The sequence below is a fragment of the uncultured Devosia sp. genome (assembly GCF_913055165.1).
GTDB lineage: Bacteria > Pseudomonadota > Alphaproteobacteria > Rhizobiales > Devosiaceae > Devosia.
The window spans coordinates 1-53,730 of record NZ_CAJXJS010000010.1 but is presented as its reverse complement, the minus strand read 5'-3'; the positions used below and the strand labels follow the sequence as shown (position 1 = coordinate 53,730).

At 62.5% G+C, this 53,730-nt stretch carries 62 protein-coding genes and 1 pseudogene (1 of these 63 only partly in view); 24 read left to right on the top strand and 39 right to left on the bottom strand.

Annotated elements, in window-relative coordinates; genetic code table 11:
* Together QZ564_RS05540 and QZ564_RS05535 are read left to right on the top strand one after the other, a co-directional pair.
* A protein-coding gene (locus QZ564_RS05540) for a glycerate kinase (RefSeq protein ID WP_297105938.1) crosses the window boundary here: on the top strand, nucleotides 1–1,185 show its 3' portion. The gene continues 69 nt to the left of window position 1, outside the view; only the last 1,185 of its 1,254 coding nucleotides appear in the window; the start codon falls outside the window, past its left edge; it ends in the stop codon at nucleotides 1,183–1,185.
* Nucleotides 1,186–1,368: 183 nt separating this feature from the next.
* Complete coding sequence (locus tag QZ564_RS05535) at nucleotides 1,369–2,307, top strand: Gfo/Idh/MocA family oxidoreductase (RefSeq protein WP_297105935.1); 939 nt, start codon at nucleotides 1,369–1,371, stop codon at nucleotides 2,305–2,307.
* 1 nt (nucleotide 2,308) lies between these two features.
* Here QZ564_RS05535 and QZ564_RS05530 read toward each other — a convergent pair whose 3' ends face one another.
* Together QZ564_RS05530 and QZ564_RS05525 are read right to left on the bottom strand one after the other, a co-directional pair.
* Nucleotides 2,309–3,070, bottom strand: coding sequence for a DUF1365 domain-containing protein (locus QZ564_RS05530; RefSeq protein WP_297105932.1), 762 nt, complete (start codon nucleotides 3,068–3,070; stop codon nucleotides 2,309–2,311).
* Nucleotides 3,067–4,419 (bottom strand): FAD-dependent oxidoreductase, encoded by a 1,353-nt coding sequence (locus tag QZ564_RS05525; protein WP_297105928.1) that lies wholly within the window; start codon nucleotides 4,417–4,419, stop codon nucleotides 3,067–3,069. The genes QZ564_RS05530 and QZ564_RS05525 overlap by 4 nt, the downstream gene beginning before the upstream one ends.
* A gap of 249 nt (nucleotides 4,420–4,668) precedes the next feature.
* Between QZ564_RS05525 and QZ564_RS05520 the strand changes: the two genes are divergently transcribed.
* From QZ564_RS05520 to QZ564_RS05510, 3 genes are read left to right on the top strand one after another with little or no spacing between them, the layout of a single operon-like run.
* Nucleotides 4,669–5,241, top strand: coding sequence for a sigma-70 family RNA polymerase sigma factor (locus tag QZ564_RS05520; protein ID WP_297105925.1), 573 nt, complete (start codon nucleotides 4,669–4,671; stop codon nucleotides 5,239–5,241).
* The gene (locus QZ564_RS05515) at nucleotides 5,238–5,885 is read left to right on the top strand and encodes a ChrR family anti-sigma-E factor (RefSeq protein WP_297105923.1); all 648 of its coding nucleotides are present in this window, start codon (nucleotides 5,238–5,240) and stop codon (nucleotides 5,883–5,885) included. The genes QZ564_RS05520 and QZ564_RS05515 overlap by 4 nt, the downstream gene beginning before the upstream one ends.
* Before the next feature lie 9 nt (nucleotides 5,886–5,894).
* Nucleotides 5,895–6,311, top strand: coding sequence for a DUF2177 family protein (locus tag QZ564_RS05510; protein ID WP_297105921.1), 417 nt, complete (start codon nucleotides 5,895–5,897; stop codon nucleotides 6,309–6,311).
* Here the strand turns inward: QZ564_RS05510 and QZ564_RS05505 are convergent.
* Complete coding sequence (locus QZ564_RS05505; RefSeq protein ID WP_297105918.1) at nucleotides 6,308–7,039, bottom strand: SDR family NAD(P)-dependent oxidoreductase; 732 nt, start codon at nucleotides 7,037–7,039, stop codon at nucleotides 6,308–6,310. The two genes, QZ564_RS05510 and QZ564_RS05505, sit on opposite strands and share 4 nt — an antisense overlap.
* Before the next feature lie 167 nt (nucleotides 7,040–7,206).
* Here QZ564_RS05505 and QZ564_RS05500 point away from each other — a divergent pair, with 167 nt between their 5' ends.
* Nucleotides 7,207–9,552, top strand: coding sequence for a DGQHR domain-containing protein (locus QZ564_RS05500; protein ID WP_297105916.1), 2,346 nt, complete (start codon nucleotides 7,207–7,209; stop codon nucleotides 9,550–9,552).
* The gene (locus tag QZ564_RS05495; protein WP_363311619.1) at nucleotides 9,513–10,355 is read left to right on the top strand and encodes a Dam family site-specific DNA-(adenine-N6)-methyltransferase; all 843 of its coding nucleotides are present in this window, start codon (nucleotides 9,513–9,515) and stop codon (nucleotides 10,353–10,355) included. The genes QZ564_RS05500 and QZ564_RS05495 overlap by 40 nt, the downstream gene beginning before the upstream one ends.
* Before the next feature lie 205 nt (nucleotides 10,356–10,560).
* On the opposite strand, the gene lepA is transcribed toward QZ564_RS05495, so the two are convergent.
* Nucleotides 10,561–12,366: a translation elongation factor 4 gene (gene lepA / locus QZ564_RS05490; protein ID WP_297105909.1), complete on the bottom strand. Its 1,806-nt coding sequence runs from the start codon at nucleotides 12,364–12,366 to the stop codon at nucleotides 10,561–10,563.
* A 386-nt stretch (nucleotides 12,367–12,752) separates the two neighbouring features.
* On the opposite strand from lepA, the gene QZ564_RS05485 reads away from it, so the two are divergent.
* Together QZ564_RS05485 and QZ564_RS05480 are read left to right on the top strand one after the other, a co-directional pair.
* Nucleotides 12,753–13,715 (top strand): LysR substrate-binding domain-containing protein, encoded by a 963-nt coding sequence (locus tag QZ564_RS05485; RefSeq protein ID WP_297105906.1) that lies wholly within the window; start codon nucleotides 12,753–12,755, stop codon nucleotides 13,713–13,715.
* A 128-nt stretch (nucleotides 13,716–13,843) separates the two neighbouring features.
* Entirely contained in the window at nucleotides 13,844–15,097 is a 1,254-nt protein-coding gene (locus tag QZ564_RS05480; RefSeq protein WP_297105903.1) for an FAD-binding oxidoreductase, read from the top strand.
* 142 nt (nucleotides 15,098–15,239) lie between these two features.
* Here QZ564_RS05480 and QZ564_RS05475 read toward each other — a convergent pair whose 3' ends face one another.
* From QZ564_RS05475 to QZ564_RS05465, 3 genes are all read right to left on the bottom strand, one after another.
* Nucleotides 15,240–15,830, bottom strand: a complete 591-nt coding sequence (locus QZ564_RS05475) for an SCO family protein (RefSeq protein WP_297105900.1) — start codon at nucleotides 15,828–15,830, stop codon at nucleotides 15,240–15,242.
* Between the two features lie 3 nt (nucleotides 15,831–15,833).
* Nucleotides 15,834–16,799 carry a copper chaperone PCu(A)C gene (locus tag QZ564_RS05470; RefSeq protein WP_297105898.1) on the bottom strand — a complete coding sequence of 322 codons (966 nt, stop codon included), beginning with the start codon at nucleotides 16,797–16,799 and terminating at the stop codon, nucleotides 15,834–15,836.
* Between the two features lie 62 nt (nucleotides 16,800–16,861).
* Nucleotides 16,862–17,230 (bottom strand): hypothetical protein, encoded by a 369-nt coding sequence (locus QZ564_RS05465; protein ID WP_297105895.1) that lies wholly within the window; start codon nucleotides 17,228–17,230, stop codon nucleotides 16,862–16,864.
* Nucleotides 17,231–17,410: 180 nt separating this feature from the next.
* Here QZ564_RS05465 and mbfA point away from each other — a divergent pair, with 180 nt between their 5' ends.
* A complete protein-coding gene (gene mbfA / locus QZ564_RS05460; protein WP_297105892.1) occupies nucleotides 17,411–18,391 on the top strand; it encodes an iron exporter MbfA in 981 nt (326 codons plus the stop codon).
* A 44-nt stretch (nucleotides 18,392–18,435) separates the two neighbouring features.
* On the top strand, nucleotides 18,436–19,242 hold the full coding sequence (locus QZ564_RS05455; protein WP_297105887.1) for an alpha/beta hydrolase: 807 nt from the start codon (nucleotides 18,436–18,438) through the stop codon (nucleotides 19,240–19,242).
* Here QZ564_RS05455 and QZ564_RS05450 read toward each other — a convergent pair.
* A complete protein-coding gene (locus QZ564_RS05450) occupies nucleotides 19,211–19,732 on the bottom strand; it encodes a DUF2306 domain-containing protein (protein ID WP_297105884.1) in 522 nt (173 codons plus the stop codon). The genes QZ564_RS05455 and QZ564_RS05450 overlap by 32 nt on opposite strands.
* A 90-nt stretch (nucleotides 19,733–19,822) precedes the next feature.
* On the opposite strand from QZ564_RS05450, the gene QZ564_RS05445 reads away from it, so the two are divergent.
* Nucleotides 19,823–20,590: a LytTR family DNA-binding domain-containing protein gene (locus QZ564_RS05445; protein ID WP_297105882.1), complete on the top strand. Its 768-nt coding sequence runs from the start codon at nucleotides 19,823–19,825 to the stop codon at nucleotides 20,588–20,590.
* Here the strand turns inward: QZ564_RS05445 and QZ564_RS05440 are convergent.
* Complete coding sequence (locus tag QZ564_RS05440) at nucleotides 20,551–21,510, bottom strand: LysR family transcriptional regulator (RefSeq protein WP_297105879.1); 960 nt, start codon at nucleotides 21,508–21,510, stop codon at nucleotides 20,551–20,553. The two genes, QZ564_RS05445 and QZ564_RS05440, sit on opposite strands and share 40 nt — an antisense overlap.
* A 115-nt stretch (nucleotides 21,511–21,625) precedes the next feature.
* Here QZ564_RS05440 and QZ564_RS05435 point away from each other — a divergent pair, with 115 nt between their 5' ends.
* Nucleotides 21,626–21,907: a type II toxin-antitoxin system RelE/ParE family toxin gene (locus QZ564_RS05435; RefSeq protein WP_297105876.1), complete on the top strand. Its 282-nt coding sequence runs from the start codon at nucleotides 21,626–21,628 to the stop codon at nucleotides 21,905–21,907.
* Nucleotides 21,882–22,196: a HigA family addiction module antitoxin gene (locus tag QZ564_RS05430; RefSeq protein ID WP_297105873.1), complete on the top strand. Its 315-nt coding sequence runs from the start codon at nucleotides 21,882–21,884 to the stop codon at nucleotides 22,194–22,196. Before QZ564_RS05435 ends, QZ564_RS05430 begins: the two co-directional genes overlap by 26 nt.
* Here the strand turns inward: QZ564_RS05430 and QZ564_RS05425 are convergent.
* On the bottom strand, nucleotides 22,193–23,230 hold the full coding sequence (locus QZ564_RS05425) for a rhodanese-related sulfurtransferase (RefSeq protein WP_297105871.1): 1,038 nt from the start codon (nucleotides 23,228–23,230) through the stop codon (nucleotides 22,193–22,195). The genes QZ564_RS05430 and QZ564_RS05425 overlap by 4 nt on opposite strands.
* A gap of 71 nt (nucleotides 23,231–23,301) precedes the next feature.
* On the opposite strand from QZ564_RS05425, the gene QZ564_RS05420 reads away from it, so the two are divergent.
* On the top strand, nucleotides 23,302–24,339 hold the full coding sequence (locus QZ564_RS05420) for an aldo/keto reductase (protein WP_297105869.1): 1,038 nt from the start codon (nucleotides 23,302–23,304) through the stop codon (nucleotides 24,337–24,339).
* Between the two features lie 150 nt (nucleotides 24,340–24,489).
* Here the strand turns inward: QZ564_RS05420 and QZ564_RS05415 are convergent, their stop codons facing one another.
* Nucleotides 24,490–25,380, bottom strand: a complete 891-nt coding sequence (locus QZ564_RS05415) for an NAD(P)/FAD-dependent oxidoreductase (protein WP_297105866.1) — start codon at nucleotides 25,378–25,380, stop codon at nucleotides 24,490–24,492.
* A gap of 79 nt (nucleotides 25,381–25,459) precedes the next feature.
* Nucleotides 25,460–25,897 (bottom strand): Rrf2 family transcriptional regulator, encoded by a 438-nt coding sequence (locus QZ564_RS05410; protein ID WP_297105863.1) that lies wholly within the window; start codon nucleotides 25,895–25,897, stop codon nucleotides 25,460–25,462.
* Between the two features lie 111 nt (nucleotides 25,898–26,008).
* Between QZ564_RS05410 and QZ564_RS05405 the strand changes: the two genes are divergently transcribed.
* Complete coding sequence (locus QZ564_RS05405) at nucleotides 26,009–26,614, top strand: hypothetical protein (protein WP_297105860.1); 606 nt, start codon at nucleotides 26,009–26,011, stop codon at nucleotides 26,612–26,614.
* Between the two features lie 66 nt (nucleotides 26,615–26,680).
* On the opposite strand, the gene QZ564_RS05400 is transcribed toward QZ564_RS05405, so the two are convergent.
* The 3 genes from QZ564_RS05400 to QZ564_RS05390 form a co-directional block, all read right to left on the bottom strand.
* Nucleotides 26,681–27,808, bottom strand: coding sequence for a Gfo/Idh/MocA family oxidoreductase (locus QZ564_RS05400; RefSeq protein WP_297105857.1), 1,128 nt, complete (start codon nucleotides 27,806–27,808; stop codon nucleotides 26,681–26,683).
* 119 nt (nucleotides 27,809–27,927) lie between these two features.
* A complete protein-coding gene (locus QZ564_RS05395; protein WP_297105853.1) occupies nucleotides 27,928–29,568 on the bottom strand; it encodes a TadG family pilus assembly protein in 1,641 nt (546 codons plus the stop codon).
* Nucleotides 29,565–29,993, bottom strand: coding sequence for a TadE/TadG family type IV pilus assembly protein (locus tag QZ564_RS05390; protein WP_297105849.1), 429 nt, complete (start codon nucleotides 29,991–29,993; stop codon nucleotides 29,565–29,567). Before QZ564_RS05390 ends, QZ564_RS05395 begins: the two co-directional genes overlap by 4 nt.
* Nucleotides 29,994–30,171: 178 nt before the next feature.
* On the opposite strand from QZ564_RS05390, the gene QZ564_RS05385 reads away from it, so the two are divergent.
* The gene (locus QZ564_RS05385; protein WP_297105846.1) at nucleotides 30,172–30,969 is read left to right on the top strand and encodes a siderophore ferric iron reductase; all 798 of its coding nucleotides are present in this window, start codon (nucleotides 30,172–30,174) and stop codon (nucleotides 30,967–30,969) included.
* On the opposite strand, the gene QZ564_RS05380 is transcribed toward QZ564_RS05385, so the two are convergent.
* On the bottom strand, nucleotides 30,966–31,508 hold the full coding sequence (locus tag QZ564_RS05380; RefSeq protein WP_297105843.1) for an SH3 domain-containing protein: 543 nt from the start codon (nucleotides 31,506–31,508) through the stop codon (nucleotides 30,966–30,968). The two genes, QZ564_RS05385 and QZ564_RS05380, sit on opposite strands and share 4 nt — an antisense overlap.
* Nucleotides 31,509–31,621: 113 nt before the next feature.
* Between QZ564_RS05380 and QZ564_RS05375 the strand changes: the two genes are divergently transcribed.
* The 4 genes from QZ564_RS05375 (at nucleotide 31,622) to truB (ending at nucleotide 34,835) form a co-directional block, all read left to right on the top strand.
* A complete protein-coding gene (locus tag QZ564_RS05375; RefSeq protein ID WP_297106014.1) occupies nucleotides 31,622–32,641 on the top strand; it encodes a D-glycerate dehydrogenase in 1,020 nt (339 codons plus the stop codon).
* A 150-nt stretch (nucleotides 32,642–32,791) separates the two neighbouring features.
* Nucleotides 32,792–33,457, top strand: a complete 666-nt coding sequence (locus QZ564_RS05370) for a hypothetical protein (RefSeq protein ID WP_297105840.1) — start codon at nucleotides 32,792–32,794, stop codon at nucleotides 33,455–33,457.
* A gap of 53 nt (nucleotides 33,458–33,510) precedes the next feature.
* Nucleotides 33,511–33,924 carry a 30S ribosome-binding factor RbfA gene (rbfA, locus tag QZ564_RS05365; protein ID WP_297105837.1) on the top strand — a complete coding sequence of 138 codons (414 nt, stop codon included), beginning with the start codon at nucleotides 33,511–33,513 and terminating at the stop codon, nucleotides 33,922–33,924.
* Nucleotides 33,925–33,926: 2 nt separating this feature from the next.
* On the top strand, nucleotides 33,927–34,835 hold the full coding sequence (gene truB, locus QZ564_RS05360) for a tRNA pseudouridine(55) synthase TruB (protein WP_297105834.1): 909 nt from the start codon (nucleotides 33,927–33,929) through the stop codon (nucleotides 34,833–34,835).
* A gap of 51 nt (nucleotides 34,836–34,886) precedes the next feature.
* Here truB and QZ564_RS05355 read toward each other — a convergent pair whose 3' ends face one another.
* The 6 genes from QZ564_RS05355 to QZ564_RS05330 form a co-directional block, all read right to left on the bottom strand.
* Nucleotides 34,887–36,026, bottom strand: a complete 1,140-nt coding sequence (locus tag QZ564_RS05355; protein ID WP_297105831.1) for an MFS transporter — start codon at nucleotides 36,024–36,026, stop codon at nucleotides 34,887–34,889.
* Between the two features lie 44 nt (nucleotides 36,027–36,070).
* Nucleotides 36,071–36,535: an MmcB family DNA repair protein gene (locus QZ564_RS05350; RefSeq protein WP_297105828.1), complete on the bottom strand. Its 465-nt coding sequence runs from the start codon at nucleotides 36,533–36,535 to the stop codon at nucleotides 36,071–36,073.
* Entirely contained in the window at nucleotides 36,528–37,721 is a 1,194-nt protein-coding gene (locus tag QZ564_RS05345; RefSeq protein ID WP_297105825.1) for an MFS transporter, read from the bottom strand. Before QZ564_RS05345 ends, QZ564_RS05350 begins: the two co-directional genes overlap by 8 nt.
* Complete coding sequence (locus QZ564_RS05340) at nucleotides 37,718–38,890, bottom strand: MFS transporter (protein ID WP_297105822.1); 1,173 nt, start codon at nucleotides 38,888–38,890, stop codon at nucleotides 37,718–37,720. Before QZ564_RS05340 ends, QZ564_RS05345 begins: the two co-directional genes overlap by 4 nt.
* A gap of 111 nt (nucleotides 38,891–39,001) precedes the next feature.
* Complete coding sequence (locus QZ564_RS05335) at nucleotides 39,002–39,559, bottom strand: hypothetical protein (RefSeq protein WP_297105819.1); 558 nt, start codon at nucleotides 39,557–39,559, stop codon at nucleotides 39,002–39,004.
* A 90-nt stretch (nucleotides 39,560–39,649) separates the two neighbouring features.
* The gene (locus QZ564_RS05330; RefSeq protein ID WP_297105816.1) at nucleotides 39,650–40,519 is read right to left on the bottom strand and encodes a LysR family transcriptional regulator; all 870 of its coding nucleotides are present in this window, start codon (nucleotides 40,517–40,519) and stop codon (nucleotides 39,650–39,652) included.
* Between the two features lie 181 nt (nucleotides 40,520–40,700).
* Between QZ564_RS05330 and QZ564_RS05325 the strand changes: the two genes are divergently transcribed.
* Together QZ564_RS05325 and QZ564_RS05320 are read left to right on the top strand one after the other, a co-directional pair.
* Complete coding sequence (locus tag QZ564_RS05325) at nucleotides 40,701–40,865, top strand: DUF1127 domain-containing protein (protein ID WP_297105813.1); 165 nt, start codon at nucleotides 40,701–40,703, stop codon at nucleotides 40,863–40,865.
* Entirely contained in the window at nucleotides 40,865–41,857 is a 993-nt protein-coding gene (locus QZ564_RS05320) for an aldo/keto reductase (protein ID WP_297105810.1), read from the top strand. The genes QZ564_RS05325 and QZ564_RS05320 overlap by 1 nt, the downstream gene beginning before the upstream one ends.
* A gap of 63 nt (nucleotides 41,858–41,920) precedes the next feature.
* Here QZ564_RS05320 and QZ564_RS05315 read toward each other — a convergent pair whose 3' ends face one another.
* From QZ564_RS05315 to QZ564_RS05255, 13 genes and pseudogenes are all read right to left on the bottom strand, one after another.
* A complete protein-coding gene (locus QZ564_RS05315; protein WP_297105807.1) occupies nucleotides 41,921–42,277 on the bottom strand; it encodes a septal ring lytic transglycosylase RlpA family protein in 357 nt (118 codons plus the stop codon).
* 456 nt (nucleotides 42,278–42,733) lie between these two features.
* On the bottom strand, nucleotides 42,734–43,369 hold the full coding sequence (locus tag QZ564_RS05310; protein WP_297105804.1) for a peroxiredoxin: 636 nt from the start codon (nucleotides 43,367–43,369) through the stop codon (nucleotides 42,734–42,736).
* A 171-nt stretch (nucleotides 43,370–43,540) separates the two neighbouring features.
* Nucleotides 43,541–43,744, bottom strand: coding sequence for a hypothetical protein (locus QZ564_RS05305; protein WP_297105801.1), 204 nt, complete (start codon nucleotides 43,742–43,744; stop codon nucleotides 43,541–43,543).
* A 99-nt stretch (nucleotides 43,745–43,843) separates the two neighbouring features.
* Complete coding sequence (locus QZ564_RS05300; protein ID WP_297105798.1) at nucleotides 43,844–44,371, bottom strand: CreA family protein; 528 nt, start codon at nucleotides 44,369–44,371, stop codon at nucleotides 43,844–43,846.
* Between the two features lie 69 nt (nucleotides 44,372–44,440).
* On the bottom strand, nucleotides 44,441–45,259 hold the full coding sequence (locus QZ564_RS05295) for an amino acid ABC transporter permease (protein ID WP_297105795.1): 819 nt from the start codon (nucleotides 45,257–45,259) through the stop codon (nucleotides 44,441–44,443).
* Nucleotides 45,260–45,431: 172 nt separating this feature from the next.
* On the bottom strand, nucleotides 45,432–46,220 hold the full coding sequence (locus QZ564_RS05290; RefSeq protein ID WP_297105792.1) for a transporter substrate-binding domain-containing protein: 789 nt from the start codon (nucleotides 46,218–46,220) through the stop codon (nucleotides 45,432–45,434).
* Nucleotides 46,221–46,291: 71 nt separating this feature from the next.
* Nucleotides 46,292–46,492 (bottom strand): DUF1508 domain-containing protein, encoded by a 201-nt coding sequence (locus QZ564_RS05285; RefSeq protein ID WP_297106011.1) that lies wholly within the window; start codon nucleotides 46,490–46,492, stop codon nucleotides 46,292–46,294.
* A pseudogene (locus QZ564_RS05280) lies at nucleotides 46,478–46,660 on the bottom strand (DUF1508 domain-containing protein); the annotation flags it as partial. The gene QZ564_RS05285 and the pseudogene QZ564_RS05280, both read right to left, overlap by 15 nt.
* A 64-nt stretch (nucleotides 46,661–46,724) precedes the next feature.
* Nucleotides 46,725–47,018 (bottom strand): SelT/SelW/SelH family protein, encoded by a 294-nt coding sequence (locus tag QZ564_RS05275; RefSeq protein WP_297105789.1) that lies wholly within the window; start codon nucleotides 47,016–47,018, stop codon nucleotides 46,725–46,727.
* A complete protein-coding gene (locus QZ564_RS05270) occupies nucleotides 47,015–47,473 on the bottom strand; it encodes a cyclic nucleotide-binding domain-containing protein (RefSeq protein ID WP_297105786.1) in 459 nt (152 codons plus the stop codon). The genes QZ564_RS05275 and QZ564_RS05270 overlap by 4 nt, the downstream gene beginning before the upstream one ends.
* A 130-nt stretch (nucleotides 47,474–47,603) precedes the next feature.
* A complete protein-coding gene (locus QZ564_RS05265) occupies nucleotides 47,604–48,236 on the bottom strand; it encodes a DUF1236 domain-containing protein (protein WP_297105783.1) in 633 nt (210 codons plus the stop codon).
* Between the two features lie 157 nt (nucleotides 48,237–48,393).
* Nucleotides 48,394–48,876 carry a glutathione peroxidase gene (locus QZ564_RS05260; RefSeq protein ID WP_297105780.1) on the bottom strand — a complete coding sequence of 161 codons (483 nt, stop codon included), beginning with the start codon at nucleotides 48,874–48,876 and terminating at the stop codon, nucleotides 48,394–48,396.
* A 63-nt stretch (nucleotides 48,877–48,939) separates the two neighbouring features.
* Nucleotides 48,940–49,341, bottom strand: a complete 402-nt coding sequence (locus QZ564_RS05255; RefSeq protein ID WP_297105777.1) for a VOC family protein — start codon at nucleotides 49,339–49,341, stop codon at nucleotides 48,940–48,942.
* A gap of 75 nt (nucleotides 49,342–49,416) precedes the next feature.
* Here QZ564_RS05255 and QZ564_RS05250 point away from each other — a divergent pair, with 75 nt between their 5' ends.
* Nucleotides 49,417–50,004 carry a TetR/AcrR family transcriptional regulator gene (locus QZ564_RS05250; protein WP_297105774.1) on the top strand — a complete coding sequence of 196 codons (588 nt, stop codon included), beginning with the start codon at nucleotides 49,417–49,419 and terminating at the stop codon, nucleotides 50,002–50,004.
* A 133-nt stretch (nucleotides 50,005–50,137) separates the two neighbouring features.
* Here QZ564_RS05250 and QZ564_RS05245 read toward each other — a convergent pair whose 3' ends face one another.
* The 4 genes from QZ564_RS05245 to QZ564_RS05230 form a co-directional block, all read right to left on the bottom strand.
* A complete protein-coding gene (locus tag QZ564_RS05245) occupies nucleotides 50,138–51,037 on the bottom strand; it encodes a hypothetical protein (protein WP_297105771.1) in 900 nt (299 codons plus the stop codon).
* Between the two features lie 227 nt (nucleotides 51,038–51,264).
* Entirely contained in the window at nucleotides 51,265–52,242 is a 978-nt protein-coding gene (locus QZ564_RS05240; protein ID WP_297105768.1) for an ABC transporter substrate-binding protein, read from the bottom strand.
* Between the two features lie 18 nt (nucleotides 52,243–52,260).
* Complete coding sequence (locus QZ564_RS05235) at nucleotides 52,261–53,373, bottom strand: ABC transporter permease (RefSeq protein ID WP_297105766.1); 1,113 nt, start codon at nucleotides 53,371–53,373, stop codon at nucleotides 52,261–52,263.
* Nucleotides 53,370–53,730 (bottom strand): ABC transporter permease subunit (locus QZ564_RS05230; protein WP_297105763.1); only part of this gene is annotated, 361 nt, incomplete at its 5' end. The genes QZ564_RS05235 and QZ564_RS05230, both read right to left, overlap by 4 nt.

Here is a 53,730-nt window from a genome sequence, read left to right as displayed (position 1 = left end):
GAGCGGCATTTGCCCGCGCCACCCAAGGGCCGCACCATTGTCGTCGGTGCGGGCAAGGCCTCAGCGCAAATGGCGCGCGCCTTCGAGCAGGCCTGGCCGGGCGACCTCACAGGGCTGGTGGTCACGCGCTACGGCTATGCCGAGCGCTGCGAGCGCATCGAGATCATCGAGGCCGCCCATCCGGTACCCGATGCGGCGGGCGAGGCTGCGGCATTGCGGCTCCTGGAGATGGTGTCGGGCCTCACCGCCGATGACCTGGTCGTGGCCCTGATTTCTGGGGGCGGCTCTTCGCTGCTGCCGGCGCCCGCGCCGGGCCTGACGCTGGCGGACGAACAGGCGATCAACCGCGCCTTGCTCGCCTCGGGCGCCCCGATCGGGGTAATGAACCTGATCCGCAACCAGTTTTCCACCATCAAGGGGGGGCGTCTGGCCCTCGCCGCCGCTCCGGCGCGCGTCGCCACCCTGGTGGTCTCGGACGTTCCGGGCGACGATCCGGCGCTTGTCGCCTCCGGTCCAACCCTGCCGCTGGCCGGGGGGCGGGCGGAGGCGCAGCGCCTGGCGGCGCTCTATCGCATCGAACTGCCAGACATGGCGGCCCGGCTCCTGGCCAGCCAGGACAATTTGCCCCCCGCGGCCGAGGATCCGGCTTTCGCCGGCAACAGCGTGACAACCATCGCTTCCGCCGCACTGTCGCTGGAGGCGGCGGCAGAGCTGGCACGCGCCAATGGCTTTGAAGCCGCCATTCTCTCGGACAGCATCGAAGGGGAAGCGCGCGACGTGGCCCAGGTGCATGCCGCGCTGGCGCGGGAGATCGTCCTGCGTGACCGGCCCTTCCGCAAGCCGATCGTGCTGCTGTCGGGCGGCGAAACCACGGTGACCCTGCGGGGCAAGGGCCGCGGCGGCCGCAATGGCGAGTTCCTTCTGGCGCTGGCCATTGCCCTTGATGGTGTTGCGGGCGTCTCGGCGCTGGCCGGAGACACTGACGGCATTGATGGTTCGGAAGACAATGCGGGCGCCTTTGTCGATGGAAACACCGCCCGCCGCATGCGCGAGGCCGGTATCGACCCGCAGGCGACCCTGGCTGACAACGATGCCTATGGCGCATTCGCGGCCATCGGTGATCTGTTCGTGACCGGCCCCACCGGGACCAATGTCAACGACTTCCGGGCCATCGCCATTGGCTGACCGCCGGGACCGGGGAGGCCGCAGCCTTCCAGCCCGCTGCGGGCGGGAAGTGCCCCGCAACATGATGCAAGGTGGACGGGCAGTGCCGCCTGTTGCATAAAAATCATACTTTTGTCGATCCGGGCTCTTGGCAGAGGCTGGCAAGACCTGCTCTATAGCCGCCGACAAGCAGGGAGTTCTGGCATGGCCAAGCGCAAGATCGCCATTATCGGCGTGGGCAAGATCGCGGTGGATCAACATATTCCGGTCATCAGCGCCTCGGACGATTTCGAATTGGCGGCGACCGTGTCATCGCGCGGTGTGAGCCATGGCGATCTGCCCGTCTTCCGCACCGCCGCCGAGCTTTATGCGGCCATGCCCGAAATCGGGCTGGTGTCCATCTGCACCCCGCCCGGCGTGCGCCACGCCCTGGTGCGGGAGGCGCTGGATGCGGGCAAGGACGTGATGATGGAAAAGCCGCCCACCACCACCATTTCCGAACTCGACGACATTGTCGCCCATGCGGCCCGGCTGGACCGGGTGCTGTTCCAGACCTGGCACAGCCAGTACAATGCGGCCGTTGACCGGGCCAAGGCCATCCTGGCTGAGCAAGGCGTCAACAAGGTGCGGATCGACTGGCGCGAAAGCGTGCGCAAATGGCATCCGGGCCAGGACTGGGTGTGGGAACCGGGCGGGTTCGGCGTCTGCGATCCGGGTATCAATGCCTATTCGATCTTCACCAAGATCATGCCGTTTCCCGTCTTCGTCGAGAGCGCCAAGCTGACCTTCCCGGCCAACCGGCAGACGCCGGTCGATGTCGAGGTTCGGTTCAAGTCGGGTCAGCCGCACAAGCCCGACATTTCCTCGGGCTTCAACTGGCTCGAGGAAAGCGGGGAGATCTGGACCATCCATGTGGTGACCGGCACCGGCACCGATCTCAAGCTCGAGCGTGGCGGGCGTACGCTCAAGATCAATGGCGAGGTGGTGCTGGAGCATGGCGACGAGGAATATGCCGGTATCTATGACCGCTTCGCCGATCTGCTCGACAAGCGCCAGAGCGATGTGGATGCCGCCCCGCTGCGGCTGATGAGCGACGTCTTCCTGATGGGCGCCCGCGAGAACGGTCCGGCCTTCGAGTGGTAGGCTAGTCCTGGCGCTCGGCCAGCCGGCCAGTCTCAGGACGGCGGCTGCGCTGGCGATCAGTGTACCAGCGAATGCGGATGCCCTTGGCGATCAGGCGCAGGGCCTCCCAATGGATGCCTGCGGTGACCTTGAGCGTCATCAGCGGATGGGTGAAGAACAGCCGCCGCAGGGTCGCATCGTCAAATGGCCGTGCCTCGCCGGTGAAGGCGGCATAGAGCAGCGGCTGGCCGTCCTGGGTTTCATGGATGGCCACACGCACCTTCTCGCCCGGCGGTGTCAGGCGGAACTCGTAGCGGCAATCCATGTCGATGAAGGGCGAGACATAAAAGCTCTTGTCCGCCGCCTGCTCCGCCCCCTGGGGCAGGACATAGCTATGGCGCTCGCCAAAGGTGTTGTGCACCTCATAAATGGTGGCCAGCGGCTGGCCCGCAGCGTCGTCGCAGAACCAGACGGTCAGCGGGTTGAACACATAGCCCAGAATGCGCGGATAGCAGAGCAGACGGATGCGCCCCGCCGGCGGCAGGCCGTGGTCAGCCAGTTTCAGATTGACCCAGCTGCGCAGCGGCAGGCCGTTGCCGTGGTCCGCATCCCGGAACGAGAACAGCGCCCGGCGATTGTGGCCGAACCATTTCAGCCGATCGAGCGCTGGCAGTTCATCAAGATCGATCAGCAGCGAGAACACCCGATATTTGAGGGCGTGCTTTTTTGGCCGGTGCCGCTGATGCACCACCGCGCCGACATAGATGGCTGAATTCGCGATCATGCCACCAGCGCGGCAGTCGCCGGCGGGGCCAGCGTGATGCGGCCGGATGGATTGGGCACGGTCCAGGGTCGCGGCAGGGAGCCCATGGCCTCGGCGGCGGCCAATCCGGCCTGCAGCCCATCTTCGTGGAAACCGCGACCGAAATGGGCGCCGGCGTAGAAGGTGCGATTCTGCCCCTGCAATTGCCAGAGATTGTCCTGGGCCTCGATGGCGCGGCCATCAAAGAGCGGATGGGTATATTGGAAACGCGCGATCTCGTCCCGGGGCTGGGTCGGGGGATTAAGGGTCACGAACAGGTCGCGTCCTGAAAGGCTCTGCAGCCGGTTCATCCAATAGCTCACGCAGAGTTGGTTCTCATCGGAAAGGTGGTCGGTGGAGATATAGTTCCAGCAGCACCAGACCTTGCGGCGCCGCGGCATATAGGTGGGGTCGGCATGTAGGATGGCGGTATTGGTAGTGTAGGCAAAGGCGCCCAAAAGTGACTGCTCGGCCTGGCTGGGGGCATCGAGCATGGCCAGCGCCTGGTCGGCATGGGTGGCAATCAGAATGGCGTCGAACTGATCGACCTGCCCGGTGCGGGCAGTGACGGTGACGCCCGAGGCATCGCGAACGACTCGGGCAACGGGTGTCGAGAGCCGCAACTGTCCGGAAAAATCATTGAGCAAGGCGCCGACATAGGTGCGGCTGCCGCCCTTGACCGTTCGCCAGTTGGGGCGTTCGCGCAATTGCAGCAGGCCATGGCTTTCAAAGAAGCGCACGAAAGCAAAGAGCGGATAGGCACGGATATCCTCTGCCTTGGACGACCAGATGGCGGCGGCCATGGGCAGCAGGTGCCCCTCGACAAAGGAGCGGGAATAGCGCTGGGTGCGTAGATATTCGTCCAGCGTCAAGCCGCGCATATCGGGACGGTCGAGCGCCTTAGGCGCTTCGCGGTAGAAGCGCAGCAGGTCGCGGAACAGGCTCCAGAAGCGTGGCCGGAAGGCGTTGCGGCGCTGTGCCAGCATGCCCGAAAGCCCCTCGCCGCAATATTCGAACGTGCCGCGATCGAGCGAGGCGGCAAAGGACATTTCGGTGGGAATGCTGTCTACGCCGAGATGGGCGAGCATGGCCTGGAAATTGGGATAGTTCTTGTCATTGTAGACGATGAAGCCGGTGTCGACCGGGCCGGTGCCGGGAACATCGATGGTATTGGCATGGCCGCCGGGGCGATCATCGGCCTCGTAGAGCACCACGTCATGAGTCTTGGACAAGAGCCAGGCCGCCGAGAGTCCGGACACCCCGCTGCCGACCACGGCGATACGTTGTCGGACCGGTTGCGAACCGGAAAATCCTGAAGCGGCGTGAAACATGTCTTTATCGTCCCGAATGTTGTGCGAGCCATACGTGCGCGCGGGCCGGATGGATCAGCCGCCGCCGGAGTTTTCTCCCGCCGGCCTGACAAGCAGAATTTTCGCGATGCCACTGATCCAGCCGACGGGCGGTGGCGTATCTGGGGCATGTCAGTTGCGATTTACCCACTTGCCGGACCATGCGAGGATGCTGCGAGACCACCGCGCCGCCGCCTTGCCGTGCCCGCGCCAAAGAAGGGCCAAATCCGCATGACGGACCGGACAGACAATGCCGCGCCGCCGACCCAGACCAGCGCGCAGATCGTGGCCATTGCCGCCAGCGCCGACATGGCCGCCTTTGAAGCCCTGTTCAAGGAATTCGGGCCGCGCATCCGCGCCTATCTGCTCAAGCTGACCCGCGACGGCCAGGCCGCCGAGGATCTGATGCAGGAGACCATGCTGGCCATCTGGCGCAAAGCCGGGCAGTTCGATCCGGAGCGCGGGCAGGCCTCGGCCTGGATATTCACCATCGCCCGCAATATCTGGATCGATGCCTGGCGCAAGCAGAAACGCCCCGCCTTCGACCCCGACGATCCGGCCCTGGTGCCGCCGCCCGAACCGGAGGCGCCGGACCTTCTGGAGCAGAAGCAGAGCGGCGCCGCGCTCCATGCCGCGCTTAAGACCCTGCCGGCCGAACAGGTGGAACTGATCCGCCTCTCCTTTTTCGACGAAGACTCGCACAGCACCATCGCCGCCCGCTTGGGGCTGCCGATCGGCACCGTGAAATCGCGCATCAGACTGGCCTTCGGACGCCTTCGCGCGGCGCTGGAGGAAATGAAATGACCATTCGCCATCACCTCAATGACGATCTCCTGCTCGACTATGCCGCCGGGCGCCTCAGTGAAGGCTGGTCGCTGGCCATTGCCTGCCATTTGGCCATGTGCCCGCAATGCCGGGAACAATTGGCGCTGGCCGAAGCCACGGCCGGGGCCATGCTGGAAGAGCTGACGCCCGTCGAGGGCCCCGCCGATAGCTGGGAGACGCTCAAATCCCGCCTCGCGGTCACGCCCGAGCCGGCGCCCAGGCCCGTTTCCCGCCCGGCTTCGGCCACCCTGCCCGAGCCGCTGCGCTCCTATCTCGGGGGCGACCTCGACGCCATCAAATGGCGCAATCTGGGCAATGCCAAGCAGGTGCTGATCAAGACCGGCGACAAGACCACCCAGGCGCGCCTGCTCTGCATCGCCGCCGGCAAGCCGGTGCCCGAGCATTCCCATGGCGGCCGCGAATTGACCGTGGTGCTCAAGGGCAGCTTCCACGACGAGGTCGACCGCTTCGGCCCCGGCGATATCGAGGATGCCGATGGCAGCCTGACCCACCAGCCGGTGGCCGATGATCACGAGGATTGCATATGCCTCGCCATCACCGATGCGCCGCTCAAATTCTCCAGCCGGTTGTTGCGGCTGGTCCAGCCGATGCTCGGCATCTGAGGAGGACCCATGTTCGGCTTTCCCTTGCTGACCCTGCTTGCCGCCTATGGCGGGACGGCGCTGGTGTTCTTCGGGATCGACCTGCTCTGGCTGACCGTGCTGGGCATCGGCTTTTACCGCGCCGAAATCGGCGACCTGCTGCTCGACCAGCCCAATCTGGTGCCCGCGGCGCTGTTCTATCTCTTCTATGTCGCGGGCCTGGTCGGCTTTGCCGTGCTGCCGGCGGTCAATGCCGGCAGCTGGGTCTGGGCGCTGGTGGCCGGGGTGGCGCTGGGCTTGTTGGCCTATGGCACCTATGACATGACCAATCTCTCCACCCTCAAGGGCTGGAGCCTCCAGATCAGCCTGATCGACATGGCCTGGGGCGGCTTCCTCTCGGGTATTTCGGCCCTGGCCGGCTACTACGTGGTCAAGCTCACCAGCTAGCCCCGCATCCGCGCCGCAATCCAAAAAGCCAGCCTGTGGGGCAGCACGCCCAACAGCTTCAGCGGCCAGATCAGCCGGCGCGGAAAGGCGATCTCGAAGCTCTTGCCATCGAGCCCGGCCAGAATGCGCGCCGCCGCCGCTTCGGGCTCCATCAGCCCGGGCATGGCAAAATTGTTCTTGTCGGTCAGCGGCGTGCGCACAAAGCCCGGTGTCACCAGCCGCACATCGACCTCGGGCCACAATTCGGTGCGCAGCGACTGGGCGAAATTGACGATGCCGGCCTTGGTGGCCGAATAGACCTGGCCATTGGGCAGGCCGAAAATCGCCGCAGCCGAGCCGAACAGCACCAATTGCCCGCCCGGCCGCAAATGCCTGGCGCCGATCTGCGCCACGTTGAAGGTGCCGGTGAGATTGACCGCGAACACTTTGGCCGCTTCATCCGCATCGGCCTTGCCGACCGCGCCGGGATCATAGATGGCGGCGGTGGTGATGATCCGGTCGAACGGCCCATGCAGCGCCGCCGCCTCTTCGATGCTGTTTCGATCGGTGGCATCGGCCGCAATGGCGTGATGGCCCGAGCCGATGCGAGCGAGCGCTGCAGCCAGATCGTCCTTGTTGCGCCCCGAAATGACCACCAGCGCCCCCCGCGCCGCAAATTTTTGGGCCAGCGCCTCCCCAATGCCGCTCGACCCGCCAATGATCCAGATTTTCTCGTCTTTTTTCGCCACGCCTGAAATTCCTTCGAATGCAAATGCTCGCAGGCATTACGCAGAGAAGGGGGGATTGGATGCTTGGGGGAGGAGAACTTAGGCGGATGGGGGGACAACCACTCTCATCAGACTTGACTTCCGACTGCCTGACGATTCTTCTCTAGTTCATGGGGGCACAATTCACAATGGACAATGATGATCGGGACATGGGACCTCTGGAAGTCTACAAAGAGGGCACCAATTTTCTTTCACCTCTACTAGATGATGCTTCGGAAATCGCTTCTGAGTATCGAAGGCGACGGAATGATCACGACTTGAAAAGCGTGCATCCAGCCGACGCTCACGCAGAAGAGGCCAAGGGGTGGATTGTACAAAGACCGGGAAAGCGCGCAACCCGAATGAAACGCCCGAAAAGTCATGAGCGGTTGTTGGAGGATCGTGTTTGGTGCCTATTTAGAACTATGGGATACGGCACTCTCAATGGAGGGAATTTCAAAATTTCTTTCGCCAGAGAGGACAAATCTCAAGGCCGTAAACAAATCGATGTATATGCCGAAGATAATGAAACGGCAATAATTATAGAATGCAAGTCTCGCGCCGAGAGAGGACGCCGCTCTCTCCAAAAGGACATTTTGGAAACCGTTGCGCTTCAAAATTACCTTCGAAATGCCGTTTACAGTAGGCACACGGGCCAAAAACCGAAGCTAATCTGGATATATGCAACAAACAACATCCTCTGGTCAGCACCAGATGTCGAAAGGGCGGAAGCTCACGACATCAAGATCTTGACCGAGAACGAACTACAGTACTTCGAGACATTCGTGCGGCACATGGGCCCCGCGGGAAGATATCAAATTTTGGGTGAGTTTCTCCGCGGCCAGAAAGTCCCAGGCTTGTCGGACGTCAAAATTCCTGCAATTCGGGGGAAAATTGGCGGTGAGACCTTCTATAGTTTTGTAACAACACCTCGGAATCTTCAAAAGATTGCTTTTATTAACCATCAAGCACTCAATCATCCTGACGGCCGCCCCGCCTACCAGAGAATGATTTCGTCGAGTAGAATCAAGGAAATCGGCAGCTATATTAGTAAAGGTGGATTTTTCCCTACAAACGTACTTGTTAATTTCTCTGATTCTCCAAGATTCGATTTTATTTCGAATACTGAAAATACAGATCCTAATCTGAAATTCGGATGGTTGACTCTTCCTTCGAAATATAGATCCGCTTGGATCATCGATGGGCAGCATCGCCTCTATGGCTTCTCTCACCTACCGGACCACTACTTGGATCAGAGCTTGTTTGTCCTGGCATTCGAAAAGATGGCCGTTCAGAAAGAAGCGGACCTGTTCATAACTATCAACCACAAGCAAAAGAGCGTACCTAAGGGTCTATTGGTCAGTCTCTTAGCCGACATTCGAATGGGTGACGCAGATCCATCAACGGCTCTTTCTGCGCTTGCGTCCGCAGTAGTGCGCGCGCTGAACACGGACAAAACAAGCCCATTGTCTCGCAGGTTCGCACTACACGGCGTACCAGCGGAGCCCAACCAGAACCTGACTATATCTGAGGCGGTAAACGGCTTTCGAAGGTCAGGACTCATCGGGCGGCTGGCCGGGTCCTCTATCGCTCCCGGACCACTAACAGGCGCAACAGACGAAGAGACCGTCGCACGGGCCACAAGCGTTCTAAATAGCTATTTTGAGAAGGTCCGCCAAGCCAACCCCGTGCGCTGGGAAAGGGGAAGGGATGCATTTATTGCGGTCAACCCCGGATTGCGCGCCCACCTAGGTGTTATCGCCGAAGTGGTCTCATACCTGTCACACAAAAAGTCGCTGGACTTCCAACTGCTGAAACCCTCCGACTTTGCCGCACACGTCAACAGCTTTTGCGATCCAATCTTTAAGTTCATTAGAGATGCCTCCGATGAAGTGATAAGGGAGAAGTTCTCCCGCAAGTTCGGCGAAGGCGGCGTCAAAGAGTACGCATATCATTTGATGCGGATTCTGACTGACACTCACTCTGACTTCGGCACCGAGGAGTTCCTTCGGTGGGTAGAACAGAGCAATTCCGACAAGATAGATGAGGTGAACCAGTTTCTCATGAAACTGTCGGAACGCATGACTGATTACGTTATCGACACTCTCAAGCAGGTGCATGGTACGCACCGGCTGGCCAGTGACGAGCAGGCATTTTGGGAAATTGGGGTCGAAAGCGAACGAATTAGGCGCAACGCCTTCGAAGCTCAACAACGTGATAAGGCACGCAGGAAGCCGAAAGAGGCCTACCTAAACATAGTAGATTTGGCTGAGATTGTTAAGCAATCCAATAATTGGAGTCATTTCGAGTTTGCATTTAAGAATCCAAAACCGGAAGAAAGGACAGGTCAAAAGTATTATCTTTCTTGGATACAAGATTTTAATGAACTGAGAAATATAGCTGCCCACAAAAACCAGCTAAAGACATACACCGACGAAGACTTAGAGTTCATCGAATGGCTACGAGCCGAAGTCAGCCCGAAATTTCCACTATGACCAGAGAGCCTTTGAAGCCATTCCTAAAATGGGCAGGCGGCAAGCGATGGATGTTCGAAAGTGGACAATTCGCAACCCCTGAGTTCACTGGCAGATATATCGAACCATTCCTTGGGGGAGGGGCTGTTTTTTTCGAAACAAGGCCGAGACGTTCGATCCTCAGCGATTCTAATGAACGCTTGATTGAAGTCTACCTAGCGATAAGAGATGATGTCCAGCGACTTGTTCCCCTGCTCCACAGTCATGCCCGCTTACATTCGACCTCATATTACTATGAGACGCGATCCAGGAACTATTCAGACCTAACGGAAAGAGCAGCGCAATTCCTGTACCTCAACAGAACGTGCTGGAACGGCCTATATCGTGAAAATTTGAAGGGGAATTTCAACGTACCTATTGGTACGAAACAGACTGTAATTTTGGCGACTGACAATTTCGATGCGTGGTCTACAGCTCTACATGGTGCTATAATTAGCGCAGCCGACTTCGAGGAAACAATTGATCTTGCCGGTGAGGGCGATTTTGTTTTCGCTGACCCGCCGTATACCGTCCGACACAATATGAATGGATTCGTAAAATATAATCAAAACATATTTGCTTGGCAGGATCAGGTTCGATTGCGTGACGCCATACGACGCGCGACAGACAGAGGCGCAAAGTTTGCAATAACAAACGCCGACCACGAAAGCGTCCGAGATCTATACAAGGATTTTGGACACCAGAGACGACTGGGACGGCATAGCGTCATCGCTGCCAAGGCGACGCACCGCTCTCACTCCACCGAGCTACTGATCACGAGCTGATGATGGTACGATGTGTCTGCTATCAGACGCCGACTTCGTGTAGACCAATCGCCGGCTCTTCACACCGCTTAGCCAGACAGAAGATACTCTGTTGGGGGAGGAAGGGCAGCGTCCTGTGGAGGACCCTCGCCCTGCGAGCATAGCTCTCCGGGCCTAGCCGACTAAAATCGCTCCACCGGAGCGATTTTGCGCGAAGCGCCGTCGGCTAGTCATCCCCCATCTTCAGCGCCTTGATGAACGCCTCTTGTGGTATTTCCACACTGCCAAATTGGCGCATTCTCTTCTTGCCGGCTTTTTGCTTTTCCAGCAGCTTCCGCTTACGCGTGGCGTCGCCGCCATAGCATTTGGCGGTGACGTCCTTGCGCATGGCGCGGACGGTTTCGCGGGCGATGATCTTGCCGCCGATGGCGGCCTGGATGGGGATGACGAAGAGGTGCGGGGGGATCAGCTCCTTGAGCTTTTCGCACATCACGCGGCCGCGGCTTTCGGCCACCGTGCGGTGCACCAGCATGGAAAGCGCGTCCACCGGCTCGGCATTGACCAGGATGGAGAGTTTCACCAGATCGCCGGCGCGGTGTTCGATCAGTTGATAGTCAAAGCTGGCATAGCCCTTTGAGATCGACTTCAGCCGATCGTAGAAATCGAACACCACTTCATTGAGCGGCAGTTCATATTCCACCATGGCGCGCTGGCCGACATAGCTCAAATTCTTCTGGATGCCGCGCCGGTCCTGGCAGAGCTTCAAAATCGCGCCCAGATAATCGTCTGGCGTCAGAATCGTCGCCTTGATCCAGGGTTCGCGGATTTCCTCGATCTTCATCACATCGGGCAGGTCGGCGGGATTATGCAGATGCATGGTCTCGCCACTGGTCAGTTCCACCTCGTAAACCACCGAGGGGGCGGTGGCGATGAGGTCGAGATCGAATTCTCTGGAGAGCCGCTCCTGAATGATTTCGAGGTGCAGCAGCCCCAAAAAGCCGCAGCGGAAGCCGAAGCCGAGCGCGGCCGAGGTTTCCATCTCGAAGGAGAAGCTGGCATCGTTTAGACGCAGCTTGCCCATGGCGGCGCGCAGCTCGTCAAAGTCCGAGGCATCGACAGGGAAGAGGCCGCAGAACACCACCGGCTGGGCCGGGCGGAAGCCGGGCAGCGCCTTTTCGGTGGGCTTTTTGTCCTCGGTGATGGTGTCGCCGACATTGGTATCGGCCACTTCCTTGATCGAGGCGGTGAAGACGCCCAATTCGCCCGGGGTCAGTTCCTTGACCTCGACCAGCTTGGGGGTGGAGACAGCGACCCGATCCAGCTCGTAAACGGCGCCGGAGGCCATCATGCGGATCTTCTGGCCCTTCTTCATCACCCCATCGATGATGCGGACCAGCACCACGACGCCGAGATAGGTATCGTACCAGCTATCGACCAGCAGGGCCTTCAATGGCGCGTCGATATCGCCCTTGGGGGCGGGCAGGCGCGTGACGATGGCCTCGAGCACCTGGTCGACGCCCATGCCGGTCTTGGCCGAGATTTCGACGGCGTCACTCGCATCGATGCCGATGACGTCCTCGATCTGGCTTTTGACGCGCGGAATATCGGCGGCGGGCAGATCGACCTTGTTCAGCACCGGGACGATTTCGTGATTGGCGTCGATGGCGTGATAGACATTGGCCAGGGTCTGCGCCTCGACGCCCTGGGAGGCGTCGACCACGAGCAGCGAACCTTCGACCGCGGCCATGGAGCGGCTCACCTCATAGGCGAAGTCGACATGGCCGGGCGTGTCGATGAGGTTCAGGATATAATCCTCGCCATCCTGGGCGCGGTATTTGAGCCGCACTGTCTGCGCCTTGATGGTGATGCCGCGCTCGCGCTCGATATCCATCGAGTCCAGCACCTGGGCTTTCATCTCGCGCGCATCCAGCCCGCCCGTCATCTGGATCAGGCGGTCGGCGAGGGTCGATTTGCCATGGTCGATATGGGCGACGATGGAGAAATTGCGGATGTTCTTGAGCGGCGTGGTCATGGGCGTGGCTGATAGCAGATGCCACGGGGCCAAGAAAGATGGTTTGCGCGCGGTTAACCGCGAGTTTGCCGTGTTCGCCGCCCGGCTCGTTCATCTTGGGGGCCGGGTCGTTCATTATTGGGGGCCTGGAGGGGGCCCAGGCCCGTCAGCAGGTCTCGCAGCGGGGGTGATGGGGCGGCAGATCGGCCCAGTCGCGCAGGCTCAAAGCCTCCGGATCAGGGGTTTTTGGGGGCGTCGGCACGGGCCTGCCGAGCCACGCCAAGAGGCGCGCCAGGATGGACATTTTGTCTACTTCGATGGGGTTTTGCTATGCTATGGTCCCATATTGCGCCGGTCTGCGGCGGGTCGCAATGGACAAGCTCTGCGCGTGGGTTTAGAAAATCTATATGGCTAATCCCTTCCCCATCCCCCTCAACGCCCTGCGCGCCATCGAGATCGTCGCCCGCCGCGGCGCCCTCGCCCCGGCCGCCGAGGAACTGGGCGTCACGGTCGGCGCCGTCAGCCAGCACCTCCGCCGCGCCGAAAAACGACTCGGCCTCGAACTCTTCGCCCGCACCGCTCAGGGCATCCGGCCGCTGCCGGTTCTGGCGCGCGTGCTGCCGCAATTCACGAGTGGATTCAATCAGTTGCAGGATGGCCTTGCGGGCCTGACCGGCGTCGATGAGGGCGTGCTCAATGTCACCGTTGGGAGTGTCTTTGCCTCGCGCTGGCTGATCTGGCGGTTGCACAAGTTCTCCGCGCTCCATCCGGGGCTCGAAGTGCGTCTGACCGTAACGGGTGCAGTGCTGGATCTCAGCCGCCCCGACATTGACTGCGGAATCCGCTTTGGCAGTGGCACATGGCCGGGCGCCGATGTCAGCCTGATCGGCGGACAAGACTACCAGCCGGTGTGCGCCCCGATGATCCGCGACCGGCTCCGGACGGTAAGCGATCTGGCGCAGGTTCCAGTGATCGTGGACCAGACGAGCATGCTGGACTGGCCATTGTGGCTGTCCGGCGCCGGGGGCAATATTGCGATGCCGCTCGACGGCCCGGTCTATTCGGATGCTTCACTGGCCTTCGATGCGGCGATTGCAGGTCAAGGCGTGCTGCTGGCCGCCGACATGATGACCGCCGATGCGGTGAGCGATGGCCGGCTGGTGCGCCCGTTCGATCTGCCGGTCAAAGGAGAGCGTGGCTACTTTCTCGCAACGGCCAAAGGGCGCAGGGAGCCCAAAAAGCTCAAGCTGTTCCGGGACTGGCTGGCGCACGAAGTGCCGGCCAGCGTTCTGGGCTATGTCCACCAGAACGCGCCCGCGCTTCGACCAGGCCAGGAAAGCGACGCAATAATATCAACTACAGCCGGATAATTTTGCTAATTTTGACATTTTCGCGCAATATTTCTGCCCATGTCTGTGCGACACTGCCCGAGATGGACGCTTTCTTGCATAGGTGATGTGATAGGCTCCTGCCATCGTAGGCCGTAATGGGGATCGGCATGGACGACGTTATCATTCTGGGTGCAGGCATTGTCGGCATCGCGACCGGCATTCACTTGCTGCGACGCGGACGCAGCGTAACGCTGGTCGACAAAAGCGAGCCCGGGCACGAAACCAGTTTCGGCAACGCCGGTATCATTCAGCGCGAGGGGGTGCGGCCGCACCCGTTTCCGCGGGACCTGCAGACGCTGTTGCAGGTGGGCCTGCACCTGTCGACGGCCGCGCGCTACGAACCGCTTGCCCTGCCCCGGCTGGCGCCACCGCTGCTGCGCTATTGGTGGGAGAGCTCGCCCGACCATTATCGCAAGGTGGTGCAGAGCTATGCCCCGCTGATCGGCCGTTCGATCATCACCCATTCCGACCTCATCCAGGCCTGTGGGCCGGAGACAGAAAAGCTGATTTCGCGATATGGCTGGCACCTGGCCTTCCGCAGCCCGGACAGGCTGGAGAAGGAAGCGGGCAAGGCGCAGGGCGATCACGACCAGTTCGGCATCAGTTTCAAGGTACTGGACTGGCCAGCGTTGAAGTCTGCAGAGCCTGACCTGATCGGCGGGCTGGCTGGCGCCATTCACTGGACCGACCCCTGGACGGTCAGGGACCCAGGTGCCTTGGTGGAGGCGTATTTCCAACTGTTTGAAAAACTCGGCGGCACATTTATTCGCGGCGCAGCCAAGGGGCTCAAGCAAACTGGCAACGGCTGGAGTGCCGATGTCAACGGCAGGACGGTTTCGGCCGGGCAGGTCGTGATTGCCCTGGGGCCCTGGGCGCCGGATGTCCTTGAGCCGCTGGGCTATCGGCTGCCGCTGTTCGTCAAGCGCGGCTATCACATGCATTACGGCACGAGCGCCGCAGTGAAGCTCAATCATCTGCTGCTTGACCCGGAAGTGGGCTATGCCATGGCGCCGATGGCGCGCGGTATCCGCATCACAACCGGCGCCGAATTTGCGGAGCGCGATGCAGCGCCAACTCCGATCCAGTTGGGCAGGGCGGAGAGGGCGGCCAAGGAATTGTTCCCGCTCGGGCAAAGGCTGGACCCGCAGCCCTGGAAGGGCGCCCGCCCCTGCACCCCGGACATGATGCCGATCATCTCCAAGGCACCTAAGCACAAGGGGCTCTTCGTGGGCATCGGCCACGCCCATCACGGCTTTACGCTGGGGCCCGCGACCGGCGAATTGCTGGCGCAGGCCATGACCGGCGAGGCCACTGCCATCGACATCCATCCGTTCCGCATGGAACGATTCATGGGCGGCTGAGTGAAGCGGGTCGGCCTTGCCGCCGACCCGCGATTGCAGCACTAGAGCTCCCGTTCTGATTGAAACAGAACTGGAGCTCTATCTCTTTGTTTTGTCGCGCCTTCAAGCCGCAAAAGTGGCGTCCACTTTTGCTGAAAGCACTCTAGCCTTCGAGCAGGCGCCTGAGCTTGGCTAAGGCCGTATCGCTGTTCTCGCGATAGGCGATGGTGCCTTCAAAATCCCCCTGGGCATTGACGAGGAACACCGAGGCGGTGTGGTCCATGGTGTAGTCGCCGCCTTCGAGCGGCACCTTCTCGTAATAGACCCCCCAGGATTGGGTGGCCCTGGCGACCTCTTCGGGCGTACCGGTGACACCGGTCACGCGGCCGGTCCAACTGACATAGTCGCCGATCACCTCAGCAGTGTCGCGTTCCGGGTCGACTGTGACGAAGAAGGCATTGAGATCGTCAGCCTCTTCGCCCAGGGCTTCGTACCAGGATGCCATTTCGGCCAGTGAGGTGGGGCAGACTTCGGGGCAATGGGTGAAGCCGAAGAACAGCATGGAGGGCTTGCCCCTCAGGCTCTGCTTGGTGAAGGCCTCGCCCGAGGCCGTCACCAGTTGATAGTCGCCCTGCCCCAGCGCGACTGCCTGAGCTGGGCGAGTCATTGTGGTATAGACATAGAGTCCCGTGGCACCCAGCGCCGCAATGGCAACAAGGGTCCAGAGGATCGTGCGGATGTGGGACAGGGCCATGGCTCAGTGCCCCATATGGCCGGAATGATCCTCGGCCGGCGCGTCGGCTGCGGTTCCAGCGGCGATCAGGTCCAGGGTGATGGTGCCGGCCTTTTCAAAGGTCAATGTGACGGGGACGACATCACCTTCGGCGATGGCGCTGTTCAAGCCCATGAACATCAGGTGATAGCCGCCCGGTTCGAGCACGACCGTCTCGCCGGCGGGAATCGCCAGCCCCTCAGGCAGCTGCCGCATCTTCATGACGTCGCCTTCCATGGCCATTTCGTGGATCTGGCCTTCCTTGGCGACAGGCGTCGTCACGCCGATCAAGGTCTCAGCCTGGCCACCATTATTGGTTATGGTCAGGAAGCCACCAGCTACCGGTGCATTGGGCAGCGTGGCGCGGGTGAAGGCGCCCGTGATGGTGAGATCGCCAATGACCGTTTCGGCCGGTGCCGCAGCATCATGATGGGCATGCTCATCCATGCCGCCGGCAATCAGGGTGACGCTTGGCGCCGGCATATCTGCGCCCTCCCCCATGCCAATCCAGGCTTCCTCGCCATTGGCGCATTCCTGAATGGCGGGGAAATAGAATGTGCCGGGTTCGAGCGTATCGGCAAAGGTGCCGCGGAAGACGAACTCATCATACCACTCATTGGGCAGATTGCCCTCCGACCAGGTGATTTCCTTGACGCCCTCCGACACTTCGGTGCCGTGGTTCACATAGGTGTTTTCATGGGGTCCGGTGACGGTTTCGAGTTTCCAGCCGGCCTTGGGCATGGGCTTCACATTGTAGAAGCCCTCCGGAATCTGCACGCGAATGGTATGGGTGGCTTCGGTACCGCATCCATGAGGAATGCGGAGCACGGCCTTGTAGCTCGCACCGAGCCCGGCTTCCTGGACTTCCAGGGTAGCATGGGCAAAAGCCGGAGCAGCCAGAGCAGTGAAGGTTGCGGCGGCCAGGGTGGCACGCGCGAAAGAGCGGATCATGTGTGATCTCCAGTCAATATAGGTCTGATTCCGGCGGGTTCTGCCGGTCGTTGAAACGAGGATCAGGCCGCGACTGGAGGCGCACGGGACTGCCCCACATGATCGGGCAGAAGGGTGATGTGGAGGGCCGGGGCATCATTGTGGCGGACGATGCCGGCGGTTGTCGGTGCTTCGACAACGAGGACTGGTGGCAGCACGGCAGCGAGCTGGTGCTTCGCCACGCCGGTAGCCGGACAGGAGAGCGCCGCGGCTTCGTGCGGATCGCCATTTTGGTCCTGCGCCAAGGGCTGACAGACCGACCAGCTATCGAGCGTGGCAAAGCCAAGGGCGTTGAGACCGCGCTGGAGCCCCGCGGCCTGATGCAAAGGTAGCAGCAGGGTCAGCACGTAGATGGCCAGAACCGCGAGCGCGATGCCGGCTTCGCTGAACATGGATCGGGTCGTGCTGGTCGGGTGCGGGCTCACAACGCCTCGATAGCCCGGCGACGGAGCGGGCTCAAGCTGTTTGGCGTGGTGGAGCGGGGCTCACTTTGTCGCAGATCAAAGACGGCTTGCATCTGGTCTGGAACAATTCTAAGCGTTGTTTAGAACGATTCTAATCTGGAGAGCATCATGCTGCGCTTCTGGCCGGACAATCGCCGCGACTTCGGGACGCTGAGCGAACGGGAAATCCTCGCGCTGGCGGTCGCCGCCGAGGAAGAGGATGGGCGCATTTATTCCGAGTTCGCCGCCAGGCTTGGCGAGACCTATCCGGGCAGCGCAGCCCTGTTCGAAGGCATGGCGGCCGAGGAAGATGAGCATCGCCGCAGCCTGCTGGACCTCTATGTCGCCCGCTTCGGCACCCGGCTGGTCCCGATCCGGCGCGAGCATGTTCGTGGCTTTCTCACCCGAAAGCCGGTATGGCTGCAAAAGACGCTGACACTCGAGCAGGCCCGCCAGCAAGTGTGGGAAATGGAGGAAGGCGCCTACCACTTCTATCTGGAGGCGGCCAAGCAGGTGACGGATGTGGAAATCCGCAAATTGCTGGGCGACCTGGCGGCGGCTGAAAAAGGGCACGCCCAGCGCGCCGACCAGATCGACAGCGCCGTGCTGGGCGCCGAAGGCCGGGAAAGCGAGAGCCAGGAGGCGCATCGGCAATTTGTTCTGACCTATGTGCAGCCGGGCCTGGCCGGGTTGATGGACGGGTCGGTCTCAACCCTGGCGCCGGTGTTCGCGGCCGCCTTTGCCACCGGCGACACGCACCAGACCTTTCTCGTCGGCCTGGCCGCCGCTGTGGGTGCGGGTATCTCGATGGGCTTTACCGAGGCCGCGTCAGACGATGGCAAGCTCACGGGTCGCGGTTCGCCGATCAAGCGCGGGCTGGCGGCGGGCATCATGACCGCGGTGGGTGGGCTGGGACATGCCCTGCCCTACCTGATCCATGATTTCTGGATCGCCACCGGCGTGGCGGCCTTTGTGGTGCTGGTGGAACTCTGGGCCATCGCCTTTATCCAGCAGCGCTACATGCAGACCCCGTTCTGGCGCGCCGTACTGCAAGTGGTACTGGGCGGTTCGCTGGTGTTTGCGGCCGGGATTCTGATCGGCAATGCCTAGTTTGGCGCCTGTCACTTCAGGCAGATCCCGTCTATATCGCGACCATGGAACACCATACGATCACCGCCAGCGACGGCACCAAGCTGTGCTTTGATCTTGCCGGTCCCCAATCGGGGGCTGGCGTGTTGCTGTGCCATGGCCTTTGCGCGGGCGGGGCGCAGTTTGCCGCTGACGCGGAATGGCTGGCCGAGCAAGGCTATCGCGTTTTGGTGCCCGATTTGCGCGGCCACGGCCGATCCGGCATGCCGGATCGGGTCACCGCCCAAGCCTTCTCGCCGCAGCGCTTGCGGGCCGATCTTGTGGACATGCTCGACCGCGCTGGGTTGGACCGGGTCCATTGGGTGGGCAATTCCCTGGGCGGGATATTGGGGCTCGGCATGGCCGCCAAAGCACCCCGGCGGCTGGCGTCGCTGACAATATTCGGCACGGCCCTGGCGCTGAACCTGCCGTCCATCGGCGGATTGGTGACGCTGCTCGACACCATCCCGGGGCGCGCGCTGGCCGCGCAGATCACTGCGCACATGACCACCGACAGCCGGACCAGCCGGCCGCTCGTGGCGCGGATGCTCAAGCAATATGATGCACGCGCCGCGGCCGCCATTGTCGGCCATATCCGGCGCTACGACCTGCGGGAGGCTGCGCGCAACTGGACCGGGCCCGGCCTGATACTGGTGGGCAGCAAGGATCATGCCGTCAATCGGGCGCTGCTGCCGCAGCTGACGGTTCTGGACGGCCGGCCGAACTGGCGGATCGAACATTTGCCGGGCGGCGGGCATTGCGCCAATCTCGATGCCAGCGTGGCCTGGCGCCGAGCCATACTCACTGCCGTGGCGCCCCCAGTGGCCGGATGATGGGCACTTGGCGCCGCATGCGCAACCAGGCGACCACCGCCACGACCAGCGCCGGCACGATAACCATCAACGATTCAGTCCATCCCGCATCGGGCCCGAACAACACGGCATGCATGCGCCGGCCTGGCAGGAAGGTGAAAGCGCCAGCCAGGATCAGTGCGCCGACATAGAGCCCCTGCAACTCCGCGCGATGCCGGGCCACATCGCGGTCAACGATGATGGCCTTGAGGCCGACATAGACCGTAAAATAGGTGAACAGCGAAAACAGATGGATCGGGCTGAACGGACCGATCAACCTGATCTCGTTGATGAACAGGCCGCTGGTGGCCGTAATCAGCATCAGCGCGATCCAGATGCGGCCCAGGGCCTTGTGCAGGGCCGTGCCCTTGCGGCGCCAGAGAATGAGAGCGCCCAAAATGGTCGCCAGGATGGCCGAGGCCGCATGGATCTGGATGGCGAAGTCGGCGTCGAGAAGGGGGGTGAGCGTCATGTTGATATCCGCATGAGGTCTTTGCGACACCGGGATGGATCGCTAAGTTGCCGCGCGCAACGCTCACTTCTTCAACCGCAGGTCCGCTTCGTGAACGACAGCCCATTGCATTCCACGCTGCGTGAATTGCATGGCCTGATGCGCGATGGGCGAAGCTGGGTGGTGCTGCTGGCGCTCAGCCTGGTGATCGGCTTGATCGGCCCGTTCGGCACTTATCAGGCGATGAACCTTGCGCCGCGCCTGGCCTATTGGACCGCCATCGGGGTGGGTACGTCGGCTGCGGGGACGCTGGTCGCCGGATTTTGCGAACGCCTGTTGCGGCCGGTCATGCACCGCTTTGCCGCCGCGCTTGTCGCCGGGGCGCTGGCCGGCCCGTTCATCGCTGCGGTCGTGGCTGCCATCAACCTTGTCGTGTTCGGCCCGGCAGGCACGGTCATCGATCTGGTATCGCTGAGTTTTTATTGCATGGCGATCTCCGCCGCCGTGACCCTGATCGCGGCGGTGCTGGAACGGCCGCAGCCTGCCGCAGCCATGGCGGAAGAGCCGCCCGCCCTGCTGGAGCGGTTGCCACGGCCCCAGCGCGGCCGGCTACTGCATATTTCGGTGGCCGACCACTATGTCGAAGTCAGTACCGAGAACGGCCGGAGCCTGGTGCTCATGCGCCTTTCTGATGCCATTCGTGAGGCGGCCCCCATTGCCGGTTTGCAGGTGCATCGCAGCCATTGGGTTGCGCTGGATGCGGTCAAGCGCAGCCTGCGCCAGAAAGGCCGGCCGGCGCTGGAGCTGGAAAACGGCACCATCGTCCCAGTCAGCCGGACCTATCTCGAGGCTGCGCGCGCGGCGGGGCTGCTGGCCTGAAGCAGATGCAGGCGATCATCGATGATCTCGCCGACGCGGGCGCATTCCTGTGCAATTTCGCGGACGAAATCGGCGAGCATGGCCCGCTCCAGGACGGCAGGGTTGCGCACCACAAGGGCAGTGTCGCGGTGCAGCGGCTCGAACTCGACCGGCGCGATTTCGACCAGCCGGCCGGCCTTGACGTCTTCCTCCACCGCTGAATTGACGAAGAACCCCAGCCCCTCACCCTTGATGGCGAGGCGACGGCCCGGGCCAGTGGGCAGTTCGACGCTGGTCTGGGCTAGGCGCACCAGGGCCGCAGCCCGCTCCGGATCGGCCTGCCACCATCTCAGTGCAATGACCCGTGGCACCAGTGCCAGCACTTCGTCGATGGTGGGGTGACTTGAGAGCTTTGCGGCCACCTCTGGCGAAACCACCAGCGGCACACGCTCACGCATGATCACCAGCGGCTCGAGATCAACCACCAGCGGGTCGATATTGGGCCAGCACAGAATGCCCATTTCCACTTCGCGTTCATGCAGCATGGCCGCGATCTGGGCCTGCCGCCCTTCGCGCACCACCACGTCCACGGACGGGTAGCCCTGCTGGAAACGGATCAGGCTTTCGGTGATCAGGGGCGAGACCAAAGTGCGCAGCGAGCCGATCGAGACCCGACCGCGTTCCACCCGGCGCAGCGCCTCCCGCCCCTCCTGCGCGGTGCCGATGATGCGGCGGGCAAAGGGCAGGAAGGTCATGCCGTGATCTGTGAGTGTCACGGTGCGGCCGCGCACAAACAGTTGTACGCCCAACAGGTTTTCCAGGGCGCGGATGCGCATGGACGCGGTGGCCTGGGTGATGTTGAGATAGGCCGCCGCCCGGGTGAAGGACTGCTCGCGGACAATGCGGTCAAAGGTGCGAAGCTGGTCGAGGTCCATAGACATGACTTATGCGAATTGACGTTCTGCAACAGATATTGCCGCTTCCATAGACTTTGTCGATGCGCTGATTAACTCATAACGCGTTGCGTTATGTAACGCGTTACGTTATGGTATGCACATGATCCAGAGCTTTGCAGATGGAGAAACCGAGCGGATCTGGCAGGGACGGCGTAGCCACAAACTACCCGGTGATATTCAGGCCATCGCCCTGCGCAAACTGCGTCTGCTGCATGCGGCCCGGACCGTTGCAGATCTTCGCGTACCGCCGGGCAACCGGTTGGAGAGCCTCAAAGGCAAGCGCGCTGGACAATGGAGCATTCGCATCAATGACCAATGGCGAATCTGTTTTGCCTGGGAAACAGGAGGACCGCACGATGTCGCAATCGTCGACTACCACTGAGGGGCTGTTGCCCAATCCGCATCCTGGGGAAGTCCTGCTCGAAGAGTTCCTGAAGCCGATAGGACTGAGTCAGAATGCTTTGGCCCGCGCGATTCATGTGCCGCCCCGGCGCATCAATGAGATCGTTCTGGGCCAGCGAGGGGTCAGCGCCGACACAGATCTACGGCTTGCACGGTATTTCGGCCTGTCGGAAGGATTTTTCATGTCGCTACAGGCAGAATATGACCTGATGGAGAAGCGGCGCGAAATCGGCGCGGACCTGCAGGCCATCGCGCCCCGCGCAGCCTAGCCCTTGTTGGACTGGCGCGACCGTTCGGCTTGTTGCTTTTTTTGCAGTCGGCGGCGCTCGGCATCGGCCTTGGCGGCGTCGCCCAGATGCGTGCCGCCGCGGCTTCGGGCCAGGTCCATCTGACGCTGGCGTTCGGCAGCCGCTTCGTGCTTAGCCGCGTCATCCTTGCAATAGGGGCAGCTGACACCCTCATGGTAGTCGGCGTGCCGGCGGTCCGCTTCTGTCAGTGGATGCCGACAGGCGCGGCAGAGCGTGGCATTGCCCAGTTCAAGACCATGTCCAACCGAGACGCGCTCGTCGAACACGAAGCATTCGCCGGAGAATCGGCTTTGCTCCTCGGGCACCACTTCGAGATATTTCAGAATCCCGCCCTTGAGATGAAAGACCTCCTCAAAGCCCTGGCTCAACAAGTATGACGAGGCTTTTTCGCAGCGGATGCCACCGGTGCAGAACATAGCGACCTTCTTGTCCTTCTTTGGATCGAGGTGCTGTTCGACATAGTCCTTGAACTCGACAAAGCTCGAAGTGTGCGGATCGAGGGCACGTTGAAAGGTGCCAAGACCCACTTCATAGTCATTGCGGGTATCGACCAGCACCACGTCATTGCGCTCAATCAGCGCATTCCAATCCTCAGGTTCGACATAGGTGCCGACCTGGCGGTTGGGATCGACCTGGGGTGCGCGCAGTGTGACGATTTCAGGCTTGAGGCGCACCTTCATGCGCAGGAAGGGCGCGGTATCGGCGAAGGAATATTTGACCTCGGCGCCGGCCAGGCGAGTACCGAAGGGGCCGGAAGCGAAGAGATAACCGGCCAGCGCGTCGACGGCCTCAGGCGTGCCGGCGACAGTGCCGTTAATGCCCTCGGGTGCCAGGATCAGCGTGCCCTTGATGCCGCGCCCCCAACAGAATTCCGCCAGCGGACCCTTGAGCATTTCCGCATCGGGCAGGGCAGCGAATTTATAGACCGCCATCACCTTGTATGGATGATGGGACTGGGGCAGACTGGACGTGGATTTGCTTGTCGGCGCGTTCATGGCGCCGCTCATACCACCGGCCGGGCCCGGCGTCACGGGGCGGTCGCAGCCACAACATTGGGAGAGACACCATGACCTATCGGGCCGATCCGGCACGCTATGACTCCATGCAATACCGCCGCTCGGGCAAGTCGGGCCTGAAGCTGCCGGTGGTGAGCCTGGGGCTGTGGCAGAATTTCGGCGGGACTCGGGACTATCCCAGCGCCATGGAAATCCTGGGCTATGCCTTTGACCAGGGGATCACCCATTTCGACCTGGCCAATAATTACGGGCCGCCGGCTGGCTCGTCGGAGGAATTGTTCGGGCAAGTGATGGCGCGGGATTTCCGCCCCTATCGCGATGAAATGATCATTTCGACCAAGGCGGGCTACAATATGTGGCCCGGTCCTTATGGTGAATGGGGAAGCCGGAAGTACCTGCTGGCAAGTCTCGACCAGAGCCTCAAACGCATGGGGCTCGACTATGTCGATATCTTCTATTCGCACCGCTTCGACCCCGATACGCCGCTCGAAGAGACCATGGGGGCGCTGGCCCATGCGGTCAAATCGGGCAAGGCGCTCTATGTCGGCATCTCCTCCTATCCGGAAAAAGAGACGCGCGAGGCCCATCGCTTGCTCAAGGAGATGGGGGTCGCCTGTACGATCCATCAGCCGAGCTATTCGATGATCAATCGCTGGATCGAGAACGACCATACGATCGAGGCCTGCGGCGAGCTGGGCATTGGCGTCATCGCCTTCTCACCGCTGGCGCAGGGCGTGCTGTCGGGCAAATACAATAAGGGCAGCGTGGAGGGGACACGTGGCGGCAATCCGCAGGGCACGCTGCGAGCCAGCCATATCGAGCCGCGTGTGCTTGAAGCCGTCGACAAGGTCGGCGAAATCGCCAAGGCGCGCGGACAATCCATGGTGCAGCTGGCACTGAGCTGGGTGTTGCGCCGCCAGGAGATGACCTCGGCGCTGATTGGCGTGCGCACGCTTGAGCAGCTCAAGGACAATCTGGGCGTGCTCAACAATCTCGATCTCAGCGCAGAGGAGATCGCCGCAATCGACGAAGCGACGGCCGGCGGGCAGATGGAGCTGCACCCGCGCCCGCAGGGCTGGCTGCGGTAGACTTAGACGACCTCGATCTGACGCCCTCCCCTTGACGGGGAGGGTTGGGGAGGGGTGGTGACGCCATCGAAATCCCGTTCGCTGGTACCCCTCCCTCCTCCCCGCCAAGGGGGAGTTATCGCGCTGGTGGACGCCGCCAGATCTCACCCCTCACAGCAGCATTGATTGCAGCGCCCCCATGGCGGCCAGGGAGCCCGAATTGGTGGCGAAGGTCACCGAATGCATGGCCATGGCGAGGTCGCCGGCGGCATAGATGCCGGGGCGGGAGGTCGCCTGCATATCGCCGACGGTGATCATGGTGCCGGTGGGCGTGTCCTTCATCTCCAGACCCAGCCGGGTGTGCAGATCGGACGAAGGCCGGTTGCGCGGGTGGGCGTAGAGGGCGTCCAGGCCCAATTCGGTGCCATCATCCAGCGTGATGCCCGTCACCTGCCCACCATTGTGGTGGATGGCAGCGAGCCGGCCATCCACAATCCTGACACCGCGCCTGTCCAGCTTATGCCGTTCCTCCTCAATGATGTGGTGTCCATCAAGGACGAGGGTGATGTCGTCGGTCCAGTTGGCATAGAGCGCCGGACCGTGCAGTGACATGGGGGAGGAATAGAGCAGGCCCCAGCGTTTGTCCGCCACCTCATAGCCGTGACAGAAGGGACAGTGAATGACGGTCTTGCCCCAGCAGTCGACAAAGCCGGGAATGTCGGGAAATTCGTCGGCGATGCCGTAGCTCAGGATCAGGCGACGAGCGTTGATGGTATCTCCTCCATCCGTTGCCACTGCGAAATTGTCGGGCTCCCCGGAGACATCGATGGCCTTGGCCTCGATCAGGTCAACCGTGGGATAACCCAGAACCTGCTTGCGGGCGGCGTCGAGCAACTCGCCCGGCGGGACACCGTCATGGCCCAGAATGTTATGGGCATGACTGGCGTAGCGATTGCGGTTGCGGCCGGTATCGAGCACGGTCACCTTGCGCCGGGCGCGGCCCAGCTGCATGGCGGCGGTAAGTCCGGCGAAGCTGCCGCCGACGATGATGACATCCTGCATATCTTGATCCTTTTCGGGCGAGCGGCATTGATCGCTGCCAGGACATGGCAACGGCACGAGCCCGCTCGGGGTTGAATTTTCAGTCCAGGCGCGGAAAGCCCGCCTGGGCGGCGTTTGTGGCGATGTCGCTAAGGCGAACACGCTGCAGCCTGGCGGCCAGGAGAGCCTCGGCATCATCGAGAAACTCGTTCATGACCCGGTCGACCGAGCGCACGATGGCGCAAGTGACGTCACCCGGATCGCTTTCGGTGCGGATCAACAGCCGCTCGCCCATCGCCTCATAGATCTGCCGTAACGTAATCTCTTCGGCGGGGCGGCTCAGCATCCAGCCGCCACTGGGCCCCTTGCTGGCCGCAACGATGCCAGCCTGGCGAAGTTCCCCCAATATGCGGCGCACGACCACGGGATTGGTCATCAGGCAGGTGGCGAGCGCAGCCGACGTGAGTTGCTTGCCGGGCTGGGCATAAAGGTGCACCAAGGCGTGCAGGGCGATGGAAAGACGGCTTGAACGTTTCATGTAACTTTTATTGTTACATTATGGAGGCCTGTCAAGAGCGCCTGTCCCTGGGCCCTATGCTGGCGTTCACCGGCGCGCTAGGGTGAGCGGGTTCGAAGACGGGAGGATTGCATGCGTTTTCCGGCACTTCTGCTTGCGCTGTGGGGCATTTCCGTGGCGCCCGGTCTGGCGCAGGACGCGGCCAGCCAGGCCGTCATCGATCGCATGAAGGCGGGCAAGCTGATGGAAATCAGTGACGTCGCGGTGCTGATGATGGGCGCTGAACGCTGGTGCTACAATGAGCAGGAGGGCAATTGCGCCTGGTCGGACATTTACCTGTCGGTGAGCGAAACCGGCGCGGTCTATGAGATCTCCAATCCATGGAGCGAGGACATCGACATTTCCTTTGTCGATCAGGGGGTGTTCAAGGACAACCGCTATATCTGCGAAGCGGGCAGCGACTGGGTGCCGACAGTGCGGGCCTTTGGCCGTGAAGACGGTACGGCCATCGAGGGGCGGGATCTGGCGGCGCTGAAAGAGGAAATCTACGGCGTGGTCACGCCCGAGGATGACGATGACTGCTTCGACTATCTCTACCAGCACCAGGACAAGAGCGCCGAGACGGTGACGCTGCTGCAGCGGCACTATATGGATGGGAAAACCGACCCAGCCAATGATGCGCTGGTGACCCTTTATTTCGACAAGGAGGCGGCCGACGCCCTGGGCTGGTACTGGTAGCGCCTTAAGTTCGGTATTGCCGCCCCCGGTGTTGGGCCGGGAGCGGTTCGGTATTGGACGAGCGGCCTATCCCAGCTTTCCATTCTTCAGGCTGTCCGCCAGCGGCGCCGGGCGGCTGACCGGGGTCTTGATTTCGACGACGCGTTCCTCGCGGGCAGCCGTCTCGAAGGCCTCCATGACCTCCAGCACATGCAAGGCCAGGTCGCCATTGGCGCGATGCGGACGGCCTTCCAGAATGGCGGCGGCCATGTCGGCAACGCCGAGCGAGCGGTAATTGCCATCGGCATAGGCCGCAGTGACGGGGACCTCCGTCCAGGCTTGGTCGCGGCCCAGCTTGCGCATTTCAACCACGCCACCGAAGAAATTGGGATCGGGGATGATCAGGCTCTGCTCGGTACCATAGAGTTCGAGCGGCACGTGCTTGTGGGCGGCCACGTCGAAGCTCATGGCAATCTGCACGATGGCGCCATTGGCAAAGCCCAGCGTGCCGGTGACATGCGTGTCGATATGCACCGGCATGGTCTGCCCTTTTTTGGGCTCCGAGGTAATGGTGCGTACGGTCCGCAGGCGGGAGGACATGGCCGACACCTTGGCGACGGGTCCCAGGAGATTGACAAGGTCGGTGATGTAATAAGGCCCCATGTCGAGCATCGGGCCACCGCCGATGTCGTAGTAGAAGGCGGGGTCGGGGTGCCAGCTTTCGTGGCCGGGACACTGCATGAAGGCAGTGCCGCCGACCAGTTGGCCGAGCGCACCGCTATCGACAATGGCGCGGGCCTGCTGATGCGCGCCACCCAGAAAGGTGTCCGGAGCCGAGCCAATGCGCAGCCCCGCGGCCTTGGCGGCATCGAGCAGTTTCCGGCCCTCGGCAAAGGTGATGCCGAGGGGCTTTTCCGAATAGACATGCTTGCCCGCGGCAAGGCATTTGAGGCCCACATCGACATGGGCACGCGGAATGGTGAGGTTGACGACAAGGTCAATTTCGGGATCGGCGAGCATGTCATCGACGCTCATCGCCTTGAGGCCGAATTCGGCCGCGCGGGCACTGGCGGCCTCGGCCCGCATGTCGGACAACGCTTTGACGTCCAATACGCCGAAACCTGGCAGCCCGTCCTTGCCCAGAATGGCCTTGAGATAGGCCGATGAAATATTGCCGGTACCGATAAAGCCGATACCGAGGCGCTTGGCGCTCATATGCGCAGTCCTCCCAGATGTACGTGCCTCAGCCTAAACCGGGCTCGGCAGAGTCGGAAGTGGGCTCGACAAAATTGTGAGGGCTCAATGTCAGACCGGTCGTCAAGGGGAAAATGGTGTCAACCGACGAGCGCCGCGCGATCACAGCGCACACCATAGACACGCACATCAGCCTCTCCAATGCCCAGTCCGAGAGCCGATAATGCACCGGCGATGGTCAGATCGAGCGTGGGCGCAAGAGGTGCCAGCAGACTGCGAACGGCGAGATCGATGAGTTGGGGGGAGGAAAGGCCTATCCCCAGGACATTGACGACAAGCTCAAGATCGTCGAGCAGCGCCTGGGACAGGGAGGCCACCGGCGTTTCAGTGCGCGCCGTCTTGACGGCACCAGCCGCGATATCGGCTGAGGAGAAGGTGAGGAGAATAGGATTGGTCTGCGCCAATTCGACCAGGGCAGCACCGGTGACGCGAAGCAGCAGAATTTCGATCAGCCGTTCTGACTTTGCCGTAGGGGTGACGCCGAAATCTGCCAGGGTGGCATCGCTGATTTGTCCCAGACCAAACCGTAACAGGCCCGGACGCACCGCAATAGTGGCACTGCCGCGTGGCGCCACGCCGGATGGGCAGGTCGCAGTCTCGGCGCGCGCCTCGGCCGGCGCCAGATCGAGCCAGAGCGGCAGCTTGACCGCGGCTCCGAGCAAGGCCGGCCCGCCGAGCAATTCGGCGCGCAGGCGGAGGCGCGCCTGTGCCGTCCTTAGCGTGGTGCCAGTTGGCCCGAGCGCAAACCAGCCGCCGCCCTGCGCCGGTTCACCAACGGCCAGATCGAGCGCGAGGCTGACCAGGCCTGGCACGCTGGCGCCCAGCGCCACGGCGAGCTGGCGGTCACCATTGCCCATGACGGCGGCCGCGGTTAGCATTTCCAGGGCCGAAAGGGCGAGACTGGCGGCGCCCGCACTACCCAATTCCAGGCGGCCCAATCGGCCCAGATCCAACAGCTTGTGCAAAGCGACAGTCTCGCCGGAACCGGCGGCCGCCAGGGATTGCAGGGCCGACCGGGCACTGCCTGCAGTCAGTTCGGCCATGGCAGCGGCGATGGCCCCGGTGCCAGCTTCCATGGCCAGCAGCTCGTCATAAGTGCCCGCCGTTACGCCCAATTGCGTCGCCAGGGCGTCCAGAAAGGCCAGGGCCTCGATTTGCACATCAGCCAGCGCGGCATAATCCAGAACCGAAAACGAGACCGTCGTGCCGAGCAGCCCCGACAAGAGGGCATTGGCGAGGCCGTGATTGAGACTGGCCAGGCGCGAGCCCAAGGAAAAGGACACTTCGGGGGTCACTGCAGCAATGCCGCTGGCACGAATGACCGGCGGGGGCGCGAAACCGGCCGCAAAGAACAGCTGTCCGGGACGGTCCAGGGTCACCGAGACGGCATTGTGGGGCATGGCGCCCGGGATGAACCGGTCCGCGACAAGCGGGATGGCAGGATCATAACGTCCCGCCACAACGGTGAGCCCATCCGTGCTGGCCGGGGCAAGGAGCTGCGCCCCCGCCAGCACGGATTGGGCGATCTCGGCGGCCCGGGAGGGATCGGTTGCCGCCGAGATAGCCGCCAGGTCGACCCCGGCCTGCACGATGCGGCGCTCGTGATAGAGCGAGGCCGCGTCCACCGCCACGGCCGACACCATGGCGGACACTGCAAAACCGATGGCGAAGAGCACGGCCATATTGCCACGCTCGTCCCGGCGGAAGGTGTTGGCGGTCACAGTCCGCCTCGCCGGATGGTAGCCCCGTAGACGATGGTTTTGTTGGGCAGGGGCAGTGGTGGATAGAGGTTCCAGACGGGCAGATGGGAGGCGTCGTAGCTGAGACGGACCTCGTATTGATTGGGGTCGGCCAGGCTGTCGCCGATGCTGTGGCTGAGGCGGGCTGGGTCGATCAGCATATAGGCGCCGGCATTGCGGTCGAGAAAGCTCGCCACCAGGGCGTTGCGCTCGTTCTGTGTTAGCCCGGCAATGGCCGTACGCGCCGCATCCGCTGCCAATTGCTGGACCGCATGGGCGGCACCGAAATAGATGCCATAGGCCAGCATGCCGGTCAGCATGAGCAGAAAGACGGGCGTCAAAATGGCAAATTCAATGACGGCCGCGCCGTGCCGGTCGCTGAAAAAAGCGGTGCCTAGCCTGGGCATGCGGGCCTCCGGAGCGGGTGTCGCGGTATGGCCAAGTGTGTCCGGGACGGGCGAAGCGAGGGTAAAGCAGCAGGTCAGTAGTGTTGCGGGTGCGGGCTGGTCCCGAGGCCGCGACAAAAGATGACTTTTCTTGTCCGGTTGAAAGCGCTAGGAGGGGGCGCAGCGTGCAGGAGCAGCCTTGGCCAACCGCAATTTCCTTTTTGTCCAGTCCGATGAAAGCGCCGCGCTGACGCGGTTCATCGCGCTGGCCGAGACGGCAACCGGGTTTCTCAAGGGGGCGCCGGGTGGGCACTTGCCGGGCTGGCACACGCTGGGTCAGGACAACCGGGCGTTTCTCGAGAGCTTGAACGAACGGCTCATGGTCACCTATCCGCAGGCGGGCCAGCCCTTTTGTGCGGTACGGCTATGGACCAACTTGATGTGGCAGCCGGCCTATCTCGCCTTCATCGCCGTGCATCTGCATGGCGCCCTGCCCGCGGTCACCCGGCTATCCCAGGCGCGGCAAAACCTCGACATAAACGGCTTCCGCCTGCCTCCCGCGCCGCAAGCACGGGGCAGCACCGAAGAGCTGATTGACTTGGCCGGGCGCGACCTTCGCGCCATGGGCGATGCGGTTCTGGCCGAGATCAACGCGGTCACCAAGCTCAAGCGGGTGCCGGCGCTGCGCCTGTTGACGGACCGCATGCTGGGTCTGGTCGTGCGCCTCAAGCATTTCCGCCCCGAGACCACGCTGGCCGAACAATATCGTTACTGCGAGCTCTGGCTTGCCGCCATGGGCCTGACCGGCCATGGGGGGCTTGAGACGATCGACCTCGACGATGGACGACAGGTCGCCATCATTGCCCGCAAGGGCTGCTGCCTGGACTATCTGGCCTTCCCGGACAGCTATTGCGATTCCTGCCCCAAGCTCGCCCCAAAGGAGCGACGGGCGCGCCAGCGCGCCGGCGTGCTGGCCGAACTGGAAGCAGCAGGCTAGTCGAACACTTCGTCCGGATAGACGCCCCAGAGCTCGGCCTGATGGACCCAGCCGGAAAAGGCGGGGCGTTCCCCCGGCTGTCCGGCCGCCACATTGCACCATGCCCCGTCGCATTCGCTGATGGAAACGCGGACCCCCGGCGAAAGGCGGGCACGCACCGCCGAATCCTCGGACTTCTGGGCGTGCATGGTGACTTCGCCATTGGCGATGAGCGGGGTGGCATAGCCGGCGCGATTGCCCGAGAGCAGACTTTGGTGCACCCAGCCCTCGTCACCCTCCACATCGCGGATCTTACGCCAGGTGTCGAATTCCTGGATGATCTCGACCGGCACACCGGAGACCGTGTAGTTCCAGGCGATCTCATAGCGGGTGCCGGGTCCAACCCGCACATTGATCGGATGGGAACGCGTGGTGACGAAGCGCGGCAAAGGCAGGCCGCTGGGATTGTCCTGAGCGGGGACTGGCACTGCGAAAGCGCCGGCAAGAAAGGTCAGCGCAAAGGCGACAACAGCGCGGCGGCGACCCGGGAAAACGGGCAATAACAACATCACTTTGCAGACGGGTTGGATTTGCCCTATCACTAGCGGCATATCCTTAATGGTCGCTGAAGGCGACGATTGTGCCGCGTTCCGGCCGGCTCCCATTGGTGCGTATGACATCGAGCAAACCCAAGATTCTGGTGACGAGACGCCTGCCCGCGAGCATCGAAGCGCGCATGGCCACCCTGTTCGAGACCGACGTCAATGACGCTGATGCCGCCCTGACCGGGGAGGACATTCTTGCGGGTCTCGAGGGCAAGGATGTGCTGGTTTCCACCATTACCGACCAGATTGACGCGGGCCTGATCGCCCGGCTGCCGGCCAGCGTGCGGCTGATCGCCCAGTTCGGCAATGGCGTGGACAATATCGATCTGGAAGCAGCCTGGGCGGCAGGCCTGACCGTGACCAATACCCCCTCAGTGCTGACCGAAGATACCGCCGATATGGCCACCGCGCTGATCCTGGCGTTGCCGCGACGGCTGGTGGAAGGCACGCAGATGCTGCTGCGTGACCGGGCCTGGGCCGGCTGGTCCCCGACCTCAATGCTGGGGCATCGCCTGCGTGGCAAGGCCCTGGGCATAGTGGGCATGGGCCGGATCGGCACTGCCGTCGCCCAGCGCGCCCGTGCCCTGGGATTGTCGATCCATTATTATTCCCGCAACAGGCGTCCGCCGGCCATCGAGACACCACTTGAAGCACGCTATTGGGACAATCTCGATGCCATGCTGGCGGCGGTCGATATCGTATCGCTGCATACGCCGCTGACGCGGGAGACCCATCACATTCTCTCGGCGGACCGGCTCGATGCCATGAATCCGGGCGCCTATGTGGTCAATGTCAGCCGCCCCGAATTGCTGGACGAACCCGCCCTGATCGCGCGGCTGGAAAGCGGCCATCTGGCCGGAGCCGCGCTGGATGTGTTCGAAAACCGCCAAGGCATCAATCCGCGCCTGTTGGCTCTGGCCGAGGCCAATAAGGTGGTGCTGACGGCGCATATGGCCTCGGCCACGCTGGAGGCGCGAGTGGAAATGGGCGAGGCGGTCATCGTCAATATCCGCGCCTTCATGGACGGGCACCAGCCACCGCATCGCCTGCTGCCCGACACCCCCCTGCCGCGCGCGGCCAAGGGCTGAGTGTTGCAGCATTTCCGCAACGCGCCAATCATCTGAACGCGGCCTGCCGGTCCAGCTTGCGTGGCGGGCGCCCGCCCCCTAATCGTCACATTGTCGGGGCGATGGGCGCATGGCCGCGGCATGCGATTTTCCGGGGGTCAGGAGAAGCCCGTGCCTTGGTCGAGTAAAGCCGCGTCTGTTCTGCTGGCACTATGCCTAGCCCCTGTTCCAGCCTGGGCACAGGCCGGCGGCACGCTGCCCTTTGCCTATGAAAATGGCCAATTGGTGCTCGACACGCTTGGACAGCGCCTGGTCCTGCCCCAACCCGACTGGGTCCCCGCAGACATAGAGGCCGGGGCGCTCGGAGAGCTGGTCTCGACCCGCTTCCTTGAGGAAAGTGGCCAGGCGCATCTGGAAATCTACAAGCGCGGCGAGGGCGAAGCCTTCTGGTCCACGCTCTATGGCGCCCGGGTCAGCAACCAGGCAAGCATGACGCTTAGCGACTTCCGCGCCGTGGTGGTCAATGTCTATGCCCAGTCCTGCGACCCGGACACTGTGGCCCTGTTCCAGCTGGAACCGGACGAAGGGGAAATCCTGCCGCCGCTGGGCTATGTCTGTGGCGCCTATCTCGATGCCTTTACCGACTTCGCCGGACAGGGCGAGGTCATGGTCATGGGTTTCTACAAATCAGCCAACGGCCTTGGCATGGTCTATCAGGAGTGGCGCGGGGAGGCGTTTGACGCCTCCAAGCCGCAGGAGTGGCCGGGCGATGCCGAAACGGTGGAAACCCGCATGGCGCAGCTCAAGGCTGAGGTGACGCTGACGGCGCTGGACTGAGCGGTAGGCTGCCGGATTGACGGCGGGCCCGGGAGGGCATAAGCCGCTTGCCCATGAGAAAAGACCACAAGCCCGCTGGCCCGAGCCAGCGCATGCTGCGCGTGGGTGAACTGGTACGCCATGCCCTGGCGGCGCTGTTTGCCCGCGGCGAAATCGAGGACGAGGCCCTGGCGGGTGCGGTGGTGACCGTGCCCGAAGTGCGCATGACACCCGACCTCAAGATCGCCAATGCCTATGTAATGCCGCTCGGCGGTACGCATGCCGAAGAGATCGTGGCGGCGCTCAACCGGCACCGCAAGTTCATCCGCGGACGGGTGGCCCCGCAGATTGACCTCAAATATGCCCCGGAGATCCGTTTCTTCGTGGACGACACCTTCGAGGAGGCCGGACGGATCGATGCACTGCTGCGCTCGGACCGGGTACGCCGCGATCTCGAAGACGACAGCGACCACAATAGCGAAGACTGACCTTGAGCCAGCAAAAGTCCAAGAAGCGCGCCATCTCCGGATGGATCGTGCTCAACAAACCATATGATTTTACCTCTACCCAGGCGGTGGGCAAGGTGCGCTGGTTGCTGAACGCCGCCAAGGCCGGTCATGCCGGTACGCTTGACCCGCTGGCCACGGGCATATTGCCCATTGCCCTGGGCGAAGCCACCAAGGCGGTGCCGCAGGTGCAGGACGGCATCAAAATCTATCGGTTCACCATTGGTTGGGGTAAAGCCACCACCACCGATGATACCGAGGGTGAGGTGATCGCGACTTCTGACGTGCGGCCCGACCAGGCGGCCCTTGAAGCCGTGCTGCCGCGTTTTACCGGCACGATCATGCAGCGTCCGCCGGCCTTCTCCGCCATCAAGGTGGATGGCGAGCGCGCCTATGATCTGGCGCGCGCCGGGGAAAAGGTGGAGCTGGCGGCGCGACCGATCGACATCGACGCCATCGCGCTGGTCTCGCACGGAGCCGAGGAAAGCGTGCTGGAGGTGACATGCGGCAAGGGCACCTATGTGCGGGCTTTGGCGCGCGACATTGCCGAGGCGCTGGGCACTGTGGGGCATGTCACCAAGCTGCATCGCGCTGCCGTCGGCCCCTTCACCGATGCCGACGCCATCACGCTGGAGGCGCTTGAAGGGGCAGAGGCCGGAGAGGCGCGCGACAGGCTGCTCAAGCCGGTGTCGGCCGGCCTTGCCGAAATCGAGGAAATCCGGCTCGATGCCGGCCAGGCCAATGCCGTCAGCCATGGCAATCCGGTGCTGCTGACCGGCGCTGGCGCCCCGGTATCCCTGGACGAGTGCTGGGTGAGCTTCAAAGGCAAGGTGCTGGCCACCGGCCATGTGGAGTTTGGCCAGTTCAAGCCGGGCCGGGTGTTTAATCTCTAGGTAATTCGCCTCATACCCAAAGGGCGAGGGGCGATACGGCAGCGTCAGGGACTATGGCTCCGCCTTTGCGCGGAGCTGCCCCGCCATAGCGAAGGTCAGCACAAGCAATGGAATGAGCATGGCGAAGGCCATGCGCACGCCAAAGCCCTGGGCGACGCCGCCGATGAGGACGGGCGCGCCCAGATTGACCAGCTGAAAGATCAGCGTGGTGGCCGCGACGTTCTGTGAAGCGGGGCGATCTCCCAACCGTGCCGCCGCAGAGAGCGTCAGCGGGAAGAGTACGCAGATGCCGATTCCCACGGCCAGGAACCCGGCGAGAGCCACATAGGCATTGGGGGCCAGGACAATGGCCAGCATGCCCAGTACGGCCAATGCGGAGAGACTGCGCGCCACGCGCACCGGACCAAAGCGGTCGATGAAGCGGTCGGCGACCAGCCGGCCGCCGGCCATAGCAAAAAGCAGCGCCGGAAGAGCCAGCGACTCGATGAAGGGCGCGACATCGAAGGTGTCGCGCAGATAGATGATCGACCAGGCGCGCGACGCTCCTTCGGTCAGCGCGGCGCCCAGACCGAAGGCCACCAGCCCCATGGTGGCCCAGGTCGGCCAGGCCAGCTTTTTCGCCGCGCCACCGGCATGGGCGCGCGGCGGCATATTGGGCATGGGCAGGACCACGAAATAGATCAGCCCGATCAGGAGCGGCGCCAGCGCCCAGAGATGAACGGCGGGGGTAACATGCAGGCCGCGCAACGCGGCGCCGAGCAGCGAGGTGAGCAGGAAGCCAAGGCTCCAGGCGCCGTGGCAGGTGTTCATCACCCGGGCCGAAGTGGCCGCTTCGACCCGGTCGGCCTCGACATTCATGGCGATATTGGTGAGCGAAAAGCCGACGCCATTGAGGGCGAGCAGTACGAACAGGGCAATCGGGTTGAGCAGAATGGTGGCCAAGGCTGCAGTGATGACCACGACTGGCAGCAGCGCGAGGATCACGCGACGCGGCCCGAAACGCTCGACGAGGGCGCTGGAAAACAGGAACATCGAGAGCGCGCCCAGCGGTTGTCCGATCAGGACCAGGCCGAGTTGGCCCTCGGTGAGGCCAATCAGCTGTTGCAGGTCCGGAATGCGGGTGTGGATGGCGCCGGCGGCCAGAGCATGGGTGAAGAAGAGCGCAATAATGCGCCAATTGGTGGAAAGCATGATGTGGGCTTAAACCGTTGTCGGGGTTGAGGGAAGAATGTCCCTCACGCTTTTGGTCCGGGGTCCATGAGCACGTGGATGCGGTCGGCACCCATGCGGGCGAGCTTGAGCATGAGCGCCTTGCGGCGTGCAGGCGCCAGGGGGGTATCGGGGCTGTCGCGCAGAATAGCGCCGTCATGCCCGTCGGCTACGATCAGTCCCTCGCTTTGGGGAAAGATATCCGCGTCCAGCTCAGGCGGCTTGGCAAAGAAGAACTTGTCGGAGAATTCCCGATATTCGGGCCATTTGCGATCGACCTGAAAATCGATGAGGCTCGACTTGATTTCGACGATCCAGATTTCCCCCTTGGGACCGACGGCGAGCACATCGGCGCGGCGGCCATTGGCCAGCGGCACTTCGGCATAGCAGGCCATATCGTGGCGCTCGCGCAGCATGCGCATGACCCCGCGCTGCACCCGCAGCGCAGTTGCCGATTGACGAAGGTCGACGATGGGGGGCAGGTCAGCCATTGGGTCCGAGCGGTTCTGCGGGCAGGCCTGGTGGAGTATCAAGCTTTTTCTCGCCCAGCGCAAAGCTTGATGCCCATAGGCCGGCCAGCAGCAATGGCAGGCAGATAAGGTAAGAGGCGCGGATATTGACGAACTCGGCGACGAAGCCGAGCAGTGGCGGGGCCAGGAAGAAGACCACAAAACTGACCTGGCCGATGGCGGCCACATTGACCGCTGAGGGGCGATCAGTACGCTGCGCGGCGGCGGAAACGGCCAGTGGATAGACTGCCGAACATCCCGCTCCCATCAGGGCAAAGCCGAGCAGGGCCAGGGCCGGTGTCGGCGCCGTACCAACCAGCAGCGCCCCAAGGCTGGCGAAGCTGAGCATGACCATGGCAACCGCGCGCGGGCCATAGCGGGAGACGATGGGATCGGCGGACAGCCGCATCACCGCCATGCAGAAGGCAAAGAGGGTCAGTCCCATGCCGCCGATGATCGGTTCGACGGCAAAGACGTCGCGCATATAGATGGCGGACCAGTCAATGCCGGCCCCTTCGACCAGGAAGGCGGCAAAGCCGATGAGGCAGAGCGGCAGCAGGCCAATGGTGGGAAAGGCCAAGCTGTGCCCGCCTTCCCCGGCATGCTCGCCGGGACGCCGGGGGGCGGTGGAGGCGCCCAGAATGAGCCAGCCACCCACCAGCACGACCAACATGGCGATGATGGCCATGTGCCAGCCCGCCGGCAGACCGGATTGTCGGATCATGGCGCCGAACAGCGCAGTGACGAAAAAGCCCACGCTCCAGAACCCGTGCGCGCGGTTCATATAGCGCTTGCCGGTCTGCGCTTCGAGCCGATCGATCTCGACATTGAGGTTGATCTCCAGCGCTCCCGCCAGCAACCCTGCCGCAAACAGTACTGCGAAAACGGCCGGGGCGGCCCCCAGCCAGGGGATGACGGCAAACAACAGCGCCGGACCGAGCGTGGTGAAGAAGGCCGTGGTCCGAAAGCCCAGCCTCTCGATGATCGGAGCCCCCACGGTCAAGGCGATCAGCGAGCCGATCGACATGCCGATCATGGTCAGGCCCAATTGACCCTCGCTGACACCCAGATGGGTCTGGATGTCGGGCAGACGGGCCATCAACGCGCCGGTGGTGACCGCGAAGAAAAAGAAGCAGGCATAGATGCGGTGCTGTGGAGCGATGATCACGGTGTCACCGTCTTGATGATCGGGCGCGGCGCCAGCACATGGGCGGTGGCCAGGCCGAGCAGCACCAGCGGGAAGCCAACGCCGAAGGTCCACTGAATGCCGAAATGTTCGGCGATCAGGCCCAGGAGCGGCGGTCCGAGCAGGAAGGCGGTGAAGGAGAATTGCGCCAGAGCTGCCACATTGATGGCGGCGGGGCGGTCAGTCTGCTGGGCAGCGGCGGACATGGCCAGCGGAAACAGGGCGCTCGAGCCGAAGCCGATCATGGCGAAACCGCAATAGGCGAGGAGGGCCGAGGGCGCGAGAAAGGCCAGCAGCACCCCGCCACCCAGAATGGTCAGCAGCACGCGGGCAACCGTGACCGGGCCGAAGCGGTCCACGAAACCATCGGCAAAGAAGCGGGCGAATGCCTGCGAGCCGGCCACGACCGCGACGGCGAAACCGGCCCAGAAGGGTTCGGCGGCAAAGATGTCGCGCATGTAAATGGCGGACCAATCAATGCCGGCGCCCTCCATCAGCATGGCGGAAAGGCAGACCGCCACCAGCGCCATGATCGGCAGCGTGGGCTTGGCGAGGCGCGGGGTTTCATCGGTGCTCGAGCCCGCGCGGTGTGCGGCAGGCTGGAACTGGCCGAGTACGACCAGGGTCGCGGCCAGCACGACCGGGATCATGATCAGCAGGTGCAATTGCGGTGACAATCCGGTTTGGGCAATCAGCGCGCCGACCATGCCGGCCGAGAAAAACCCCAGGCTCCAAAAGGCGTGGGCGCGGCTCATGATGCGCCGGCCGATGGCATGTTCGACACGGTCGGCCTCGATATTGATGATCACCTCGATGCAGCCGATGGTCAGACCCACCGGCACCAGCAAGAGAAAGAACATTAGCGGGCCGCTGGCCCAGACCGCGGCGGCATAGAGCACGGCCAGCAAGGGAATGGCGGCCAGCAAAACCCGGCGATAACCCACCGCCTCGATGAAGCGGCCGGCAAAGGTCAGCGAGATCAGGGTGCCGACGGCCGAGCCGATCAGTGCCAGGCCGAGCTGTCCCTCCCCCACGCCCATGGCATGCTGGATGTCGGGCAGGCGCGGGAACATGGAGCCCATGCAGAACGAATAAACAAAGAAGGCCCCGAAGACCTTGATCTGGGGCGGCAGCGCAAGGCCGAATCGCATTTTGGTAAAGTGCTCAAGGAAGGTCGTTGAAGCGAAGCTAGGCCATTTCGCAAAGCAAGAGAATAGCCGCGAGCCACCCGGGAACGCTTTATTGCAACGTTTGCATTCCAGTCACACAGCAGCCGGCGCGAAATGATCGTCGCGCACCACATTGATGCCGCTCATCAGGTTGCGGACGATTTCCAGCCGGCGGTATTGGCTGGCACCGCGCTCGCCAGCGGCACGCGGCTGGGACCCGGTGCGACCGCGCCGGTCGGGGCCGAAATAGCTCGGTGTCTCGAAATAAACCAGGTTCTGTCCCACCTGCCGGGCAACCCGCTCCAACACCCGCTTGCGGGTAAAGGGCATCGTGATGATGTCATCAAAGCCCATGTTGAGGCAGGCTGTGATGGCCTCGACCGAAGGGCTTTCGGCAAAATAGATCAGTGGCGAAAAGCGCAGGCGCCGCATGGTGCTGAAACGGACTGCATCGGCGACCCCGCGCAGGCTCTGGAGATTTTCGGTGGCCGCGAAAAGGAAGAAGCATACAGGGGTGATCTGGGTCTGCTGCTCGGCCTGGGCGATGGTGGAGAACTGGGAAACGCCGGCAAATCCCAGCCCGCGCGCGACGTCGAGCAGCGCGGCTCCAGGACCACTCTCAGGGCCTACGACATAGGCGTATGCGCGCATGGCATCGCTTCCGATTATTTTCTGCGTCCGGCGCGAATACTAGTGCGAACCGGCTAACATACTTCTAATGCGCGATATTTCTGCAAGAGTTTATGCAGCAAGGCTCTCGCCGCGAAACAGCGGTGCATATTGGCGCATCAGCGCAGCGATGCGTTCGGTTACGGTGCGGACGGCGGGGGCATGGCGCTCTTCATGATGGCAGACCAACCATTGCTCGGTCTCGAGCTCGGCAATGGTGCCCGCCATGCGGTCGATGCGCGGATCGGCGTCACCGACAAAGCATGGAAAGACCGACATGCCCGCGCCCGCCGCGACCAGTTCGAGCACGCTCATGGCATCATTGCCGCGCGTGGCGATGCGGTCGCCATGGCGGGCATGGAGCCAGCGGGCCGAATGGGTCTGGCTGGCCTCGCCCGCCACCCCGACGAAGTAACCCGCAGCAACGCCGCTGATCAGTTCGGGCCGCGCATAGAGCCCATAGGCGACCTTGCCGATCAGGCGTCCCGCCAGCCATTGCTCGGTGGGCCGGGCATTGCGGATGCCGATATCGGCGTGTCGGCGGCCGATATCGACCTTGTGGCTAGCGGTCACCAGTTCCAGACCGAAGCGGTCGCTGGCCGTCCATATCGCGCCGATGTGACGGGCAAGAAAGGCCGAGGTCCAGGGCCCCGCCGACACCCGCACCACGCGCTCGCCAATGGCGCCATCCTTCCAGCGTTTCAGCGACAGCATGGCCGCTTCCACCTCTTCAGCACGGAGCAGCAATTCTTCCCCGGCGGGGGTGAGGGCATAGCCGGATTGACTGCGCACAAACAGCGGCTCGCCCAGCTGCCGCTCCAGGCTGGTGACCCGCCGCCCGAGCGTGGCCGCAGAGAGGCCCGTGGTCTGGGTCGCAGCGCTCAGACCGCCCAGCCGCGCCACGTCCAGAAAGAGGCGAAGATCATCCCAGGAGAAATCCATTTTTCATTCTTGAAATACTTCTTGCAGTTCAGACTGTAGCGCAACAGCCTGAAAATGCGCAATGCTTCGGATGTAGGGCGCAATGGCGCCTGAAGCCCGCAGCCAGACATTTTATTGTTGCAACGCACACGCCGTGGTGCGTGAGCCCATCTGGCTGCCCCGAGCTTGGAGGCATCACATCATGTTTGAACCCATCACGCGCCGGCTGCATGTCTGGCACATTCGCAATCTGACCCGCCGCAAGCTTGCCATGCTGGATGACCGGCTGCTTTCGGATCTGGGCATCGAACGCAACCAGATCGGCGACTATGTCGCCCGGCTCAATGTCGAGGGGGACCGCACATGATGGCGCAGCGCAAATTTGGGCGGACTGGACGCATGGCCGGGGCGATCGGCCTAGGATGCTGGGCCATAGGCGGGCATTTTACCCTGGATGGCCGCAATGATGGCTGGGGTGAGGTGGATGACGCTCAATCGGTTCGGGCCCTGCAGATCGCGTTCGATCTGGGCGCAAATCTGTTCGACACAGCCGATGCCTATGGCACTGGCCATAGCGAGCGGGTTCTGGGTGCGGCGCTCAAGGCGCGACGGGACGAGGCGATCATCGCTACCAAGTTCGGCTTCACCTATGACGAAGCCAAGCGGGCGCTGATCTCCATTGATGTGTCGCCGGGCTATATCGATTGGGCCAATGGGCAGTCGCTCAAACGGCTGGGCGTCGATGCCATCGATCTCTACCAGATCCATCCCGGCGACCTCACTGGAGATCAGGCCGACGCCGCCGCCGAGGCGCTGGAGAAACTCGCTGAGGCCGGGCGCATCCGAGCCTGGGGCTGGAGCACCGACAATGCCCAGGCGGCGCGGCGGATGCTGGATTATCCGCATTTCGTGGCGGTGCAACAGGAACTCAACGTGTTGCATGACGGGGCGGACATGCTCTCGCTCTGTGCCGAGGCCGGGCTGGCCAGCCTCAATCGCTCGCCACTGGCCATGGGGCTGTTGTCGGGCAAGTTCACCGCCACAAGCCGATTGCCGGGCAGTGACGTGCGCGGCGCCGGACACCCCTGGGTAAAGCATTTCAAGGATGGTGCGCCGACGCCGGAGGTGCTGGCCCGGCTCGCCGCCTTGCGCGACCTGCTGACCAGCGGCGGACGCAGCCCGGCACAGGGCGCGCTGGGCTGGATCCTCGCCCGATCGCCGCACACCTTCCCCATTCCCGGCTTCAAGACCGAAGCCCAGGTGCGTGACAATCTGGGGGCACTGGAGAAGGGTCCGCTGCCGGCGGCAGTGATGGCCGAGATCGATGCGGTCTTGCAGGCCCAACTGGCCCCGGCATAGATCATCGCAACAAAAAGGCCGCCAACTCTGGCGGCCTTCCTGCAGTTTTGCGCGGTGAAACGCTTATTTCTGCGCGATGCAGACCGAGGTCACGCCCTTGTTCTGGAAACCCAGAGCCGCGGCGGCACCCTTGGACAGGTCGATGATGCGCTTGCCGTGGAACGGACCACGGTCATTGATGGTCACTTGCACCGACTTGCCGGTGGACTGGTCGGTCACTTCGACTTTGGTGCCGAAAGGAAGAGTCCGGTGCGCCGCAGTCATGGCGTTCTGGTCAAAGACCTGACCGGAGGCGGCTGTCTTGCCGTGAAATCCGGGGCCGTACCAGGATGCACCACCACATTGGGCATAGGCTGCAGAAGAGGAGAAGGCGAGGAGGGCTGCGGCCGATGCTGCGGCGATAACGGTATTCTTAGTCAATGGTCCTGAAGCTCACTGAAGTTGTCGATGGGCGCTTCAATAAGGGCGGGAGCCGCCGGAATCTGGGCCGGATCGGCCGCCTGCGACGTCCCGCCTCAGTTTGTGGCCCGGCAGCACCAGGTTTCCCAAGCCTTGTGACGGCGGTGGGGGTGCAAGATTGCGTAAACCTTAGAAACTGAATCCACCAAGATGCGTGCGCTCCGTCATCCCGGGGCCGAGATCGGCCAGAAGGAGGTATCGATTTGCGGGGTGTGTCGCTGAGGCAACGGTTCCTGCAAACCAGACATCAAGACCCGATTTGACCCCGGCAAGGGCGGGAATCTCGACCCGATTGTGCCCCCGTCCTCCCGGAATGGGGCGGCAATGTGTCAGTTGCACCTGTCTGGCGCCATGAAAAAGGGCGGTGGCCAGAAGCCACCGCCCAGTTGGTCAGGGAGAGGGAAAAAGGATGTGCAATCAGCCCTGGGGCTGGGGCACGATGCGCAGATAGGGTTTCACTTCCTTCCAGCCGCCGGGGAATTTTTCCTTGGCCGCTTCATTGGTGACCGCCGGGACGATGATGACGTCCTCGCCATGCTTCCAGTTCACCGGGGTGGCGACCTGGTGCTTGGCGGTCAGTTGCAGGCTGTCGATGACGCGCAGGATCTCATCGAAATTGCGCCCGGTGGACGCAGGATATTCGATCTTGAGTTTGACCTTCTTGTCCGGCCCGATGACGAAGAGCGAACGAACTGTCAGCGTGTTGTCGGCATTGGGATGGATCATGTCGTATTTGCGCGCGACCTCACCCTCTGTATCGGCCAGGAGCGGGAAATTGAGGGCCGAACCCTGCGTTTCCTCGATGTCCTTGGCCCAGCCGGCATGGTCCTCGAGCTTGTCGACCGAAAGGCCCAGGACCTTGACGCCGCGCTTGGCGAATTCGTCCTTGAGCTTGGCGGTGTAGCCCAGCTCGGTGGTGCAGACGGGGGTGAAGTTCTTGGGGTGGCTGAACAGCACTGCCCAGGAGCCGTCGATGAAATCATGGAAGTGAATGGTGCCCTCGGTGGATTCGAGGGTGAAGTCCGGGGCGGTATCGCCGATCAGAATGGCCATGGTCGTCTTCCTCTGCCCGCGCTGCCGCAGGTCTGCTGTAAGGTTCTGATAAATAGAATATCGTGCTGAAGGCCCCCGCTTGAAGCGGCGGCATGCGAAATGGTTTTGCCTTGTTTGGGGCAATGCGGGCAAGCCATTATCGCGCCCGGGGCGCGATGGAAATGGAGCCGATCAACCCAGCATGGCCATCAGCCCCCTGGGCACGCCCGGGTTCTGCAAAAGAAAGATCATCACCATCGGGATGGCCGCGAAGACCAGCGCCACCGCCGGGTTGGCCTTGAGCAGGCGGGCCACCAGATAGACGATCAGGCAGAAGGCCAGGTTGAGAAGGAGATCGGCCGCATTGTCGGCCATATAGGCGAACAGACCACGCATGCGCCCCTCCAGCACATTACCGCAGTCTCAAGGCTGCCACCGGCGGATTGCGCAGATGTGGTGCAATCGCGTGGGGTTTGAATCAAAAAGCGCCGATCGTTACTGCACCAGCACCGAGCCTTCCGCCGCCGGCTGGCGCGCCGGGGCGCCATTTTCCCAGGTGACATCCAGCCCGTTGAGCGGCACCACCGAAAGGCTCATCTTGCCCGAGCCCTGCTGGATTTGCCGGGCATGGGCGAGATAGATCAGCGCATTGTTGGTCGCGTCATAGATGCGGGTGACGCGCAGGGACTTCCAGATCAGCGAACGGCCCTGCTGGAAGATTTCCTCGCCGCCGCCCCGCGTGGAAATGTCGCCAACCGTGATCGGACCCACCGCCGAACAGTCCAGCGCCGAATAGGAGGGATCCTCGAACCAGTTGCCCTGGCTCAGCCGGTCGATGAAGGAGCGGTTGAAGAAGGAGAGATGGCACACCACGCCATCCACCTCGGGATCGGCCACCGCCTCGATGGAAATATCATTGCCGGTCCAGTCGACCCCGACACTGCCCACCTCGTTGCGGTTACCGCAGGCAGCCAGGGATATGGCCGCAACAGCGACGATGGCGAGACGGGCGATGGGGTGCATGGAAGTCCTCCGGAGGGTGCCCGTCTAACATGGGAAGTTCCAGCGCAGCCCGCAAGCGGCAGGCGCGCCCTAGCGTCCCACCTTGCCGTCCATGATTTTTTCCAGCCAGCGCACCAGCAATGACAGCGAGATGGTCATGGTGAGATAGAGGAAGGCCACGACGTTATAGGTCTCGAAGAACAGGAAACTCGACGAGGCCGAGAGCTTGCCCAATTGGGTGATGTCCTGCACGCCGAGTGCGGAAACCAGGGCGCTGTCCTTGACCATGGACACAAAGTCATTGCCGAGCGGAGGCAGAATGGTGCGCAGCGCTTGGGGAAAGACGATGTGGCGGAAGCAATGCCAGCGGGAAAGACCGAGGGAGTGGGCGGCCTCTAGCTGGCCGCGTCCCACCGCCTCGATGCCGGCCCGGAAGATTTCGGCGATGAAGGCCGAGTAGCACACTGTCAGCGCGAAAATGGCGCGCCAGACAAAGTCGAAGCCGCGCACCGTGGCCGGAGCCAGAAGGCCCCAATCGATCAGCGGCGCAAAGAGCCAGTTGAAGCCGGCGACCATGGCGGGGGCGGCGACGAAGGCGATGTAGAAGAGAAACACCAGGATCGGGATGCCGCGGATGATTTCGACATAAAAGGTCGCGATCTCGCGCAGCACGCGATTGCCGGAGGTGCGTGCCAGGGCGATGAGCAGGCCCAGAATTGTGGCTGCCACAAAGGCCAGAATGGTGACCCAGAGCGTGGTGACCACGCCGCCCGAGAGAGTGCGGAAGATGTCGCCATAGGTCTGGTTGCTGGTAATCGCCCAGAGCCCGAGCACGAACAGCAGGCCGATGGCGAGCAGCCAATAGGGCAGACGCGAGAAGATGGAGGGGCGGCGGGGGCGATAGGTCATGGGGTGTGGTGGATTCTAGTGCCAAGGGCGGCGGAGGCAGCACCCCCGCCCTTGCCCCCTCCCCACAAGGGGGAGGGAGACGATGAGCACTGGCATTTCAGCCAGCGCTTCCCTCCCTTGATGGGGAGGGATTGAGGGTGGGGTGACGGCAAGAGCGAGAACGGCGACAGACCTACTCAGCCGCGTATTCGAAGAACCAGTAATTGATCCGCTCGTCGAGCCATCCTTCGTCACGCAGCTGGGCCAGGGCGGCATTGAAGGGTTCGACCAGATCGGAGCCGGGGGTCAGGATGAAGCCGAAGGGGTCGGACTTGATGGCTGCGCCGGCCTGTTTGAAGGCGCCCGGATCAGCGCCGATATAGCCGGCCGAGGCCGCCTGGTCGGCGATCACCGCATCGACATCACCGGATTTGACCGCCTGCACGGCGGCGCCGAAGCTGTCGAAGGTCTTGACCCGCGGATTGGCCTCGTCGCCATCGAGCACGTCGTAGATGGCGGTATAGAAGGAGGAGGTGCCAGCCTGCGCACCGAACAGCAGGTCGGTGTTTTCGGCAAAGCTTTCCGGTCCGGTGATGCGGTCTTCATCGGCGCGCACCAGGAAATATTGCTCAACCGTGATAAAGGGATCGGTGAAGTCGATCTGCTCTTCACGTTCCTCGGTAATGGTGATGCCATCGGCGCCGATGTCGAACTGGCCGGTGCGCACGCTTTCGATCATCACATCCCAGGCCGTCAGGTCCCATTCCACCGTAGCGTTGAGACGCTTGGCCACCTCGTTGATCACATCATATTCGAGCCCGATGCCCTCTCCGTCCGGTCCGGCGAAGTTGAGCGGATAATAGGCGTTTTCGGTCACCGCATGGATGGTGCGGCCGCCCAGGTCGGGCAGGTCCTGCGCAGTAGCAGGCATGGCGGCCAGCACCAGGGCGGCACCGGCCAGGAAGGCGAACTTGCTGTTCATCTGATTGAGGTCTCCCGGAAAAGATTTCACCGGGAGACTAAACCAGGCGCATGTGGGTTGGGAATGGCGCTTTACGCCTCGTCGTTGACCTCGGCGCCGGGGCCGTTCTTTTTCAGTGAATCAATGGCGTTCTGGGCGCTGGCCTTGGCGGTGTAGCGTTCGGTGCGGACCATGGTCTCGCCGTTGGAGGCCACGAAATTCACGAAGAACTGGTCATCGGAGGATTTCTTGATCTCGAACCGGTATCCAGACCCTTCTTCGCCCTTGCTCACATCCACGGTGGCAGCTTCGGGAGCGTTCTTCTTGAGCGATTCGATGGCGCTCTTGGCGCTGGCCTTGGCCTTGTAGTTCTCCGACCAGAAGATCTTCTCCGAATTATAGGAGAAATCGAACTTGAACTGATCGTTGGCGGCGGCAGTGATATTGAACTTGTGTGCCATGACGCTGGCCTCCCTGGATGACTCACCGGCCAAGACTAGCGCATGGTCGCAATTTGGGAAGTCATTACTGTTCGCGATCAATCCGATCGGCATGACCCAGGTCGCGGTCCGGGTCGATGATGTCCCGCACCAATTGCTTGAGTACCCGGCTATCGGGAAAGCCGCCATCGCGTTTGCGCTCCCAGATGAGCGTATCGTCGCAATGAATTTCGAAGATGCCGCCGGTGCCGGGAACGAGGGTCACCCGCCCCAGCTCCAGCGAAAAGGTGGAAAGCAGTTCCTGCGCCAGCCAGGCCGAGCGCAGCATCCAGTTGCACTGGGTACAATATGCAATGGTGATGGCGGGCTTGCCGCTCACTTGCGCTTCTTGCCGGTTTCGGCTGGATCGACCAGGCTGGCCAAAATCTCATCGACGAGATCGAGGTCCTGCCGCTTGCCGGCGGCCTGTTGCTGCAGGTCAACCAGATAGGAGGTGGTATAATAAAGCCGCCGCGCCAATATGGTGGCGATATGCAGGCTCATTTCCGGATGCCCATCCAGAAAAGTCAACGCATCGGGGATTTCATAGGCGCGTACGGCCGACAGCGCCTTGACCGTGGCGGAATGGGGCATGTCGAGCAACACTGACATCTCGCCGAACACCGACCCGGGTTCATCCACATGGGTCACCTGGGTGCGCTCGCGGATGACCTCGACTTGTCCGTCGATCAGCACCAGCAGCTTTCCCAGACGCTCGCCCTCGGGCAGCATGTCCTGACCGGGCTTGAACCGAACTTCATTGAGATCGCTGCAATAGTCGAGAATATCGGCCATCGGCCCCCGCCTCCAATGTCTACCCGGATCCGCCGCCCGGATGTCATCCGCGGCGAAATCTAAAGCATTGGCCGGACAAAGCAAAGCCGCCCGGACAGATGTCCGGGCGGCAGCGCGAGGGACGGAACCGTTACTGGATCCAGACGATGGTCCGGGTCGAAGCGTCGACCAGGGCCGGGCGACCATCGACATAGACATAGCCGTAATAGCTGCTGTCGGGGATCTGATGGACCATGGCATCCTGCGGAAGCACGTAGCCGACAACAACATCGCCTTCAGCACTGACAGGATCAACCGGGTTGTTGATGGCAAAATCGGCCGCCGACTGGCTCACCACGTAGCCGGGCGAATAGACCAGCGTGTTGGAATTGAGATCGACGATCCAGACGCGGCCATTGGCGTAGAAATAGCCGTGGGTCTCGTCACCCTCGACCGGATAGATGGTGACGCCAGCGGGAACGGCGGCACCCACATCCAGCGAGCCATCTACCATCACGGGCTCAACCGGGTTGTTGCCGGCATATTCGATGGTCGAGGTTTCGATACCGGCCTCGGCACCGATCACGGCGCCGGCAAAACCGCCGATGACTGCGCCGATGGGGCCGCCGGCCAGAAAGCCCAGCGTCGCGCCGCCTGCAGCACCACCGGTGGCGCCGATTGCAGCGCCAGCATTAGGGTCAACCACGCCACTGTCCTGCGCCATGGCAGGCAGTGACAGGCCAAGCGAAATCACGGCCACGGAGGCCAGAAGGGTCTTTTTCATTTTGTCATTCCTTTCGCGCGGCGGCACCAATGCCGCCTCTTGCAAGGGGAGTGCACCGGGGCCGGCGCACTCATTTCCGCCCCTTGCCCAACGAACGGAGCCGCCTCGCATGCGTTCCGTGCGGGAAGAAATGTGATGGGTGGGTGTGGCCGGTCCGCTACAGCAGCTCTTTGATGGCCGGCGCGATCTCTGCCGGCTCGGTGGTCGGCGCAAAGCGTTCGACCACCTTGCCGTCGCGATCGAGCAGGAATTTGGTGAAGTTCCATTTGATGGCTTCGGTGCCCAGAACGCCGGGCGCGGCCCGCCGGAGCCAGGCGAAGAGCGGATGGGCTCCGTCACCATTGACGTCGACGCGCTCGAACATCGGGAAGCTCACGCCGAAATTGAACGAACAGAATTGAGCGATATCGGCACTGGTGCCCGGCTCCTGCTCGCCGAACTGGTTGCAGGGGAAACCCAGAACAACCAGCCCATCGTCCTTGTGCTGGCGATACAGGGCTTCGAGCCCTTCATATTGCGGGGTGAAACCGCATTGGCTGGCAACATTGACGATCAGAACGACCTTGTCGGAATAGTCCGCCAGAGATTGCGCAGTGCCATCGAGGCGATTGGCGGAAAAATCGGCAAGCGTCTTGGTCATGGAAGGGCTCCGGGATGCAACGACCCCAGAGCTATGGCCATCGGGTGGCTGACGCAAGGGCGGTCAGCCCTGGGCGGCGAGCCAGTCGGGGTCGGGCTCGATGGGCATAATGACATCGAGAAGGATGCCATTGGGATCTGTGGCGATGAAATGGCGCTGGCCGAACACCTCGTCGCGCAGGGGCTGGACGATGATGACGCCGGCCTGCTCCAGCCGCGCAGCCGCGGCGGCTGCATCTTCCACCTCGAAGCTGAGGATGAGGTTTGCGGTGGGCTGGCGGGCTTCAGGTGGGATGGTCTCGTGGTCGAAAGTGATCAGCGCCAACTCTTGTCCCTTGGCGCCGCCGCGCAATTGCACGTACCAGTCGCTTTCAAAGACCGCTTCGAAGCCGAAATGATCCTGATAAAAGCGGCTGCTCGCCGGCACGTCCCGGACATGCAGCAATGGATAAAGCGCTGTGAACATTGATGATCTCCCTCGTTAACAACGTAGCAACAAACATTCAGCATGTTTGAAAGAACGATTCAGGGTGTATGAAATATGGAAGTCAGAAGACGTCAGCAGGATCGCCGGGCTGCCACGCGGCGGGCGCTGGTCTCGGCCGCGCGGACGCTGTTCGCGGAAAAGGGCTATGCCGCAACCAGCACGCCGGAAATCGTGGCCGCAGCGGGGGTAACGCGTGGCGCGCTCTACCACCATTTCGCCGACAAACAGGCTCTGTTTGCGGCGGTGGTGGAAGAAGAGCATGCCTTGCTGGCGCTCAGCATCCACCAGGTCGCCGAAGGGGGCGACGACGAAACCGGCCCGGTCAAGGCGCTGGTGCGGGGTGGAGAAGGGTTTCTGTCGGCCATGCAGGACGCAGGCCGGCGCCGGATATTGGTCGTGGATGCGCCAGCGGTGCTTGGGCGCGCGGCGGTGGACGAAATCGATGCGCGCCATGGGCTGCGCACCCTGATTGAGGGGGTCAATGCCGCCATCGAGGCCGGGGCGATCCGCGACGTGCCAGCCCTGCCGCTGGCGCATCTGCTCAATGCCATGTTCGACCGCGCAGCACAGGCAGAGGGCAAGGATGTCGACGCCTATCGCAAGGTGATGAAGGCAATCATTCGTGGGCTAAGGACCAAATAAAAGGCGGGGAATGATCCCCGCCTTGTTCTTCCGGTCAGAAGACCAGGAAGAGAATGATGATGAGCCAGATCGGCACGCCGAGCAGCCACAGGGCCAGTCCTTTGAACATCGCTATTCTCCTTTCTCGTGCCGATCAGAACCGACGGAAGACGTCGGCAAAGATGGTGTTGTTGTCGCGGTGATTGCCGCCCTTCTGGGCCGCCCAATAGGCGCCGATGGCCGACACCAGCGATGATGCGGCGAGGAGGAAGGCCGCGATGATGGCGGTGTTGCGGGCAATGCGCGCCGCCTCGATAGCCTGCTGGCGGGCCGCCTCGACATTGGCGATCACCTGATCGACGCGGGCTTCAGCCTGCTCCTGCGAGAGACCGGTATTGGCCACCACCAGATTGACCAGATAGGTCCGATCCTCGGCGGGCACGGCCCCGTCACTCATCGCGGCGCGGGCAAAAATGCGACCGGCCTCGTCACGGGCCATACCCGTTTCAGCGGCAGGCGCTTCGGCGCGGAACAGAGTGTCGATGAAATAAGCGTTGGGATCGAGATTGTCGGCCGTGCCTTCGGCGACATTTGACGCGGCGGTGGTGGCGGTGGATACGGCGGTGCCAACCGCACTGCCTGCAGCGCCGATGCCGCCCAGTGCGAGAATGGCGCCGATGATCATCGCACCACCCCAGACCAAGAGACCATGGGCGCCATCGCGCATGTCGCTCTCGTCTTCAGTGGCATCAAAGTGACGCCGGCGCAGGCGGCCGGTCAGGTAGCCTCCAGCCATGAAGGAGGAAATCTGCACCCAGAGGAACCAGCTGGCGGCGCCAATGCCAATCAGGATGGGGGCGGCGCCCTCACGGGCGTTGAAATCAATGAAGTTGAGGCCGATGGCCGAGCCGAAGCTGATCAGGACCAGGGAAATGGCCGAGGCCAGAACTATGCCGGCAATGATCGCAGACCAGTCGACATAGCCATGCTCGCCCTGTTCGCGGGTGATTTCGGTTTCAACGACGGCGACGCCTGCCGGTGTGTCCATGCTCATGATGCTCCTCCCGTTCCGGCTCACGCGAGGCCGATGAAGGAGAGGATTGCCATGACGATAACGACAAGGCCGACGAGATAGATGATGGAGTTCATGGGGTAAGCCCTCTTGTTGCTTGGCACATGTGGTCAAACAACTTTGAGGGGGCTGATTTTGTTCCCGCTTGGCGGAATGTCAAACGGGCGGGGACCGCTCCCCGCCCGCAGGATCGGCGCAATTATCGCCGCTTACTTCAGCGCGTCGGTGACCACCGAGGTGTAGGCGCCTTCCGGCGTTGCCTTGATGATTTCCTGGTCGAGCAGGGCCTGCACGGTACGCTCATAGGTTTCCATGTTGAGCGCCGGGTCACTGGCGTCGACCAGCTTGGACACCTCGCCCACCATATAGAGCTGGTGCTCATATTCGGCCGCGCCGGTGTCGTCCATTTCAACCACGATTTCGGCGGCTTCCTCCGGGTTCTCCAGGGCATAGGCCCAGCCCTTCATCGAGGCCTTCACGAAGCGGGTATAGGCGTCGACCTTGGCCGGATCATCGAGGGTATCCTCCATGACATAGAGGCCGTCTTCCAGGAGGTCATTGCCCATATCAGTATAGTTGAAGATGGTCAGGTTATCCGGGCCGTAGCCGGCATCGAGCGCCTGGCCATATTCATTATAGGTCATGACCGAGATGCAGTCGGCCTGGCCCTGGATCATGGGCTGGATATCAAAGCTCTGCTGCAGGACGGTAACGCCGCCTTCCGAGCCGTCGGTGGGGATGCCTTCCTTGTTCATCCAGGCAAAGAAGGGATATTCGTTGCCGAAGAACCAGACGCCCAGCGTGTGGCCGGGGAAATCGGCGACTTCAGTGATGCCGGTTTCTTCGGGGCAGATCATCATCAGGCCCGAGCGCTTGAAGGGCTGGGCGATATTGACCAGCGGCACACCCGATTCACGGGCGGCCATGCCGGCGGCCATCCAGGTGACGATGATATCGGCGCCGCCGCCGGCAATCACCTGTTCGGGGGCAATGTTGGGGCCACCGGGCAGGATGGTGATGTCGAGATTTTCCTCGTCATAAAAGCCCTTGGCTTCGGCCACCAGATAGCCGGCGAACTGGGCCTGCGTCACCCACTTCAGCTGCAAGGTCAGCGCGTCCTGGGCAAAGGCCGGAGCGATACCCAGCGCCATGGCGCCGGTGAGCAAGCCTGCGATCAGTTTCTTCATTTTCGTTCCCATTCCCTGTTACGCCCGTCCACCACGGACAGACGGATGCCAGAAGGTGACGCCCCTTTCGATGAGGGCGATCACCCCGTAGAAGGCGGACCCCGCGACCGCCGCAACAGCGATCTCCGCCCAGACCAGGTCGATGGCGAGACGCCCCACCCCGGTCGAAATCCGGAAGCCCATTCCCACAATGGGCGTTCCGAAGAATTCCGCTACGATTGCGCCGATCAAGGCCAGAGTCGAGTTGATCTTGAGGGCGTTGAATATGAAGGGGCCCGCAGCGGGGAGCCTGAGCTTCATAAGGGTTTGCCAGTAGTTGGCGGCATAGGTGTGCATGAGGTCGCGCTCGATCGCCGAGGCGGCGTTGAGCCCGGCCACGGTGTTGACCAGCATGGGAAAGAAGGTCATGGCGACCACGACCGCCGCCTTGGATTGCCAGTCGAAGCCGAACCACATGACCATGATGGGGGCGATGCCGATAATGGGCAGCGCCGACATGAAATTGCCGATGGGCAGGACCCCAGCCTTGAGGAAAGGCGAGCGGTCCACGGCAATGGCAACTATGAGCCCGGCCAGGCAGCCAATGGCATAGCCGGGCAGCACGGATTTGACGAAGGTCTGGACGAAATCAGCCCAGAGCGTGGGAACCTCAGCGGTCATGCGCGCCCAGATGGAAGAGGGTGGCGGCAGCAGCACTGGCGGCACGTTTGCGCCGCGGGTGATCACCTCCCAGGCCACGAGCAGGGCGAGCCCGAAGATAATCGGAATAAGCAGCCCAATGCCGCTTTCAGGCAGTGTCCCACTGCGGATGGCGCCAGAGAGCCGCTCGACAAACAGCCAGGCGAAGGCCCAGGCCGAGACCAGGGCCAGCCAGTGATGCAGGGGCATGGCTGCGCCCGATGGCAGCGTCGCCACCAGCGCGACCGCGCCGAACACCGCCAGGAAGCCGTCGAGCCACAGGCTGAATGGCAGGGTGAGCCGCACCAGTGAGAGCGTGGCCAGCGCAAAGAATCCTGCCAGCAGGGGTGCACTGCCCATGGTGGGCAGGCTGGCGAGAAAACCAAGCAGACCGGCGCCGCCGGCGACCAGTGCAAGATAGAGCTGCAGGCTGGTGAGTTCGCGCAAAATCATGCCCGCGCCCCCATCCGGCCATTGACCCATTTTTCAGCGCTGCCGACAATCGCCACCAGCACGGCGGCAAGGCCCGCAGCGATGAACAGCGCCGCCCATATCTGCACCGTCTGGCCGTTATAGGAGCCGGTGAGCAGACGCACGCCGAGTCCCCCGCCCGAGGCGTTGGAGAGTTCGGCGACGACGGCACCGATCAGTGAAATGGCGATGCCGACCTTCATCGAGGCAAAGAGGAATGGCATGGCGGCCGGCCAGCGCAGCTTCCAGAAGGTCTGCCAGGCATTGGCATCATAGGTGCGCATGAGATCAAGCTGGATGGCCTCGGGCGAGCGCAGCCCCTTGACCATGCCGACCACC

What these genes read in the sequence shown, in the direction of transcription:
- QZ564_RS05295 (WP_297105795.1), bottom strand. Translation starts at nt 45,259, where the DNA reads ATGACCTATCGCCCCCGCCGCCCCTCCATCTTCTCGCGTCTGCCCTAT.
- QZ564_RS05485 (WP_297105906.1), top strand. Translation starts at nt 12,753, where the DNA reads ATGGCTAATCCCTTCCCCATCCCCCTCAACGCCCTGCGCGCCATCGAG.
- QZ564_RS05475 (WP_297105900.1), bottom strand. Translation starts at nt 15,830, where the DNA reads ATGGCCCTGTCCCACATCCGCACGATCCTCTGGACCCTTGTTGCCATT.
- QZ564_RS05320 (WP_297105810.1), top strand. Translation starts at nt 40,865, where the DNA reads ATGGCGCAGCGCAAATTTGGGCGGACTGGACGCATGGCCGGGGCGATC.
- QZ564_RS05520 (WP_297105925.1), top strand. Translation starts at nt 4,669, where the DNA reads ATGACGGACCGGACAGACAATGCCGCGCCGCCGACCCAGACCAGCGCG.
- QZ564_RS05480 (WP_297105903.1), top strand. Translation starts at nt 13,844, where the DNA reads ATGGACGACGTTATCATTCTGGGTGCAGGCATTGTCGGCATCGCGACC.
- rbfA (WP_297105837.1), top strand. Translation starts at nt 33,511, where the DNA reads ATGAGAAAAGACCACAAGCCCGCTGGCCCGAGCCAGCGCATGCTGCGC.
- QZ564_RS05410 (WP_297105863.1), bottom strand. Translation starts at nt 25,897, where the DNA reads ATGAAACGTTCAAGCCGTCTTTCCATCGCCCTGCACGCCTTGGTGCAC.
- QZ564_RS05390 (WP_297105849.1), bottom strand. Translation starts at nt 29,993, where the DNA reads ATGCCCAGGCTAGGCACCGCTTTTTTCAGCGACCGGCACGGCGCGGCC.
- QZ564_RS05255 (WP_297105777.1), bottom strand. Translation starts at nt 49,341, where the DNA reads ATGTTCACAGCGCTTTATCCATTGCTGCATGTCCGGGACGTGCCGGCG.
- QZ564_RS05430 (WP_297105873.1), top strand. Translation starts at nt 21,882, where the DNA reads ATGTCGCAATCGTCGACTACCACTGAGGGGCTGTTGCCCAATCCGCAT.
- QZ564_RS05440 (WP_297105879.1), bottom strand. Translation starts at nt 21,510, where the DNA reads ATGTCTATGGACCTCGACCAGCTTCGCACCTTTGACCGCATTGTCCGC.
- QZ564_RS05535 (WP_297105935.1), top strand. Translation starts at nt 1,369, where the DNA reads ATGGCCAAGCGCAAGATCGCCATTATCGGCGTGGGCAAGATCGCGGTG.
- QZ564_RS05330 (WP_297105816.1), bottom strand. Translation starts at nt 40,519, where the DNA reads ATGGATTTCTCCTGGGATGATCTTCGCCTCTTTCTGGACGTGGCGCGG.
- QZ564_RS05250 (WP_297105774.1), top strand. Translation starts at nt 49,417, where the DNA reads ATGGAAGTCAGAAGACGTCAGCAGGATCGCCGGGCTGCCACGCGGCGG.
- QZ564_RS05400 (WP_297105857.1), bottom strand. Translation starts at nt 27,808, where the DNA reads ATGAGCGCCAAGCGCCTCGGTATCGGCTTTATCGGTACCGGCAATATT.
- QZ564_RS05435 (WP_297105876.1), top strand. Translation starts at nt 21,626, where the DNA reads ATGATCCAGAGCTTTGCAGATGGAGAAACCGAGCGGATCTGGCAGGGA.
- QZ564_RS05265 (WP_297105783.1), bottom strand. Translation starts at nt 48,236, where the DNA reads ATGAAAAAGACCCTTCTGGCCTCCGTGGCCGTGATTTCGCTTGGCCTG.
- QZ564_RS05270 (WP_297105786.1), bottom strand. Translation starts at nt 47,473, where the DNA reads ATGGCCGATATTCTCGACTATTGCAGCGATCTCAATGAAGTTCGGTTC.
- QZ564_RS05240 (WP_297105768.1), bottom strand. Translation starts at nt 52,242, where the DNA reads ATGAAGAAACTGATCGCAGGCTTGCTCACCGGCGCCATGGCGCTGGGT.
- QZ564_RS05425 (WP_297105871.1), bottom strand. Translation starts at nt 23,230, where the DNA reads ATGAACGCGCCGACAAGCAAATCCACGTCCAGTCTGCCCCAGTCCCAT.
- QZ564_RS05300 (WP_297105798.1), bottom strand. Translation starts at nt 44,371, where the DNA reads ATGCACCCCATCGCCCGTCTCGCCATCGTCGCTGTTGCGGCCATATCC.
- QZ564_RS05420 (WP_297105869.1), top strand. Translation starts at nt 23,302, where the DNA reads ATGACCTATCGGGCCGATCCGGCACGCTATGACTCCATGCAATACCGC.
- lepA (WP_297105909.1), bottom strand. Translation starts at nt 12,366, where the DNA reads ATGACCACGCCGCTCAAGAACATCCGCAATTTCTCCATCGTCGCCCAT.
- QZ564_RS05260 (WP_297105780.1), bottom strand. Translation starts at nt 48,876, where the DNA reads ATGACCAAGACGCTTGCCGATTTTTCCGCCAATCGCCTCGATGGCACT.
- QZ564_RS05325 (WP_297105813.1), top strand. Translation starts at nt 40,701, where the DNA reads ATGTTTGAACCCATCACGCGCCGGCTGCATGTCTGGCACATTCGCAAT.
- QZ564_RS05335 (WP_297105819.1), bottom strand. Translation starts at nt 39,559, where the DNA reads ATGCGCGCATACGCCTATGTCGTAGGCCCTGAGAGTGGTCCTGGAGCC.
- mbfA (WP_297105892.1), top strand. Translation starts at nt 17,411, where the DNA reads ATGCTGCGCTTCTGGCCGGACAATCGCCGCGACTTCGGGACGCTGAGC.
- QZ564_RS05305 (WP_297105801.1), bottom strand. Translation starts at nt 43,744, where the DNA reads ATGCGTGGTCTGTTCGCCTATATGGCCGACAATGCGGCCGATCTCCTT.
- QZ564_RS05530 (WP_297105932.1), bottom strand. Translation starts at nt 3,070, where the DNA reads ATGATCGCGAATTCAGCCATCTATGTCGGCGCGGTGGTGCATCAGCGG.
- QZ564_RS05405 (WP_297105860.1), top strand. Translation starts at nt 26,009, where the DNA reads ATGCGTTTTCCGGCACTTCTGCTTGCGCTGTGGGGCATTTCCGTGGCG.
- QZ564_RS05515 (WP_297105923.1), top strand. Translation starts at nt 5,238, where the DNA reads ATGACCATTCGCCATCACCTCAATGACGATCTCCTGCTCGACTATGCC.
- QZ564_RS05350 (WP_297105828.1), bottom strand. Translation starts at nt 36,535, where the DNA reads ATGGCTGACCTGCCCCCCATCGTCGACCTTCGTCAATCGGCAACTGCG.
- QZ564_RS05355 (WP_297105831.1), bottom strand. Translation starts at nt 36,026, where the DNA reads ATGCTTTCCACCAATTGGCGCATTATTGCGCTCTTCTTCACCCATGCT.
- QZ564_RS05245 (WP_297105771.1), bottom strand. Translation starts at nt 51,037, where the DNA reads ATGAGCATGGACACACCGGCAGGCGTCGCCGTCGTTGAAACCGAAATC.
- QZ564_RS05310 (WP_297105804.1), bottom strand. Translation starts at nt 43,369, where the DNA reads ATGGCCATTCTGATCGGCGATACCGCCCCGGACTTCACCCTCGAATCC.
- QZ564_RS05340 (WP_297105822.1), bottom strand. Translation starts at nt 38,890, where the DNA reads ATGCGATTCGGCCTTGCGCTGCCGCCCCAGATCAAGGTCTTCGGGGCC.
- QZ564_RS05495 (WP_363311619.1), top strand. Translation starts at nt 9,513, where the DNA reads ATGGCTACGAGCCGAAGTCAGCCCGAAATTTCCACTATGACCAGAGAG.
- QZ564_RS05465 (WP_297105895.1), bottom strand. Translation starts at nt 17,230, where the DNA reads ATGTTCAGCGAAGCCGGCATCGCGCTCGCGGTTCTGGCCATCTACGTG.
- QZ564_RS05290 (WP_297105792.1), bottom strand. Translation starts at nt 46,220, where the DNA reads ATGAACAGCAAGTTCGCCTTCCTGGCCGGTGCCGCCCTGGTGCTGGCC.
- QZ564_RS05510 (WP_297105921.1), top strand. Translation starts at nt 5,895, where the DNA reads ATGTTCGGCTTTCCCTTGCTGACCCTGCTTGCCGCCTATGGCGGGACG.
- QZ564_RS05375 (WP_297106014.1), top strand. Translation starts at nt 31,622, where the DNA reads ATGACATCGAGCAAACCCAAGATTCTGGTGACGAGACGCCTGCCCGCG.
- QZ564_RS05470 (WP_297105898.1), bottom strand. Translation starts at nt 16,799, where the DNA reads ATGATCCGCTCTTTCGCGCGTGCCACCCTGGCCGCCGCAACCTTCACT.
- QZ564_RS05525 (WP_297105928.1), bottom strand. Translation starts at nt 4,419, where the DNA reads ATGTTTCACGCCGCTTCAGGATTTTCCGGTTCGCAACCGGTCCGACAA.
- QZ564_RS05235 (WP_297105766.1), bottom strand. Translation starts at nt 53,373, where the DNA reads ATGATTTTGCGCGAACTCACCAGCCTGCAGCTCTATCTTGCACTGGTC.
- QZ564_RS05450 (WP_297105884.1), bottom strand. Translation starts at nt 19,732, where the DNA reads ATGACGCTCACCCCCCTTCTCGACGCCGACTTCGCCATCCAGATCCAT.
- QZ564_RS05415 (WP_297105866.1), bottom strand. Translation starts at nt 25,380, where the DNA reads ATGCAGGATGTCATCATCGTCGGCGGCAGCTTCGCCGGACTTACCGCC.
- QZ564_RS05500 (WP_297105916.1), top strand. Translation starts at nt 7,207, where the DNA reads ATGGACAATGATGATCGGGACATGGGACCTCTGGAAGTCTACAAAGAG.
- QZ564_RS05455 (WP_297105887.1), top strand. Translation starts at nt 18,436, where the DNA reads ATGGAACACCATACGATCACCGCCAGCGACGGCACCAAGCTGTGCTTT.